Genomic DNA, 57,671 nt, shown 5'->3' with positions numbered 1-57,671 from the left:
ATCGGCTCATCGCCAAATAGAAGTAAGCGGAATTCAGATCGAGCCTGCCGCTGTCGCGAGCCATTTCCCACATTAGCGCTCCGTCGGCTTCGCCTGGAATTCGGAACGTCACGGACGAATTCGGCTTGCTCCCGCCCTCGATGAACGCCGGCTTCTTTCCCGAACGCTTATCGCGGTCCAGTTCGTTCAGCTCCGTTCGGCTTCCGGGCGTTGTCGCCGCGCTTGGATGTCGGACAATCGATTTTGTATTCTGTGAATTCCGAATATTCAGACTCATCGGATGGGACCCCTCCTTTCTCTTCGCTGCAGCCGTTTTTCCCACAACCTCACAGGCAGCGTCAAGCCTCGCACTCCTTTACTCCCTTATTTTGGTCGAACACGGTTGTTATGGTAACATGGATCGGCTCGAGGCACACCCTTCATATCTGAGGCTAAGCAAGGCTGAGTCGGGCTCAGCCCCGATGAGGGGAGCTCAGCGGCCCTATTCGGCTTTATCCTCCCCGATCCTTCCGGATCGGGCCCGGTCTGAACCTGCGAAAAATCGCTTCCTATTAAGCCAAATCAAGAAAACCTGGGATAAGCAGAATAAATCGCCTGTTTTTCATTCGTTTTTGTTCAAAATAACGCGATTTCGCCAAGCACCGACAAAAAAATCGAGCCCGCTCGGGGCTCGATTGATTTTCATAATCGGAATTAGAACAACGGCATCGCGAGAGAGTAACCGATGATGCCCAGCATCAGAATCGTAATATGGAACAGCGAGAAAATAAACATGGCGTTCGCCCAATTCTTCTCGGGCTTGCGCCGGTATCCGGACACGCTTAGCGCCAGCCACCAGACGCTTAACGCGGCGTTCGAGACGGCGATAACCGGACTGAACGGCCAGAACAGCGCGCTCGACAGCAGCAGCGCGATGAGATAGAAGTTCATCTGCGCGTATGTTCTGCGTATGCCTTTGACGACCGGCAGCATCGGAATGCTCGCCGCCCGGTACTCCTCCATCCGGCGAATCGCGATCGCGTAGAAATGAGGCATCTGCCAGATGAGCATCAGCAGGAAGATCGCCAGCGCTCCCAGATGGGTCAGGTCGGACGAGATCGCCGCCCAGCCGATGAGCGGAGGCATCGCGCCGGAGAGGCTTCCGACCTCCGTATTGTAGATCGTTCTGCGCTTGGTCCACATCGTGTAGGGCACGACATACAGAAGCAGGCCGAGAAACCCGAACAAAGCCGCCAGCGGAGAGGCCAGATACAGGGCAATCAAGCCCAGCAGCGCGGCCCAGATGCCGATCAGCAGGCCGTCCCTCGTTCCGACTTGGCCGGTGACGGTTGGACGCTTCTTCGTCCTCTCCATGATCGCGTCGATATCGCGATCGTACAGATTGTTGAACGCGCCGGCCGAACCGATGACGAGGAACGAACCGATCATCGCCAGAAGGATCGTGCCGATTCTGTCGAAGAATGGAATCCCTTCGATGTACAATGCCATACATAAGCCTGCGAACATCGCAATTAAGTTGGATTTGATAATTCCGATCTTTATCGTATCGAATAAGACATGGATTAACGATTTCGTCGGCACTTCAACGCTCAGACGGCTGTTCTGAACTCGCTGCACGGCTTATCCGCTCCCTCCCGAATAGGTTCCCTCCTATGCTATCATAACTTGCCCGATCAATCCCGTCTTTCGAAGGAGTCACCATCAGATTGTCATAAATTTATGTCGGCTTCGTCACAATTGGCAGATTCCGACATTTGCCGTAATCGGAGGCAGCGCGCCATCGGGAGAACAGTCGGTTCGGCCGCACCCGGCACAAAAAATCGAAATTCGATAGCCGCTACCCCGCCTCTGCGCTAAGATGGTAAAATAGAAAGAACGAACCGAGACCTTGGCCGAGAAGTATTCGGGCCACAGCACTTCCGGTCTTGCCGGTTCAACCGAAGCTTGACGCAGAGGAGGCGCGGCCGATGCCAACCGAAGAGAAAATCGCAATCGTCACCGGAGCCTCCAGCGGCTTCGGCCTGCTGATCTCCACCGCTCTGGCCCGCCAAGGCTTTCGCGTCGTCGCGACGATGCGCGACCCGTCTCGGCGCGAGCCGCTGCTCCGGGAGGCCGACCGTATCGGCGCGCTCGGCCAATTGGACGTCGCCGAATTGGATGTGAACGATGCCGCTTCTATCGAAGCGGCTGTTGTGCGTACGCTGCGGCGTTACGGCCGAATTGACCTGCTCGTGAACAATGCCGGGTATGCAGTCGGGGGATTCGTTGAGGAAGTGCCGATGGAGGCCTGGAGAGCGCAGATGGAAACGAACTTCTTCGGCGTCGTCGCCTTGACGAGAGCCGTTCTGCCCGTCATGCGGGAGCAAGGCCGCGGGACGATCATCCAGATCGGCAGCGTCAGCGGGCGGGTGGCGCTTCCCGGCTACGGAGCCTATGCCGCCTCGAAGTTCGCGGTGGAAGGCTTCAGCGAGAGCCTCCGCCACGAAGCGGCCCCTTACGGAATCCGAGTCTATCTCGTCGAGCCGGGCGCCTACCGCACGGCGATCTGGAGCAAAGGCTTCGCGGAGATGCACGCCAGGCCCGATTCGCCCTATGCGCGAATGCTCGATTCCGTGCTGAGCCTCACTCGCCGAACGGCCGATTCCGCGCCTCATCCCCGGGCTGTCGCGGAGCTGGTCGCCCGTCTGGCCGCTTCCGGCCGCGTGCGCAAGCTGCGTCACCCGCTCGGGCGGGGAGCGCGGATGCTCCTTCTCGCCGGCAAGCTGCTCCCCTGGCGCTGGATCGAAAGCGCCGTCCGCCGGGCGCTGGCCCGGAGTGCGGTTAAAACGAGCCGCGTCGAGAAAAGCTAATCCGGTATCAATTAACGACATTAATTACAGATGGGAGCGACTACCGATGACCCGCTTGGATTCGTCCTTTTCCTGCAAGGGACTCACTCTGAAAAACCGCATCGTCATGCCTCCGATGTGCCAATACTCCGTCGATGCGAACGACGGGATGCCCAACGACTGGCACTTTGTTCACTATGTCTCCCGCGCCGTAGGCGGCACTGGGCTGATCATAATGGAGATGACCGACGTGGAGCCCGACGGCAGAATCACCGACCGCGATCTGGGGCTTTGGTCGGACGAGCAGATTCCGGCGTTCGAGAGAATCGTCAAAGAGGTGCACAAATACGGAACGAAGATCGGCATCCAGATCGCGCACGCCGGACGCAAGGCCGAGGACGCGCCGACTCCCGTCGGAGCTTCGGAGCTTCCGATTCCCGGGCTGGATCCGGACCGTGCTCCGCGCCCGCCAAGGGCGCTGGATACCGGAGAAGCGCGGGCGATGGTCGGCAAGTTCCGGGACGCCGTCCGCCGCGCCGTGCAGGCGGGCTTCGACGTCATCGAGCTGCACGGCGCGCACGGCTATCTGATCCATCAGTTCCATTCTCCCGGAATCAACAACCGCTCCGACGAGTACGGGCAGGACTTGTCCCGATTCGGCGCGGAGATCGTTCAGGCCGCCCGCAGCGTCATGCCGAAGGACATGCCGCTCATTATGCGGATGTCCACAGTCGAGTACATGGACGGCGGTTACGATCTTGAGCATGCGCTCCGGATCGCGCAGCGCTACCGGGAAGCCGGCGTCGACATGTTCGACGTATCCAGCGGCGGAGAGGCCCCTCCCGGCCGGAACAAGCCCGCGAATCATCCCGGCTACCAGCTTCCTTTCGCCCGCGCCTTCAAGCAGGCGCTGGGCGCCCCCGTCATCGCCGTTGGCCATCTGGACCATCCGCATCTGGCCGAAGCCGCCCTGGCCAACGGAGACGCCGATCTGGTCGCGGTCGGCCGCGGCATGCTGAACGATCCTTATTGGGCGCTTCACGCGATGATGACCGTAACGAGGAAAGTCGATCCGCCGGCGCAATATGCCAGAGGCATCTATATCCGCTAAACTCCGGGAATGCGTTTCGCATTCGAACGCGTCCGAAACGCCCGACTCGCCGAACTCGGCCGGCGGCAGAACGCCGGATACGCGAGCGTCCAGGCGAGCGCCCCGAACGGAACGAGCCATTCCGCCCTCTCCAGCGTCAGCATGACGAACGCCAGATAGACGACCGGCGCGAACAGAGCGATGGCGGGCGCGGCGGACAGAGCGGCGACCCAGCCCTCCGTCCCGCCCCGCTTGGACAGGCTCGCGTTCAGCCCGATCAGGCTGAAGATGAGCGGCCAGATGATCAGATAGCTTCCGCTGGGCAGGCAGAAGGCCGTGCCCGCGCTTAGCAGCGTCCACAGCAGCAGCGTCCCTGCCCACAGATTTTCCGCTCCCAGACGGCGGGAGCTCAGCCGGATCCATGCGACGGCAACAGCCGCCGCCAGCGCCAGCAGGCCGAGAAAATAGGACGTGGAGACGGACGGGTGCTCCAGCATCGCCGTATAGTGAGCGGCCGATACCCGTTCCCGCGCGATCGGCCAGACAAGCGCAACGACCGCATACGCCAAGGCTGCGCCAACCAGCGACAGGACGAAGCCTGCCCCTATCCCGCCTAACGTCAATCGCCGCCTGCGAATGCCGCGAAGAGCGGTTCCCGCGTACAGCAGCGCGCCGAGCAGCGCCAGGCCGACCGCCCCCGATTCCGGATAGCTGACCATCGTTCGGCCGAGAACGTTGAAATAGATTCGGTTCTCCTCTCTCCGGTCCTCCAGCTTTATCTGGCCGAAATGCCGGGCCAGACTCAGCATGTAGCTGCCGTGGTGCTGCAGGCTCGAGCGATCGAGGCGATCGGGCGTATCGATCTCCCGATGATACGCGTGAAGTCCCAGACCGAAAACAAAGTTCATGCCGGGAAGTCCGTTCGCGAGCAGTATCGACAGATCGGTGTCGTTGGGCAGCATTTGATAGATGTTGTAGATCAGGGAATACGCAAGCGGATGCGGAGCGGCGCGGACGAATTCCCGGATCAGCCATCCGTTCCGGTCGCTGGTCTCGAACATGAAGGACGGCCCCATGTTGCCCCTGGCGTCAAAATTAAGCGCCAAGCCGACGTTCCGGGCCAGCGGGTGCTCGTTCACGAACGCTTTGGCTCCCTGCAGTCCCATCTCTTCTCCGTCGGTCATCAGCAGCAGCAAATCGTTTCGGAGCGGCGCGGAGGCTTTAACCGCCCGCGCGGTCTCCAGCATGGCGGCGACGGCCGCGGCGTTGTCGCCGGCCCCAGGAGAGCCGGGAACGGTATCGTAATGAGCCATAATCAGCACAGCCTTGCCGCTGTCCGTGCCCGGAATTCGCGTCACGATGTTATCGATGCTCACGCGGCGGCCCGGCTCCCAGATCGACTCGGCTTCCGTCCGCTGCACCTCGGGCTGCAGTCCCAGCGACTCGAGCTCGGACAGCAAGTAATCGCGCACCCGTTCGTGGGACTCCGATCCGGCCGGGTGCGGTTCCCGGGCGATCACCCCGACTTTCTCCATCGCGCGGCCGGCGGAGAACGCCTCGGCGGCCGCCTCGGGTCCGGCCGGCTGCGGCGCGCGGACGGGGAGCAGGCCGACGAGCAGCGCGGCCAGCAGCGGAACGGCGACGCTCAAGCTTCTCGGCAGCCGCGCCACCCGCGCGGAACCGGCCGTACGTCTGGCGAGAGACGAATGGGAAGTCATGCAAGCCCTCCTGACGGTCCGTCGGATTGGCCGGGCCGAACCGGTGCCTGCTCCGGTGCAGCGCTGCCTAGTATGCCGTCAACTGTACATTCGCCCTCGAGAGGCCCAAAACCTGCTGAATCGGCTTTCCGCCCCGATCATTCGTCGCATGGAGGTCTTTCTGGCTTTACAGGCGGGCGACTTTGGCCGCATGGAGGTCTTTCCGCTTTACAGCCGGACGACTTTGGTCGCGATACGGCTGTAAAACTCGCTGTCATGCTCCACGAACAGAAGGGTCGGGGAATGCTCGAGCAGCAGCTCTTCGATCTGCATGCGCGAGATGACGTCAACGAAATTCAGCGGTTCGTCCCAGACGTGCAGATGGGCTCGCTCGCACAGGCTTCGCGCAATGAACACCTTCTTCTTCTGCCCGCCGCTGTAAGAGGAGATGTCCTTCTCGAACTGAACTCTCGCAAAATCGAGCTTGCGCAATATGGACTTGAACAGGCTCTCGTCGATGCCGAAGCTTCGGGCATACTCCGTCAAGCCGCCTCGCAAATCCGACGTATCCTGAGGCACGTAAGAGATCGCAAGCTGGCTGCCCAATCGGAGATTGCCTTCGTATTCGAGCTTCTCGCCGCAGACCAGCTTGAGAATGCTCGATTTGCCGGAGCCGTTCGCGCCCGTCAGAGCGATTCGCTCTCCCTGCTCGATCGCGAAGCTGACGTCCCCGCCTACGCGCTTGCCGCCGTATCGAATCGAGACGCGATCGAGCTCGACAAGCCGGGTCTTGTGATAGGCCAACTGGGATAGCTTCAGATGCTCCGCGCTTTCGATATTGTGCAGCAGCTTGGACTTCTCTTCGATCGCGGCCTGCTGCCTGCGCTCCATAGACTTGGAGCGCTTCATCATCTTGGCCGCTTTATGGCCGATATACCCTCTGTCTACGAAGACGTCGGCGTTCCGGATGCCGGTTTTCGTTTTCTCCACCTGATCCGACCACTGGCTCGTTCGTCGGGCCGCTTCCGACAGCCGCTTGATGTCTTTTTTCAGCTTCTCGTTCTCGGCCAGCTCGTAGCTGTCCTGACGCCGCTTGTTCTCCAGCCAGTCGGAGAAGCGGCCCCGCTGAATCTCGATATTCGTCTTGTTGATCGACAGGATGTGATCGACGCAGTTATCGAGGAAGGCCCGGTCGTGCGATACGAGGATAAAGCCCCGCTTGGCCCGAAGATAGCGGCTGACAATCGCCCGCCCGTCCAGATCCAGGTGGTTGGTCGGCTCGTCGATTAACAGAAAGCGGTTTTCCTTCAGAAACAAAGCGGCCAGCAGCACCTTCGTCTGTTCTCCGTTGGATAATGAAGCGAAGGGCCGATCCAGCACATCGTCCGACACCTTGAGCAGCGACAGCTCGCGCATCAGCTGCCAGAGCTCGCAGTCCGGCACGATCTCGCCGACGAGATCGGCGGTCGAGCGCTCCCCGTTCTCGACCGGAAACGGGAAGTAGTCGAAGCCAACGCTGGCGGAGATGCTGCCGCCGTATTCGTATTTGCCCAGAAGAAGCTGAAGAAAGGTCGTCTTGCCCCTTCCGTTCCTCCCGCTAAAGCCCAGCTTCCAATCGGTGTCGATCTGAAAGCTTACGTTTTCGAAAATGGGGTCGTAGCTGCCTTCGTAGGCGAACGTCAAGTTTTTCACATGAATTAACGACATCAAACAGATCCCTCCGTACGAATGATAAAAGCCGCGAGAAAGTGGCTCTCTCGCGGCTCGAATTCATACGGCCGACCCGGCCCGAGACGTCGGGCCGGATCCGGATATATGGGCTGAGCGGGAGACGAATGCCACTTTCTTGCATCAACGAATAAAACGTCGACCGCTTGACGCGATCCGGTTTTATTGTTCGCAAGAATAATCACATTCGACTGTTCGCTCCCCTTGATGGATTTAGCTGTATGTTACCATGTTATAGAAGGCAATTCAACCGCCGGCAGCGGCGTTTTTTTCGGCCCGCGGCGCGGAAAGCCCATCTTTTCTCGAATGTCGTCTTACTTTTCTTTAGGTTCGGCGGGACCAAAGCTTCTTATGCTGGACGTGCAGGACAAAAAGGGACGTCCGATTCCTCCCGCTGCTCGAACGAAACGGCCGGCTCCAACGAACCAACTAATGCAAGGAGGCCGCCAATGTTGTCAGGTTAAGCCGTTGTCGTAGGCGATCGACGGCATACGGTCGATGGTATGCGACCGATCGTATGCGATCGAAGGCGCGCAACCTGCCGGCAACGTCTAACGGTTGCAGTGGCGCTTAATCGATCGTTTTCCCGAAAAAGGAAAAGCTAACGGTTGCCGTCGCGCTTATTTTGGGGTGATCGAGCGAAACGGCGCGTTTTCAGCTTAAATAGCCGCTGCTGCAACCGTTACAATCTCCTCATCGCGAAAACAGCACGATTAGCGGCGCTGGCAACCGTTACGTTAGGGGGTTGGGTGTGTTTGGCGCGAGGCACGGATGCGGCATTCGAATGGGCTACAGGCTACAGGCTACAGGCTACAGACTGCGAAAAGCCGGATCGACCGGACAGAAGCGGACCGGCACGTCCGGAAAGCGAGCTTGGAGACGTTCGGCCAGCAGCTTCATTCCCGGCTGCTCGCTCTCCAGATGGCCCAGCGCAACGACGGCGGATCGCCCGCCCAGCTCAGCCGCATCCCGCACATACTCCGGCGTCTCCCACTCCGGGCCTTCGCCGTACAGGACGATGTCCGCTCCGCAGCGGTCCAGCAGCGGAACAGCGAGCTTGGCGCCGCCTCGGTAGCCGACGAGCAGGCCGACTCGCCGGCAGCGTGCCGCCAGACTCCCGGCGATGCGTACCCGCTCCAGGCCCAGACATGCTTTGACGTGACGGACGACGCGCTCCCCGGCCATCGGCATCGGCAGCTCGACGATCGAAGCGGCTGGCGTATGCCGCACCTCGAACATCTGCCAGCCCAGCTCCCGAACCAATCCTTCGGCGATCAGGTCGGGAGCGCTGCGATGCACCGCGTCATGGCAGCGGTAGACGGCCAGCCCGCTCCGCTCGATCCGGCGTCTCTTCTCCGCGCATACAGCGCTGCCCGCTAGCTCCCCCGGATCGTTGACATGGGAGTAGTACGCCCCTTCGTGAACGATCAGCAAATTCGCTCCCGAGCTGGCCGCCTCGCGCAGTACGCCGATCGTAGCCGTGAACGCGACGGCGATTCCTCGAACCGCCGCCGAAGCGTCGCCATGCAGCAGCGCGTCCGAGCCGCCGCCAAGCTCCTCGCTTGCGCCCGGCTGCAGCGCATCTGCTCCGGCGCTCCAGACGACGCCGCTCGACAACGCGTCCATCACCTCTCGAACGGTCGGCTCTCTCACCCGACTCCCTCCTTCGCCCGCCGTATTCCGGAACTGTCCGCCGTCCCGGCTTCTCACACGCCCGAATAAGCCATGAAGCCGCCGTCGACGGGAACGGTTATGCCCGTAACGAATCCGGAGCTGCCTTCGTCGGCGAGCCAGAGCAGAGCGCCGAGCAGATCCTCCGGCCTGCCGAAGCGGCGCATCGGCGTGTGAGCGATAATTTGACCCGCCCTTGCCGTCGGCGATCCGTCCGCATTCGTCAGCAGCTCCCGGTTCTGCTCCGTCAGGAAAAAGCCCGGGGCGATCGCGTTCACCCGAATGCCGGCGTCCGCCAGATGCACCGCAAGCCATTGCGTAAAGTTGTCGACGGCCGCCTTGGCCGCGCTGTAGGCGGGCACCTTCGTCATCGGCCGGGGCGCGCTCATCGAAGAGACGTTCACGATCGCCGCGCCCGCCAAGCCGAGCATCTGCCGGGCGAAGACCTGGCTGGGCAGCAGCGTGCCGAGGACGTTCAGGTCGAATACCCGCCCGAGCCCTTCCTTCCGCAGATCGAAAAACGTTCGCTCCCCCTCTTGTCCCAGATCCTCAAGCCGAAAGAACTCGCGGCTGGTGCTGCCGTCCGGATGATTTCCGCCCGCCCCGTTCACGAGCAGCCGGCACGGTCCCAGACGCTCGAGAACGGTTGCCGCCGCTTCGTTCAAGCTGGCTTCGTCGAGCACGTCGCAGCGGACGGCGATCGCTTCCCCTCCGACCCTCCGGACGTCCTCGGCCGCCTTGGCCGACTTTCCCGGAGAACGGCCCAGGACGGCCACCTTCATTCCCTGACGTCCCAGCTCCCTGGCCATGGCGGAGCAGAGCACGCCGCTTCCGCCCGTAACGACGGCGACTCTCCCCCGCAGCTTCCCGTGTATCGGCAAGCTCATTCGGCGTCCGCCTCCTTCCCGCGTCCCAGTGCGTCCCAAAGCCCCCACAGGTACATGATGCCCAGCGCCCGGTCGTACAGCCCGTACCCCGGACGGCCGCGTTCGTCCCAAATCTGTCTTCCGTGATCCGGCCTCGCGTAGCCCGTAAACCCGATTTCATAATACGCCCGGACGATGCCCGCGATATCGACGGTGCCGTCCGCCGTCCGGTGCGACGTCTCGATAAAATCGCCGTTGTCGTATACGCGTACGTTGCGGATATGAGCGAACGGAATACGATCCGCGAACTCCCGGATCATCGCCGGAATGTCGTTATTCGGGTCGGCGCCCAGCGAACCGCTGCACAGCGTGACGCCGTTCGCCGGGCTGTCGACCAGACTCAGCAGTCGGCGGATGCCGGCTGCTCCCGTCAGAATGCGCGGCAGTCCGAACACGGACCAGGGCGGGTCGTCCGGATGCATCGCCATCCGGATGCCGGCTCGCTCCGCCGCCGGGATAATCGCCTCCAGGAAATGGCGCAAATTCCGCCACAGCTCCTCCTCTCCGACGCCGCGATACGCTTCAAGCAGCGAGCCCAGCCGCTTCAGCCGGTCCGGCTCCCAGCCCGGCATCGTCAGCGCCGTTCCTTCGGCAATGCGACCGACGAGCGATTCCGGCTTCATCTTCTCGATTTTTTCCCTCTCGTACATCATCGCCGTCGACCCGTCCTCGAGCTCTCTGGCCAAATCCGTGCGAATCCAGTCGAAGACGGGCATGAAATTGTAGCAGATCGTCTTGACGCCGACCTCGGCAAGCCGCTCGATCGTTTGGATGTAGTTGTCGATGTAGCGATCCCGGGAAGGGAGCCCCAGCTTGATGTCCTCGTGGACGTTAACGCTCTCGACGACGTTCAGATGAAAGCCGTAAGCGTCGGCCGCCCGCTTGTAGCGGGCGATGCTGTCCGCCGGCCACGCCTCCCCGGGCGGCACGTCGTGCAAAGCCCAGACGATGCCTTCCACGCCGGGGATTTGCCGGATTTGCCGGAGCGTGACGGTGTCGTTGCCTTCGCCGAACCAGCGAAATACCATTTTCATTCGCTATCGTCCTTTCGCGGGTTTAATAGATCGTGCGGCCATGGCTGTCCTGAATGCCGGATTTCCGGTAGAAGTAGGCGTTCAGCACGTCCCGCCACTCGCGCGCATGCTCCTCCTGATGAGCAAGGCGTTCCTTGACGTTCCGGAAGACGGGCTCGGAGATCCGCCCCCGCAGACCGTCCCAGCGACGAACGAGCTCCGCCGCCTGTTCCGCCCCGAGAAAATGCGAATCGTAGATGTGCTGGATAACCGTTTTGCCGGAGCGCAGCTTATGGGTATAAGGGACGTGGTGGAAAAAGAGCAGCAGCTCGTCCGGGCAGCGTTCTGCGGATTCGTAGACGTCCGACTGCGGCGAGCGATATTGGCCCGCATAGCCCGTGCCCGTCGCCGAGGTGCGGTCGACGCCGATGCCGTCGCGGTCCGCGTAATGGTAGGTGCCCCACATCGAATATTCGTAGCCGTCAACGTTGGGTCCGTAGTGGTGGCCCGGATTTACCATCCAGCCGACCCCGAGAGGCGCCGTATACGATTCGTAGATCGCATAGGAGTCGAGCAGCATCCGGACAATCGTTCGCTCCGCTTGCGGATCCCTTCCGAACGTGGCCCGCGTCCAATCGCGGGCGATCTCCTCCGCCCCCAGCCGGGGATTCCAGGCAAGCCGCCCGAAGCCGAACAGGTTGGCTTGGGCCAGCGCATGTCCGGTCCAGTTGTCGTCGTCTCCGACGTTCGCAACTCCGGCGATTCCGCCGACGGGCCGACCGTACAGCGCTCCGCTGGCGGCGCGGTCGACCGTCGAACCTTCTCCGAGCGCATAGGTATCGAAATCGAGCGCTTCCTTCCACTGGGGAACCAGATAGCAGAGATGCCGCTGCTGCCCGGTATATTCCTGCGTAATCTGCAGCTCCAGCAGCTGGTTCGTGCGAGTCATGGCGCCGAGCAGCGGAGAGACGGGCTCGCGCACCTGGAAGTCCATCGGCCCGTTCTTGATCTGCAGCAGGACGTTGTCCCGGAACCGGCCGTCCAACGGCATGAAATGATCATAGGCGGCGCGAGCCCTGTCCGTGGAACGGTCGCGCCAGTCCTGGCGGCAATTGTAGACGAAGCATCGCCACACGACGAGGCCGCCGAAGGGGCTAAGCGCGTCGGCCAGCATGTTCGCCCCGTCGGCATGGCTTCTTCCGTACGTGAACGGCCCCGGCCGGAACTCCGAGTCGGCTTTCACGACAAAGCCCCCGAAATCGGGAATGCTCGCATATACGCGGCGGGCGGCCTCGCCCCACCACTCGGCGACTTCGGCGTCCAACGGATCCGCCGTCCTCAGTCCCCCTGCCTCTACCGGACTGGCGAAGTTGACGCTCAGAAACAGACGGACGCCGTAAGCCCGGAAGACGTCCGCGATTTTAGCCACTTCGGGCAAAAAGGCGTCCGTGAGCAGCAGAGATTCGCGGCGGTGCACGTTCACGTTGTTGATCGCGACCGCATTAATGCCGACGGAGGCGAGCATTCGCGCGTAATCCCCGATGCGGGACAGCTCGCGGACCACTTCTCCGTCCCGGAAAAACAGGCTGCCGCCGGCATAGCCGCGCTCGACTGTCCCGTCCAGGTTATCCCAATGATTCAGCATCCGGACGGCGTTAACGGGTTTCTCGCGGATTCGCGTTCCCTTCAGTTCGGCTCCGGTCTGAAGCAGCCGCAGAATGCGGAAGACGGCATACAGCGCTCCCCGATCGGTCGCGCCAGCCGCATAGACGCTGCCGCCGGACTCGAGAATCAGAAAGCCCTCCTCTCCCAGATCTTCGACCTCGCGCGCCTCCTTCGGCCATCCGTCGAACGCGTCCGAGCCGTCCGGAACGCCGACGTACAGTCCCGGCTCCTCGTCGCCCGCCGCGCCTTCCGCCGGCAGCACGTCCAGCATCGACACGATCGCCGCGAGCAGCTCGGCCCGGGCGGAACGCAGCAGAGGCGAGTCGCCCAGAACGGCCGTCCGGGAGCAGCATTCCGCATACGCCTTGCGCAGCGAGTCCTCCTGGATGTACGCGTAATTAAGCCAGCATAGGTATCCGTCGTTCGAGTTCAGTCGATCGTTCATCATCACGGCTCCTCCTTGTTACGCTATCGCCGCTTTCCGGCAATCGAAGAGCCTCCCGACTCCGGGAGACTCCGTCGGCCTTCTATTCGTTCGCCTCGGCGGGCGTCCAGATCCGGTACCTCCCGCTTAAAGCGAGCATCGTGAAAAAATAGAGACAGTTATCGTAGTATCGCCGATCTCCCGTACGAACGGGCGTATTCCACCACAGCTCGACGCAGCTCCTCGCGAAGCGGCCGTCCGTGTCGGCGAGCGAAGCCATCGCATTCGCGGAGATCAGTCCGACCGGGTGCAGCGACTTCTCCTCGAACGGCTTTCCCTCGATCGTGTACCTGCGGTAATCTTCGGGCCTCTTGTCCGAGAAAAACGTCTGAATTTTGCCGGCGATCTCGCGCATCTGCGGCGTCGCCCCAAACCACTCCGCGTCCAGACCGATATTGGCGGCGACGCGATACGAGTCGCTGAAGAAATGGCCGTATCCGCGCTCGTAGTTGGGCGTGCCGTCGTAATAGGCGTATTCGGGCGCCAGACCGGTGTCCGGATGGCAGGCCCGCTGCAGATAGGCCCGGCTCGCTTCGGCGGCCTCCGCCCAGAAAGCCCGATCCTCCTCGTTCGCCCACCTCGCGAACAGCTCGTAGAAGTGCGGCAAATGATAGGACGGGTCGGTAAACTCGCAATTCGGCACGAACTTGATCAGCTTATTGTGCCGATTCCACATCGGGTAACCGGTGCCGGCCTCCCCCTTGTGCAAGCATACGCTCAGCAGCTCCCGCGCCTTGACGCCATAGTCGAGCGGGGGCGGTCCGTCTCCCCATCTATGCGAGGCGAACAGCAGCGCCAGCGCGAAATATTCTTCGCCGTCGGGAGCCGGGCCGTGCGCCCGCTTCGTACCGTCCGGATTGCACGACCAGGCGAAGTACCCCGCGTGAACTCCCTTGCTCATGTACATATGCTTGTGCGTCCATCTCCATAGCCGGTCGAACACGTCGCGCCGATCCAGCTGCACGGCCATCATCATGCCGTAGGACATGCCTTCCGTCCGTACGTCCAGGTTGCCGGTGTCGAGCATGTAGCCCATGTCGTCGCCTGCCGGATAATAAATCCGGGTCGCTTCACAGTCTCCGAACAGCTGCTCCCAGCAGGACTCCAGCCGGGCCTCAATTTCTTCTCCGTCGTAGCCGTACTCCGCCAGCAGATTGCGGTAACTTCCGGAATGATAAGCTCCGGGCCGCGCCGTCTTCTCCATCAGCCTTTTACTCCTCCCAGCGTCATGCCCTTGACGAAATATCGCTGCAGGAACGGATACACCATAATAATGGGGAGACTGGCCACGATCGTCATCGTCGCCCGCACCGACGTCGGCGTGACGAAATTGGCCGTTCCGCCCATGCCGTCCATGCTTCCCGTCGTTCCCGTGGCATTGGAGTTTTGCAGCATTTTCATCAGCTCGTACTGCAGCGTGCTCAGCTCGATGTGCGAAGAGTTGTACAGGAAGACGTCGAACCACGAATTCCAATGGTACACCGCCGTGAACAACGAAGTCGTCGCCAGCACCGGCAGCGTCAGCGGCAGCACGACGCGGATAAACGTCGTGAATTCGCCCGCCCCGTCGATTCTGGCCGATTCGAGAATGCCGTCTGGCAGCTGCTCGATAAACGAGCGGATGACGATGATGTTGAAGACGCCGACAATGCCCGGCAGGATGTACACCCAGAAGCTTCCCAGCAGATCGAGTTCTCTCATGAGCAGGAAGTTCGGAATCAGCCCTCCGTTAAAATACATCGTCAGCACGAAGGCGAGCGTCACGAATTTGCGCAGAACGAAATCCGGACGGCTGATCGTATAGGCGACCATCGCCGAGCAGAACGTCGAGATCAACGTGCCGAGCACCGTTCGCGAGATGGAGATGAACGTCGCATGCAGGATCGTCGCCTGCTTGAACACATACTCGTAATTGTCCCAGGTAAGCACCCGGGGCCATAGGTGGATGCCGCCTTTGACGGAATCCATCGCATCGTTCAAGGAGACGGCGAGCATGTTCACGAACGGATACACGGTCACGACCATTAACAGCACCATGACGATGTAGTTCGCGATGTCGAACAGCCGGTCTCCGACGGACAATCTGATTTTGTAGCTTGTTGGATTCGTCTTCGCCACTGCGCTCCCCCCCTTAGAACAATCGGTCCTGTCCCAGCCGCTTCGCGAGATGGTTGGCCCCGAACAACAGCACGATGCTGACGACCGTCTTGAAGATGCCTGCGGCGACGGAAAGCGAGTAATTCCCCAAATTCATCCCGTACTTCAATATGAAAATTTCCAGGTTTTCCGAGTAATCGAGATTGGGACCGTTGCCGAGCAAATACTGCGGCTCGAAACCGGTTTCCAAGATTTGTCCCAGATTAATGATCATCAGGATGACGATAACCGGCCGAATGCCGGGCAGCGTAATGTGCCAGATTTTCTGAAATCTTCCGGCCCCGTCCATTTCCGCCGCTTCGTACTGCGATGGATCGATCGTCGTCAAGGCGGCCAAGTAGATGATCGTGTTCCAGCCCACGTTTTTCCACACTTCGGAGATGCCCATAATGCCCCAGAAGTATTTCCCTATGCCGAGCCAGAGCACCGGCTCCTGGATCAGCCCGAGCGCCATCAGCAATTCGTTGACGATGCCGCCGTCCGTCGACAGCGCCGTCTGGATAATCGTGGCGGCCACCACCCAGGAAATAAAGTGAGGCAAATAGCTGATCGTCTGCACGACCCGCTTGAACGCGACCACCCTCAGCTCGTTAAGCAGAATGGCCAGCGTAATCGCCGTGGCGAAGCCGAGCACGAAGTTGATGAAGCTCATCGCCAGCGTGTTTCTCATCACCTGCAAAAATCTGTCGTCGGAAAACATAAAATCGAATTGCTGCCAGCCGACCCACTGCTGCTCCCCGAACGACTTGGCCGGCTTGAAGTTCTGGAATGCGATCGTCCAGCCCCAGAGCGGAACGTATTTGAACAGAATCAGCCAGAGAAGAAAAGGAACGGACATCAAGACCAGCGATCTTTGTTTGACCAGCCTGCTCAGAAAAAGAGCTGCACCGGTTTTCCTGCCGGGAGGAACCCTGCCGACGGACGATTCCACTTCAACGTTTTTTAACAAGGCGGTCGCTCCTTCCGTGCCCGACATGCGCGCGCAAACCCGGGAAGAGCGGGGAATCCGTCCGGGTTCCCCGCTCTTCCCCCCGCTTCTTAGTTGCCTTTAATCTTAGCGACTTTCTTCTTGACCTCATCCGTCATCGTCTGCTCGTATTCCGCTACCGGCAGCTTGCTGTATTCGTTCAAGTACTCCTGCCAGTTGGCCTCGAACTTGTCGACCGGGTCCAGAACGATCTTCGCGAAGTACTTGCGCTGCACGTCGACCTTCTTCGCCGTGTAAATCTGCGCTTGCGAGCCTTGCTCCAACGCGATGCTCCATGCCGGATACCACGGACGGTCGTCAGGCGCGGCGAACAATTCGGCATAGGTCTGAACGCCGTACTTGGCAAGGCGCTCCTTCTCGGCGGCGGTGAACGAGGCGCTGGCCACCTCCGGCTGACGGCCGGCGCTGACGGAGTTCCCGTCCGGGAACGTCGAGCCCTGCCCGTACATCGGCCAGTAATATTCGAAGTAGTTCAGCCCGACCTGGCGCTTGTAGTCGACGTCCTTCAGCTTGTCGATCTGTTCCTGGGTTCTGTACAGGCGGCCGTTCGCGTCCACCTCGTACGTGACCCCCTGTATGCCCCATTGCACCAGCCTCTGGTTCTCGTCGGTCAACAGATTGTCGAAAAACTTGATGATTCTCTCCGGGTCCTTCGCGCTCTTCGTAATGCCGATGCCGCGGTTGTTGATGAAGGAGGACGGATCGATATACTGGTCCTTAATATTGTTGTCGTACACGACGGGCAGCGGGAAGTATTCGAGCGAATCGTCCCCGCCGTTCTTGACCGTCTCCGCCTTGAGCGTCTGCAGCGCCTGATTGACCTGCCAGCCGTAGTCGAAGAAGCCCAACACCTTGCCGGAGGTGATCTTCGCCAAATATTGATCGTAGTTGTCGACGAAGGAGGACTTGTCGAACAGTCCCTTGGCGTTCAGCTCGTTCAGCTTCTGCAGCCAGCGCTTCGTGCCGTCGTTCGTCGCATAGATTTTCGCTTCCATCGTATTCATGTCCACCTGGACTTCGCCATCGTTCGGATAGCCCTCCAGGTGGTTCGGCGGGTTCGTCGTCGCGAAGAATCGCCAGTCGTGAGTCAGCGACAGGAAGCCGGTCAGCTTCTCGTCCTGGTGCTTGCTCACGTAGTCTTCGATCAGCGTGAAATACTCGTCGAACGTTTTCACTTTCGGGAACCCGGCTTCCTCCAGCACCCGGTTTTGAATCCAGAAGGCGCCCTGATCGATGACCGGATTCGGTTTATACTCGCCGACAACCGCGCTGAACGGAAGGAAGTAGATGTTGCCGTCGTCGGCCTTCATCAGATTGTAATAAGGCTCGTAAACCCGCTTGATGTTCGGGCCGTACTGCTCGATCAGATCGTTAAGCGGGATGAACGCGCCGGCCTCCATAATTTTGTCGATGGCCGTATCCGGCTGCAAAATGTCCGGATAGGTGTCGCTGGCGATCATCGTTCCGATCTTCGTGTTGATGTCGCCGACGAGATGCTCGATTTTGAAGTTGACTCCCGTCTGCTCCTCCAGAACCTTCCCGATGTCGGTCTGATTCGTCTCGATGTCCTTGTCGGCTCTGGCGTTGAAATAGGTGAACGTGACCGGATCCGGCTTCGGCTCCTCGCTCGCGGCCTGCGAGCTGGGCGCCGAGGCCGGACTGCTCCCGCCGGGCGACGCGCTTCCGCTTTCCTTCGCGTTGTTATTCCCGCTGGAGCAACCGACGGCGACCGTCACCAAGACCAAGGAAAGCAAGGCGATCAGCCAGTTCCTGCTTTTTTTCACAGATAAAATCCCCTCTCCAATTCAGATATTTTGTAAGCGCTTTTACTAAGCACCTCCAGTATACGGTCGCGGAAGACCTTTGTTTACCCGATAAACTATATATCCCGCTTTGTAAATTAAAGAGGCTGGATCCCGATCTCGACGGTCGTTCCCCTCCCCGGTTGGCTCTTGATGTCGAAGCGGGCGCGATCGCCGTAGAACAGCTTCAATCGCATGAACACGTTGCGGACGCCGATGCGGTCCCCGATTTCCTCGCTGTTCCGCACATCCTCGAGCAGTCTGGCCAGCTCGGCGGCCTCGATTCCGACGCCGTTGTCGCTTACCTTGCAGACGATGCCTTCCTCCGCCTGGCGCACGCTTACCCGGATCATGCCCGAGTGCTTCAACGCTTCGATTCCGTGAATGCTCGCGTTCTCCACCAGCGGCTGCAGCGTCATTTTCGGAATGAGGGCGCCCGCGCATTCCGCGTCGGCTTCGATGACGTAATCCAGCTTGTCTCCGAACCGGTACTTCTGGATTTGCAGGAAGCTTTCCACCAGGTCCAGCTCGTCCTTGACCGTCACCATATCCTTGCCCCAGGAGAGCGACTTGCGGAAGATTTTCGCCATATGGTGAATGATCCGCGCCGTCTCCTCCTCCGACTTCATGATGCTTCGCATGCGGATCGTCTCCAGCGAATTAAACAGAAAGTGAGGGTTGATCTGGCTTTGCAGCGCGTGAAGCTGCGTTTCGTTGCGCTTGAGCTGCAGCTCTTTTTTCTGAATGTCCGCCATGTACACGTCATGAATGAGACTTCGGATCTGCAGCGTCATTCGGTTGAACTCCATCGTCAGCTGGCCGATCTCGTCCTTCGTTTCTTCGCGGTCGATCGTCTCGAAGCTGTGATTTTTCACCCGCTTCATCTGCTTGAGAATCCGGATCAGCCGTTCGTTCAGGGAGCGGGTAAACAGGACGATAACGATCGTGGGCACCAGAATGTTGGGCAGCGCCATATAGACGACGAACTCCCTCGATTTGCGCACGTCTTCAAGCACTTCGCTTTCCCGGAACTTCCCGGCGATCGCCCAGTTTTTCAGGTAGCTGGATTCAGGGAAAGTTTGCTCAAGCGAGAGGATTCCGCTGCCTTCCTCTTCGAAGGCTTCGGCTTCTCCGATCCCGTGCTCCCTCGGCGAAGCGACGTATTGCGTTTCGCCGTCGGCGAGCAGATAGACGTTGCCGGGCAGCGTCACATTGTTGAGCGTCATCTTGATCATTTCCGGGTGCAGGTCGATTTTCAGCACTCTTTCGAAATTTTCCTGCCCCGCGGGGCCGCTCATTCGACGGACGATGCTGAACGAAGGCTCGGTTGCGGAAGCTCCGTTTTTGACGATGATCGGGGTGGAGACCCCCGAGCTTTCCAGCTTGCGATACCAGCCGCTTCGCTTCGTTTCCGGGGAAAGCGCAAGCACGTATCCGCCGTTAATAATCGTATCGTTGTTCGTATACAGCGTAATTCGCTGAATGGCTCTATAGATAGGGGCGTACTTCTCCAACATATCCATCGTGTACGAATGGTAGTTGATGACGTAATCGGCCTGACTGTCGTATTTCTTGTCGAGGTAGTCGTTCAGGATGGAATCGTTGTAGAGGACGGAAGAGATGCCGATGACGGCGTCGATCTGGTATTGAAATTCGTTGCGGATCTGTTCGATCGCCAGCGACAGATCCTGCATCTTCTGCTTCTTGACGTTGTTGCTCGTTATCGTATAGAACAGCACGTTGGTCAGAAGCACCGGCAGGAACACGGACAAAAAGTAGACGATCAGCATCTTGTTCCTGAGCCGGACGTTGTTCAAGGCGACGCCTATTTTCATATTCCGCAAGCCCCCCTGCGCCGCTTAAGCCTTCTCCAATATGGCGTTCTTGTATTCCGTCGGCGTTCTGCCCTCGACCTTCTCGAACTGGCACACGAAGTAGTCCGCATTGCCGAAGCCGACACTGGCGGCGATCTCGTACACTTTGCGGTCGGTCTGCCTGAGCTGCCTTTTCGCTTCCGCGATGCGGATTTGAAGCAAATACTCGTTAAAATATACGCCGTACGTCTTTTTGAACAGCTGGCCCAAATAAACCGGATTCATATAGAACGTTTTGGAGATGCTTTTCAGGTTGAGGTTTTCGCTGAAGTGGCTGTCGATATAATGCTTGATTTTTCCGATATCGCCCTTCGTCATCGCGCTTCGCAGCTCGGACATGTAATCCGCGCATTCCTTCAGAAACGTCAACAGGAGATATTTAAGGCCGTTAAGCGTTCTCGGCTCCCGGTGTCCCCGAAGCAGACGAGGCAGCGAAGCGATCGCCCCTTCGTCCCCTTTCATCGTCTGGATGACGCCGCATATCCGGTGGACGCACCTGTTAATCGACGCCTGCACGGAATCCGGAGAAAACCGCTGCTCGCGAAACTTTTCGAACAATCGGTTGACGCTCTGGGTCATCTTCTCCTCGTCGCGCTCCTCCAGCGTTTCGATCAGCTCGGACAGCAGAGCGGCGTCCCATTCCCTATAGGCGACGGTTTGACCGGCGGCGTCCTCGTGCACGAGCACGCTCCTGTCCAGGGCGTACTTGAAGCGCGTCAGGTCCGCTGCGGAAGCGTACGATTCTCCGGCCTGCCCGAGACCCGGAACGACGGCGCCCGCATAGACCCGAGGCACTCCGCCGGCCGGGGAGCCCGCCGCCCGGACCAGCCGCTCGCCGAGCCTTCGGACGCGGTCCGCGCCCAGCTCCCCAAACAGCAGAAAATTCATCTCGGTCAAGCTTCTGACGAACAGTTCGGGCGTCCGGCCGTCGGTCGCGGCGGCGACCGCTTCGCAGAGCGCCAATCTCGCGCTTTCCAGCTGCTCGGCGTCATGCGTCTCGCTTGCCCCCGTCCGCGCATCGTTGATTTCCACAGTGACGCAGCGCAGCGGCTTGCCGAGAGGCAGTCCCAGAATCCGGGCCGCCTCCGCAGGAAACGTCTCGTCCGCGCGGCCCGTCAAGAGGCGCTCGAACGCGGATGCCCGGATCAGGCGCTCCTCGGCTTCCTTCCGGGCATGCACGCTGTCCGATGCGGCCGCGATCCGCTCCAGCGTGCCGGCCAGCTCGTTCTCGTCGATCGGCTTGAGCAAGTAGTCCTCCACGCCGTAACGTACCGCTTGCTGGGCGTACTTGAAGTCTCCGTAGCCGCTAATAATGATGAATCTCGTCTCTCTGTTGCCGCTTTCCCGCACTTGGCGGATCAGCTCCAGACCGTCCATGACGGGCATGCGGATATCCGTGATGACTACGTCCGGCCGATGCTCGTCGATGAACGCATAGGCGTCCTCGCCGTCCTCCGCTTCTCCGACGACTTCGAAGCCGAGCTTCGCCCACGGAACGAGCCCGATCAGCCCTTTGCGCGCATATCCCTCGTCGTCCACCACAACCGCTTTTCTCATCTTGCACATCCTTTCGCCTTTAACTGAAATCGCTTGCACACTTGAATCCCCAACGAAATGAATCGACGCAAAACGGCCGTTCAGGAACGAGCCTGATCGACCGCTTTTTCATCCTCGGTTATGGCGTCTGGTTGCGCGGCAGCGTATCGGGCCAGGCCGGCTTCGGACTCATTCCTCCAACCATAACACGCTGGTAACGCCTCTCGGGTAATATTTGCTGCCGATGATCTCTCCCGACAAAATCTGGTCGCTCCAGCTCCAGTAAGACAGCTCGGGATGCGTCAGCCAGCCGACATGCGCGGCGTCGGCCGCCTCGCCCCCGTCCGCGAACGGGAATCCGATAATGCGGCGGGCGATGAACTGGCACAAATAGATTTTGCTCAGCCAGGAGTTGCCGCTGGTCGAGGACAGCTTCCAGCCCCCGTCCGGGAACAGGCACGCCCCGGTCGAGAATACGTGATCCAGATGCGTGCGCAGCGCCCGCAAATAGGCGGAGAACCGGCCGTTCTCGTCGAGCGCTTCCTCGTTCCCCGTCATGTAGGGAAAGATGAGGCCCTCGATCGCCGGAATAATTTTGGAGTCGTTGCCCTCCCCGATAACCGCCGGAATATAGCCCTGCCCGTTCAACTGCGAGGCGATCGTCGAAGCGCAGCGTTCCGCCTGCCGCCCGGCTTCCTCCGACAGCTCGGGCCGGCCATGACGGACGAACAGCTTCTCCAGCGCGACATAGGCCGCCCAGCACTTGCCGGCCATATACAGATTGTTCCTGGACTGCCCGAGCGATACGTCCAGACTGTCATACGTCGTAATCTCGGCCCCGCCCATCGTGCGGGAGCTGTCCAGTCCCATCAGGCCGTTGCGCTTGCCCGGATCGGGATGATCCCGGTTCACCATGCTCCGGAAGCACTTCTGAAGCAGGCCGGACCGGCTTTCCAGCCAATCGGGGTCGCCCGAGCGCTCGTCGTATACGGCCGCGCACAAAATCCAGTTGACGAGCTGCTCGTGCGTCATATGAGAGAAGCAGCCGTCTATGCCGTACATTTCATAGGAGGAGTACGACGGCCGGGAAAACACGTTGCCGACGCCCATGTCGTGCGTAAAGCTGATGCCGCCGGGATACAGCTCGCTCTCTCCGGGGAAGCGGACGGAGTCTTCGTAGCTGTAGCGGTCGACGAACTGATCGAGCACGTTGCGGACCGTCCACGGATTCATTTTCATCTCGAAGAACAGCTGGTCTACCGTCAGGTCGAACGTATTCATCATCCGGTACTCGCCTTCGTTCACGACCCAGAGCGGCCTGCCGTTCTTGCCGGCGAGCAATTGCGTGTTTCCGTAATAGCTATGCACGGCATGGCGCAGCATAAACTTCTGATCCTCGCTTAACGAGGACCCCTCGACCTCTTCGTCCGCCTGCGCGCACGCTTCCGTCAAGCGGTCGAAATGAGCGAGCGCGTAGCGGGCCACCTCCTCGATATTCCCGAACAGCTTCGTATAATAGTAGCTCGTCTCCATGCCCGACGTGGCGACGCCTCCCCGGTAGAAGCAAATCGCAAATCGGACCGTGCGAAGTTCCCCCGCCGGCACGTCGACGAGAACGGCGCCCGTCATGCCCAGTCCGAACGTCCAGTTCTCCTCGAGCCGCTCGCCCAGAATTCGCTCCATGCCGAAGCCCATCGCCGACTTGGCCGAAGGATCGTCGGTCGCAATGCCGGTGAGATGACCCTGTCCGACCCCTCTGAGCTCTCCGCCCGTCGTGTCGTCCAGCCGGCGCATATTCGAATAAGGATCGCTGCCCCGGTATCCGAAGAAGGCGCGCCGGCTTCGCGAGCCCGAACGGTTATCGACGGTCAGCTCCGCGAACACCGCCGGCAGCAGCGCATCCTTCAGCTCCTCCGCCGTCGCCTGCTCCGGATCGGGTACGGGCCGGGCCGGGGAGTAGATCCGGAACGCCAGATCCTCCGCCTGCCAGGTGTCGGTGCCCAGGCGGAGCTCTCTGCGAATGTCGCCGTCGGCGTAAGGAACGATCCGGAGCGCGCCGGAGTCCTCCTCCGCCTCCTTCTCCACATCGTATCTTCTGCTCTCGTCGACAGCGCTTTCATAGAATGGCAGGGCTCGGTACAGAAGTTGGCCGCCTGCCGACTCCACGCCGATGTAAACGCTCTGATCGGCCGGCTTGCCCAGCTCCAGCCCGAGGCCCCCCGACGCGCCCTTGAAGCCCAGCGTAAAGCTGGCGAAAGCGCCGATCGGCGAATGGTGGGCATTGTAAAAAAGGTTCATCGTTACGTTCTCTCCTTTGCGTGCTTATGCTTCTATTCCAAAAGTAACATCGCATCCGCGGACGTTCCATGCTCATATCTCTCCTTTTATTTACCCAAATCGAGCCATTATCTGATACAATAAGAAGACGGAATGATCGACCGGAGGAGGCTGTGCCGGATGGATGCCAATCTTCGCACAGGGCGAAAAAACAGCGTCTCGGAGCACTTTGTGCCGGATCTGAGAGCCGCCCACCATATTTCCTTCATGCACGTAAGGGAAGTAAACGCCAAATGGGTTTATCCTTCGCACGAGCACAAGCAGTACGAGATCAATTACGTGCTGCGCGGCTGCCAGGAGATGGTCGTCAACGGCAAAGCCTGCCGGCTCGAACAGGGCGACTTTGTCCTGATCCGTCCGGGAGACATTCACTCGAGCGGGGCGGGCTCCGCCGACGGTTTTGTCTATTTCTGCCTCCATTTTGAGATCGACGATCCCCCGCTCGTTCATCTGCTCGGTTCCGGCCGGCAGCCGGCGCGATCCGGCCGCTCCCCGGAGGACGACGCCGGACGGCGCGTTCTGGACAAGCTGGCGAGCGTCGCCGTATCGGACCGGCCGTACGATTTGGCGGTCCGAACCGGCATGCAGGCATCGTTCTACGAGCTGCTGTCCAAGCTCTGCTCCGCGCGATATGCCGGATCGGAGGCTGCGGAAGACGGAAGGCCGCCTCACTCGGAGACGGCCCACCTGATCGAATCGCTGATTCATGCCGCGGCGAAGCAGCCGATCTATCACGGCCATCCGAACGACGAACGCCCGATGATCGGCGATATCGCCCGCCGAATCGGCATTAGCGAATCGCACTGCAACCGTCTGTTCAAGAAGGTGTACGGCGTCTCTCCCCGGCATTACCTGTCGGGGATGATTCGCGACGAAGCGATGCGCCTGCTACGCGATACCTCGCTGTCGGTCGATCATATTTCCCATCTGCTCGGCTACCGCGACATCGCCCATTTCAGCCGCCAGTTCAAGCGCTGGACGGGGGTGTCCCCGCGCGATTACCGGATGGGCGTTCCCCCTATCCATCCCTGCTCGTAGGCGTATCTGGCGAGCTGAACGCGGTTTTCCAGATGGAGCTTGTGCAAAATGTTTTTCAGATGATTTTTGACCGTATGCTCCGAAATGCTCAGCTCCGCCGAGATGTCGCGGTTGGACATCCCTCGGGCGACCAGCCCGAGAATTTCCGTCTCCCTGGCGGTGAGCGGGTTCGCTTCGGACTTCGGACGCTCCGCCGTCTGGGAAAATTCCTTCAGAATCCGAAAGGCCAGCTCGCGGGTCATCGGCACCTCGTCAACGGCGATCGCCCGCAAATATTCCAGCCAGGCTTTCGGATTCAGATTTTTCAACAGATAGCCCTGGGCCCCTTTCTTCAAGGCGTCGAACAAGTGGGCGATATCGTCGGATATCGTCACGATGACGATTTTGACGTACGGATATTTCTCCTTCAGCCGCCTCGTCGCTTCAAGGCCGTCCATATCCGGCATATGAATGTCCATCAGGATCATGTCCGGCATCCACAGCTCCGTCAAGGCGAGCGCTTCTTCCCCGCTCTTTCCCTCGGCCACGATGACGAACTGCGGATCGCTCCCGAGAATCATCCGAATGCCTTCCCTTGCCTGACCGCTGTCGTCGACGACGATTACGCGAAACCGGGTCCCGCTCACGGCCGTCCCTCCTTCCGTCGTTTCCTTCCGTCGTTCCCCTTCGCTTACGGTCATTTTACCGAATCGGACTCGTTAGCAGATGACTCATGAGAGCTATAAATACGCCCAAAGTGTGAATTTATTTTGTCGGAAGGGGCTCCCGCGGCTCGATTGTGGCCCTTTCGAGCTATAGCGGACGGGTAAGGCGATTGCTAAGATGAAGGTGAAAATGGAAACGAGGAGGAGGTCTTCGCATGAACAAATGGTTCATGTCGGGGTTGATTGCGCTGGCTTGCGTATTCGGCGTCTACTTGTTGGCGACTGCGTTGCCGGAGAAGGAGCCGGCCGCAGACAAAGAACCGGCTTTCGCCGTTCCGGATCGGGCCGTCGACGCGGAAGCGTCGGAGCAGATTTACCGGGCGCTGTGCATCTCCTGCCACGGCGATCAGCTTCAGGGCGGCGTCGGGCCCGCGCTTGCGCAAGTCGGCTCGTCGATGACGAAGGAACAGCTGTACGAAACGATCAAGAAAGGCAAGCGGGGCATGCCGGCTTTCGAGAACCGGCTGACGGAGGACGAGATCATTACGATTGCGACGTGGCTGGCCTCTCATGAATAACGGATCGGAGGTGTCGACCATTCGCAAGCCGATGAGCTCGAGCAGCTGGCTGTTTGTCGCATGGGCCGTATCGGTGACCGCGACGGCGGGAAGCCTCTATTTGAGCGAGTATTTGCATTTTACGCCGTGCAGCCTGTGCTGGTATCAGCGCATCTTCATGTATCCGCTGACGATCGTGCTCGGCGTCGCGTCCTGGCGCGGGCGGAAACCGCTCGTGCCAGCCGGCGCGCTGCCGCTGACGGCGATCGGCGGCGCGTTCTCCGTCTACCATATCGCGGTTCAGGAGCTGCCTCACGGCGAATCCGGCCCGTTCTGCGGGCCAACCTCCTGTGCCGAGGACGTGCTGAACGCATTCGGCTTCATTACCGTTCCGATGCTGGCGCTGACCGCATTCGCGCTTATCTTCGTCTCTCTGCTGCTGGCCCGTCGTTCGGATAACGAAAGCAAGGAAGGGATGCCATGAATCCGAGACTAAGAAGCTACTTATTCCCCGCTGCGCTGTCGGCTGCCGTGCTCGGCATCGCCGTCTACTTCGTCTTCCTGTCCAACAGCGCCGGTTCCGCTCTGCCGGTCGTGAAGCCCGCGCCGGAATTCGAGCTGACGAATGTGGACGGAAGTCTCGTGAAGGCGAGCGACCATGAGGGGCAAGTCGTGCTGATGGAGTTTATGTTCACAAGCTGTCCCGATATCTGTCCTGTGACGACTTACAAAATGGTGCAGCTGCAGGAGGAATTAAAGCGGCAAAATTGGTTCGGCAGCAAGGTTCGGCTCGTTGCGGTCACCTTCGATCCCGAACGCGATACGCCGGAGGCGCTCGCGCAGTACGCGGATCGGATGGGCATCGACATGAACGGCTGGCATTTGCTGCGGGGGGAAGAAGCCGAGACGAAGGAAATCGCCGCCGAATACGGCATCAACGTCGTGAACCTCGGGGACGGACAGTTTGTGCATAACGTCACTTCGCTTCAGCTGATCGACGCCGACCGGCAGATCCGCCGGGTGTACGAGATGGGAGACGGCATGGACAACGACCAGGTGCTGAAGGATATTGCTTCGCTCCTTGACGAAACGTAAACAAGCAAGACTCCGACTCGCTGCCGCGCGGGTCGGAGTCTTGCGCTGTCTAGAGCATCCCTCACGTAAAAGCGCCGTCGGAATACAGCAGCGTATGCATGCGGGAGAGAATAGCAGCCGCCTGCTCGCGAACCAGCGTCTGCTTCGGATGAAACTGGCCTGCGTTTCCGGTCATCACCTCGTGCTCGAACACGGCTTGAATCGCATGGCGGCTCGCCTCCGGCAACCCGGCGACGTCGGAGAAAGCCATTCGCTCGGCGGTTCCGTAAGTGGCCAGCCTTCCGGCGCGGGCCGTCATGACGGCAGCCTCCTCGCGGGTAATGGCGCGATCCGGCTCGAATCGTCCCGACGTCCGGTCCGTCAATCCGAGCCTCGCCGCCTTCGCCAGCGCTCCGCTGTACCAGCTGCCCGCCGGCACGTCGGAGAACGTTCCGCCCGCCGCCTGATCGGCCGGCTCGTTCAGCAAGCGAAGCAGCATGATCGCATACTGCGCGCGCGTGAGCGGCTGCTTCGGGGCCAACACCTTATCCTTCACGCCTTCCATGTAGCCGTGCGTCAGAATATTCGCCAGCTCATAGCGCGCCCATTCGGACACCTGCGCCTGATCGGAGTAGGTCGACAGCTCCGGAGCGGATACGCGAAGCGGGTAGTCGTCTCTGGCGAGCGACGGCGCCGCATTGTTCCGGTATCCGGCAACCTTGATCCGATAAACGCCCGGCTTCAGGCCGGCGAACGTGACTTTGCCCTCGGCGTCGCTCACCGCCGTCTTCCCGCCCACGCTTACGGTTACGCCTTCGGCAGGCAGCCCGCCCAGGTAGCGATTCGCCTTTTTGACATAGATCCTGAAGGAAGTGCCCGCCAGCACCGGGGAGCCGGTATAGCCCTGATTGCCGCTGTAATATTCGATTACCGGCATATCGAGCAGCGCCGTGTTGTCGGAGCCGTAATAGACGAACAAGCGGTCTCCGGCGGAGAGCCTCAGTCCTTCCGGAGCATTCTCCGGAAATAGCCAGCTGCCGAACTTGGAGCGAGCGGCCAGCCTCCAGCCGTCCTTGCCGCCATAGCGGCCGCTGCCGATTCCCGCGATCGAGTCGAGCGATCGCTCGCCGTTCCCGTCCTCCTTCACCTTGTAGGCGATTCCTTCCTTCTCCAGGAAGGCGAGGGCGGACGACAGCGCGTCGCCGCTCTGCCCCCATCCTTCCGCCACCGTTCCTTCCGGTCCCTCAATCCGAACGGTGACCGTGTCCCTAGCTTCCGGCCGCTGCCAGAGGCTGCCCAGCACCTGTTCGCCGTCCAGGAACAGCCTGTACACCGTTAAAGCGAGATAAGCCTCGGCCGTCTCCGCCAAGCTCGCGCCGCCCTCCCCGGCTTTTCCGGCTTCCGACAGCAGGCTCTCCAGAACTTGCAGCGGCTGGCTGCCTTCCGGACGGGTCCAAGCGGCCGCGTCGATCTCAAACGCGGACAGCGCGATAACGACCAGCGCCGTTCCGGTCGTTCCGCCAAACCCGCCGTCTTCCGTCTGCCTCGCCTTCAGCCATTCGAGACCGCGCCTCGTCGGCTCCGAATCTCCGAACGGCGCCAATGCTGCGAGGGCCAGCGCCGTCGCCTCCACGCTGCCCTCCGCCTCCTCGGCCGAGAACGCCCAGCTTCCCTCGTCCCTTTGCAGATTCACCAGCCTGTTCAGCAGCAGGTCCGGATACCATTCCGTGCGGGCCAGCGTGCCCGAATACGAATAATTGCCCGCCATAAAGGCCAGCGCCAGTCCGAGCACCCCTTCCTTCTCCATGCCGGGATGATTCATCAGCACCGGATATAGATCGAGCCCTGCGACGAACTTCACATCCCCTCCGAACGCCGTATATTCGATCATTGCGCGCGCAAGATCGCTCACCTTGTCATAGCGGCCACGGTTCTCAAGCAGCTCGTCGGCTTTGTTCCGCATGTGGCTCTCGGGAAGGGTCTTACCGTTCAGCGCCAGTCCGACGGCCGCCCAATCCGGAAGCGACTCCTGTTCCAGCAGCAGGCTCTCCGCTTTCTCCATCGCCTGCCGCATGCTTTCCGTCAACGGAGACGGTCCGGTCTGCCCCCCGGCCTGGCTGTCCGCGCCTCCTCCTTCCGCCGCCCAGGCGGAGCCCGCCGACTGCCCGATCAACGCGAAGATCAGCAGCAGCGCCCATAATCCTTTGAAACGATCAGTTAAGCCACTTTTTTTCATAGAATGCACCCCTTTCTTCCTCTACTAACGAGTGGAAAGGGCAGGAAGTTTCATGGCGGACGTGCGAGCTCCCTTTTCCCCGAGTTCTCCTGCAGAAAAGCCGACACGGAAGCGAGGCGGGACGGTCAGCCGGAGCAAGAGCGCTCCTGCCTCGCGCGCGGTCACCAGCCGGAACCGTAGGACAGCGCAGAAAAAAGACGGCGAAGGCTGCGGGCCCTGTCGCCGTCTGGTGTTGCGTTAAATCCATTGAAAATGAAAGCTTCCCTCGCGGTCCACGCGTTCGAACGTGTGCGCGCCGAAGTAGTCGCGCTGCGCTTGCAGCAGGTTGGCCGGCAGACGTTCGGTCCGGTAGCTGTCGTAATACGCCAGCGCAGAGGCGAACGCCGGCACCGGGACGCCTCTCTCTACGGCCGTCGCGACCACTTTGCGCCAAGCCGCCTGATAGGATTGGACAACGCCGCCGAAATAGTCGTCCAGCAGCAGGTTGGACAGCCCCGGATCGCGATCGTAGGCGTCCTTGATGTTCTGCAGAAACCTGGCGCGAATGATGCAGCCGCCGCGGAAGATCATCGCGATATCCCCGTAGCTCAGGTTCCAGCCGTACTCCCCGGAAGCCGCGCGCATCTGCGCGAAGCCTTGCGCGTAAGAGGCGATTTTGCTCGCATAGAGCGCCTGGCGCACAGCCTCGATAAACTCGCCGCGATCGCCCTCGTAAGCCGGTGCCGCAGGTCCCTCCAGCTTTTTGCTGGCGGCGACGCGCTCCTCCTTCATCGCGGAAATAAACCGCGCGAAGACCGATTCCGTAATAATCGACAGCGGAACGCCGAGGTCGAGCGAGCTTTGGCTCGTCCACTTGCCCGTGCCCTTCTGCCCCGCGGAGTCCAGAATGACGTCGACCATCGGCTTGCCCGTCTCCGGGTCGGTCTTGGAGAAGATGTCCGCCGTAATCTCGATCAGATAGCTGTCCAGCTCACCGTTGTTCCATTCCGAGAAAATCTCGTGCAGCTCGTTCGTTCCGACTCCGAGCACGTCCTTCAGCAAGTGATACGCTTCGCCGATCAGCTGCATGTCGCCGTATTCGATGCCGTTGTGCACCATTTTTACGTAGTGGCCGGCCCCGTCTTCTCCGATGTAAGTGCAGCAGGGATCGCCGCCGACCTTCGCCGAGATGGCGGTCAGAATCGGTTCGACCAGCTCGTACGCGCTTTTCTGTCCGCCTGGCATAATGGCCGGTCCGTGAAGCGCGCCCTCCTCGCCGCCTGATACGCCGGCTCCGATGAAGCGGAAGCCTTTCTCCTGCAGCTCTTTGTTTCTTCTCTGCGTATCGGGAAAATAGGCGTTGCCTCCGTCGATCAGAATATCCCCGGGGCTCAGGTGCGGCACCAGTTGGTCGATCGTAGCGTCCGTCGCTTGCCCGGCCTTGACCATGATCAAAATTTTGCGCGGCGTCTCCAGCGAAGCCACGAACTCTTCAACGCTGTACGTACCGACGAAGTTTCTGCCCTCCGCCTCCGCCAGCAGCTCCTTCGTCTTCTCCGGAGAGCGGTTGTACAGGGCAACGGAGAAGCCTTTGCTTTCCATATTCAGCGCAAGATTTTTTCCCATAACGGCCAAGCCGACGACGCCGATTTGCTGTTTGCTCACTGCAGCTTCCTCCCCATCCACTATTGATATAGACAAATATTGATCCACCCGCCGGAGGCCAGTGGCAAGGGCCGGGGTACAGCTTTATTGCACGGCCTTTTTCCAGTCGGCGGCGAACTTCTCCAGTCCTTGATCCGTGAGCGGGTGCTTCGAGATTTGCTCGATGACCGCAAAGGGGATCGTCGCGATATGAGCGCCGGCCAGCGCCACGCGGGTGACGTGATCCGGATGGCGTACGGAAGCGGCGATAATCTGCGTATCCAGCTGGTGCGTGCGGAACAGCTCGGCTACCTTCGTCACCAGCTGCACGCCGTCTTCGGAGATGTCGTCGAGACGTCCGAGGAACGGAGATACGTAAGTCGCTCCGGCGCGAGCCGCAAGCAGCGCTTGATTCACCGTGAAGATCAAAGTCACGTTCGTTTTGACGCCCTTCTTGCTCAAGTAGCGGCATGCTTCCAGCCCGGCCAGCGTCATCGGCAGCTTGATGGTGATGTTTTTGTCGTGATTGTTAATCTTGATCAGCTCGTTCGCTTGAGCGATCATCTCTTCGGCCGTGACCGCGTCCGGCGTCACTTCCGCCGATACCGACTCTACCTCGGGCACTTCCCGTAAAATTTCCGCGATCCGATCCTCGAACTTGACGCCTTCTTTGGCGACGAGAGACGGATTCGTCGTTACGCCGGAGAGAACGCCGACTTTGTACGCCTTCTTAATGTCCTGCAGGTTCGCGCTGTCGATAAAAAATTTCATTAGAGATCAGCCTCCATTTTATTTAATAACGTTAACAACTTGCTCGTTTAACAAATCTTCGCTTTACTCTTTTAACAAGTCCTTCGCCAGACGGACAACATGCCCGACGGAGAAGCCGAAATACTCCATCACCTCGCCGCCCGGTCCCGAAGCGCCGAACGTGTCGATCGACAACACCTGGCCGCTTGGGCCGGCGTAGCGATCCCAGCCGAGCGCGATGCCGGCTTCGATCGCAATCCGTTTCGTGACGGAGCGAGGCAGCACGCTTTCCTTGTACGCCTCGGACTGACGCTCGAACAGCTCTCTGCCCGGCATCGCCACGACGCGCACGGACCGGCCGTCCTTCTCCAGCTCGGCTTTGGCGTTCACGGCCAAGGATACCTCGGAGCCGGTCGCGATAAGCAGGAGCTCGGGCTTGGCGTTTGTCTCCGTCAGGACGTAGGCTCCCTTGGCGACGCTGTCCTTATTCGCCTTCGTTTCTTCGAAGAGCGGCAGATTTTGTCGGCTCAGCACGAGAGCGACTGGGCCTTCCTTCTGCTCCAGCGCATACGCCCATGCGCTTGCCGTCTCGTTGGCGTCGCTCGGACGGATGACGGTAAGTCCCGGAATCGTGCGCAGAGCGGCCAGATGCTCGACCGGCTCGTGCGTCGGCCCGTCCTCCCCGACGGCGATGGAATCGTGGGTGAAGACATAGACGACCGGCAGCTTCTGCAGCGCGGCGAGACGAATCGAAGGGCGCAAATAATCGCAGAAGACGAAGAACGTGCTGACGAAGGGCTTCACTCCGCCGTGCAGCGCCATGCCGTTGCCGGCCGCGCCCATCGCATGCTCGCGAACGCCGAAGTAGACGTTGCGGCCCGCATAAGAATCGACGGCGAACTTGCTCTCGCCTTTCATGTCCGTCATCGTCGAGTGGGACAGATCCGCGCTGCCTCCGAACAAGGACGGCACGCTCTTCACGTAGTGATTAATCGCTTCGCCGCTGGCGACGCGGGTCGATACCGATTTTCCGGCGTCGAACGTCAAAATGTCGGAGGACGCAATGGCGACGGTGCCGTCGATCGCTTGAGCCAGCTCTTGCCCCAGGGAAGGATGCTGTGTCTTGTATGCGGCCAGCAGCCTGTTCCATTCCTCCTCCTTCGCGGCGCCCGCCTGCTTGAGCCTGTCAAAATGGGCCTTGACCTCGGCCGGAACCGTGAATTCTTCCTCGTAAGGCCAGCGGTACGCCGCTTTCGTCGCCTTGGCCTCCTCCTTGCCGAGCGGGTTGCCGTGCACCTTGTTCGTTCCCGCCGCCTTGCTGCCGTAGCCGATAATCGTGCGAACCTCGATCAGCGTCGGCTGCTCCTCGTTCCCCTTGGCAGCCGCGATCGCCTCGCCGATCTTGGAGATATCGTTGCCGTCTTCGACGCGCAAATACTGCCAGTTGACCGACTCCGCCCGCTGGCGAATGTTCTCGCCGAAAGACAGGCTGAGGTCGCCGTCCAGGGAGATATCGTTGGAATCGTAGAGCACGATCAGCTTGCCAAGCTTCATATGGCCGGCCATCGACATCGCCTCGTAGGAGATTCCCTCCATCAGACAGCCGTCGCCGACAAGCGCGTAAGTATGATGGTCGACGACCGGGAAGCCGTCCCGGTTGAACTTCGCCGCCAGGTGAGCCTCGGCCATCGCCATGCCGACCGCCATCGCGATCCCTTGACCAAGCGGTCCCGTCGTCGCGTCGACGCCGTCCGTGTGGCCGTATTCCGGATGGCCCGGCGTTCGGCTGTTCAGCTTGCGGAATTGCTTCAGATCGTCGATCGTCACGCGGTATCCGGACAGGTGCAGCAGGCTGTACAACAGCGCCGAGCCGTGGCCGGCCGACAGGACGAAGCGGTCGCGATTAAACCACTTGGCGTTGCCGGGGTTGTGATTAAAATGCGAGGACCAGAGCGTGTAGGCCATCGGCGCGGCTCCCATCGGCAGTCCCGGGTGTCCGGAGTTGGCAGCGTTGATCGCGTCGATGGACAGCGTGCGAATCGTGTCGATAGCGAGTTGTTCAATAGTTTGCGTTGTAGGCATACTGTTCTCCTTTTTCGCTTATAGTTTCAGGCTCTTCGTCGAACCACCAGCGATAGCCGTCCCGCGCGAGCAGCTCGGCGGCTTCGGCCGGTCCGTAAGAGCCGGCAGCGTAAGGGCGCAAGGGCGCCAAATCGTCGGCGAACGCGTCGAGGATCGGCTGCACCCACTGCCAGCTTAGCTCGACCTCGTCCCAATGGGCGAAGAAGGTGCCGTCTCCGCGCAGCGCGTCGTGTATCAGATTTTCGTACGCCTCGGGAACGTTGTCCTGGGCGCCGTGAAGCTCGACGCGAAGCGGCTTGAATTCGCCGTCCTCCTTCGTATTGAGCTGCAGCGTGATGCCTTCCTTCGGGCCGATCTCGAAGACGAGCAAATTGGGCGCGCCGCGCTCTTCTCCCGAAGGAGAGGACGACTGCAGCGGCTCCTTGAATTCGACGACGATGCGCGTGCTTTTTTCCTTCATCCTCTTTCCTGTGCGAATGTAGAAAGGAACTCCGCGCCAGTAGATGTCGTCGATCTCCAGCTTGGCGGCGACGAACGTATCGTTCATCGAGCCGGGGGCGATGCCCGGCTCGGACAGGTAGCCGGCGACCGGCTTGCCGGAAATGGCGCCTGCCGCATACTGGCCGCGAACGACTTTGGCCGCGACATCCTGCTTCTGCAGCGGCACGACGGCTTGCATCACCTTTTTCTTCTTAAAGCGCACCTGCTCGGAGCTGCTTTCGTGGGGCAAATGGATCGCCGCCATCATGAGCAGCTGCAGCATATGATTCTGGAACATGTCCCGAACGGCGCCGACATGATCGTAATAGCCGGCGCGCTCTTCGACGCCGACCGTCTCGCTGGCCGTAATCTGGACGTTGGCGATGTAACGGTTCGTCCAGAGCGCCTGGATGGCCGGATTGGCCTGCTGCAGCGCCCCCATCTTCTGAACCATCGGCTTGCCGAGGTAGTGGTCGATGCGGAAGATTTCCTCTTCGGCGAACGTCTGGCTCAGCTTGCGGTTCAGCTCGCGGGCCGACGCCAGGTCGTGCCCGAACGGCTTCTCGATGACGAGACGCTTCCATCCGCGCTCGGAGCCCAGTCCGCTCTCCAAAATATGAGCCGCGATCGTCTCGAAAAAGTCGGGGCCGACCGACAAGTAAAACAATCGGTTCGGCGGGGCGCCAAGCGCTTCCTCCCGCTCTTCGACGCGCTTCAGCAAGCTGGCGTAGTCCTCCTTGCGCCCGATGTCCAGCACGCTGTAGCGGAACATGCGCACGAAGCGCTGCAGCGAATCACCATCCTCCGCCTCGCGCCGGGAAAATTGACGAACGGACTGCTCGACGTTGGCCCGAAAAGATTCGTCGGTCCATTCCCTTCTTCCGAGGCCGAACAAGGAGAACGACTGCGGCAGCTTGCCGTCGACGAACAAATTATACAAAGCAGGGTATATTTTTCTTTTCGCCAAATCCCCTGTCGCTCCGAACAGAACAAATGTCGTAGGCTCCATCTTCTCCTGCTCCTCCCACCATGCGCGATAAAGCGCCAGTCTGGTAACTATTGCGTAGTTTCACTATAATACGAATAGAAGCCATATAAGTAATTAATATATTTTACAGGAGCTATAAACCATGTCTATAACAAACAATTACGAGCTATATAAGGTGTTCTATTGGGCGGCAAAGACGGGCAGTCTGAGCCAGGCGGCCAAGGCGCTGTATTTGACTCAGCCGAGCGTCAGCCACGCCATCAAGCAGCTGGAGACGAGCTTCGGCATCAGCTTGTTTTATCGGACCGCCAAAGGGGTCGAGCTGACGCAGGAGGGCGCCATCTTGTATTCTTACATCGAGCAGTCGCACATCTTCATCTCTCTCGCCGAAGAACAAATGGCCGCCCTCAAAAATCTGGAAAGCGGCGAGCTGAGAATCGGCGGCAGCGATTCGCTGTTCAAGCATTATCTGCTTCCTTATCTGGAGGACTTTCACGCGCGGTATCCAGGGGTCCGCCTCCATCTGAATCACGGGACGACCCCGGAGGTGATCGCTTTCCTGAAGGAAGGGAGAATCGATCTGGGCGTCGTGCGCATGCCGATCGTCGATCCGCAGCTGGAGGTGCGGGAGAGCTTCAGCCTGCAGGACTGCTTCGTCGCAGGCGCGCGCTATGCGGAGCTTAAAGGGAAGCTGCTGACGCCGGACATGCTGCTCGAGCAGTCGATCATCCTGTTCTCCCGCAACAGCCGGGCGCGGATGACGATCACCGAAATCTTCCAAAGCTACGGATACGCGATCAAGCCGGAGATTGAAGTCGGCAGCGTGGATCTGCTGATCGAATTCGCCCGTAGAGGTCTCGGCATCTCCTTCGTGACCCGAGAGTTCGTGTCGAAGGAGCTCGAGGAGGGTTCGCTGTTCGAGATCGCGCTGGACCTCCCGATTCCTCCCTCCCGGGTCGGCATCATGACGAAACGAAACATGCCGCTGTCCAGCGCGGCCGCCCGATTCATGGAATTGATCGGATGACGAGCGAAACCTACGGTTGTCAATACGGGACGAGTTGCGATACGATGATAGAAAAAAAGTGGAGAACTCCGGAGGTAGAATGGAACAATTCGTACTATGGCTGAAATACTTGTTTCTCGGCGTCGTTCAAGGGGCGACCGAGCCGATTCCGGTCTCTTCCAGCGGCCATCTCATCGTTGCGCAGAAGCTGCTCGGATTGAAGCAGAACGGTCTTAGCTTTGAAATTTTGACGAACACGGCGTCTTTGATCGCGATTTGCTTTATTTATCGCCGGGAGATCGGCAAGCTCATCTCAGGAGCCGGCCGCTTTCTGCTCACACGCAAGGCGGAATACAAGCCGGACTTTATGTTCTGCCTGTACATCGTCATCGGCACGGTGCCGGCCGGCATTGCTGCCTTGCTGTTCAAGGATCAGATCGAGGAGATTTTCACTTCGGTGCATACCGTATCGATTACGCTGCTGGTGACGGGAGTCGCCCTGTGGCTCATCCGCAATCTGCGCGGCCGCAAGCTGGACGGAGATCTGTCGGTCAAGGACTCGCTCCTGGTCGGTCTGGCCCAAGCGTTCGCGCTGATTCCCGGCATCAGCCGTTCCGGCGCGACCGTCATCGCGTCGATCGCCGTCGGGATGAAGCAGGAGACGGCGCTGAAATTTTCCTTTATGCTCTATATACCCGCCAGCTTGGGCGGCGTCGTTCTCGGCGCATCCGACATCGCCGGCGATCCGAACCGCGCCCAGCTCGCGATTCCTTACCTGATCGCCTTCCTGACGACGCTGGTCGTCACTTACTTCTCGATGAGATGGTTTATGGGAATGATGGCTAGAGGCAATCTGAAATACTTTGCCTACTACTGCTTCGCCGCCGGCATTTTAATGCTTCTCTTCCTATCGTAAATTCCGATCTTCAACGACAAGGGGCTGCCCGGAAGTCTACTCGACTCCGGACAGCCCCTTCTTGGTTCACTTGGGCTGAATATAGCCCTCGGCTTTCAGCAGCTCGGCGATCAGCACCGCGCCGCCCGCTGCGCCGCGCAGCGTATTGTGCGACAGGCCGACGAATTTGTAGTCGTAGAGGGCGTCTTCGCGAAGACGCCCCGCCGACACGCCCATGCCGCGTTCGATATCGCGGTCCAGGTTCGTCTGCGGTCTGTTCTCTTCTTCGAAATACGTAATGAACTGCTTCGGCGCGCTCGGCAGGTCCAGCTGCTGCGGACGTCCCCGGTACTCGCGCCAGCGGTTCAAAATCTCTTCCTTCTCCGGCTTGTTCTCGAACGACACGAACACGGTCGCAAGATGGCCGTCGGTCACCGGAACGCGGATGCACTGCGTCGTAATGAGGGGAGCGCTCGCCTTGACGATCTGTCCGTCTTGGACGCTGCCCCAGATGCGCAGCGGCTCCTGCTCGCTTTTCTCTTCCTCACCGCCGATATAAGGAATGACGTTATCGATCATTTCGGGCCAGTCGGAGAAGTTTTTGCCTGCGCCGGAGATCGCCTGGTACGTCGAGGCGACGACCTTCGTCGGCTTGAATTCCTGCAGCGCGTGAAGCATCGGCACATAGCTCTGGATGGAGCAGTTCGGCTTTACGGCGATGAAGCCGGTCTCCGTGCCGAGCCGCTTCCGCTGCGCGGCGATCACGTCCAGATGGTCCGGATTGATCTCCGGGATGACCATCGGCACGTCCGGCGTCCAGCGGTGCGCCGAGTTGTTGGAGACGACGGGCGTCCCCGTCTTGGCATAGGCTTCCTCCAGCGCCTGAATTTCATTCTTCTTCATATCGACCGCGCAGAAAATAAAGTCGACCTGGGCGGCGACCTCCTCCACCCGGGAAGCGTCCTGAACGACAATGCCCTTCACCGCTTGCGGGATCGCGCCCTCCAGCTTCCACCTGCCCTGAACGGATTGCTCGTACGTCTTGCCCGCCGAGCTCGCGCTGGCCGCGATCGCCGTCACTTCAAACCACGGATGGCCGTCGAGCAATTGAACGAATCGCTGGCCGACCATCCCCGTTCCTCCGACAATACCGACTTTTAGTTTATTCGACATCGTTATCCCAGTCCTTTCATCCTGACCTGTAAATCGGGTGCTTAACCTATTAACTATTCATGCCGTCCGTATTGGTGCGCCGACTCCGCAGAGACCGGCTCCGGCCTCCAACAAAAAAATCCCACCCCCAAGACATTAGCCTTAGGGACGAGATTGTCGCTCGCGGTACCACCCTGGATTCGCCGATATGTCGCCATATCCGCCTCTTCAAGTACGGCATTGCCGAGCAATGCTTATACTCTAGCTCTGTAACAGGAGCTCCTGTCGCGCCACCCCTTCGCGGTCGAAGTTCCGGCGTGCTGCTCAGAGTCTTTTTTCGATAAAGTCTTCTTTACTCCTTCCCAGCCTCCGGAGCTCTCTGCGAAAGAACGGCTTTACCTACTCTTCTCTTCGTCGCATTTGTTATTGCGACTATATTATCAAATAACGCCCCTCAGGTAAAGCTATTTTTTCTTCCGCCGCCCCGGCATAAACGGCTCACGCCGTCCTTGAGATCGGCAGAACAACGTTTTCAGGGCGGAGCTGATTCAGATCGGGACCCGCGCTAAGCGCGGGCTGCGGCCCATTAAGGCGATTTGACGACAATTTTCCGGATGCTGTCACCGGACAGATGGAATCGGGCCTCCAGCTCGGCGACCGTCATCCCGCCCGCGTACAGCCGGCATATTTCCTTGTTGCGCTCCGCCAGCAGCTTCCTCGTTCCGCTGACCTCCCCCCATCGGGCGCGCCGTTCGTTCGGCTTGGGGACGTAGATCAGCTCGCCGCCGACGTAGTTTTGCAGCTCCTGAAGCAAGCTAGGGGGAAGCACATCTCTCCCGTTTTTGTAGATCAAGTTGGCCCTCCTTCGTATCGAGCATGCGGTCGATGGACACGATCCGTTGCGCGTCTGCCTTTACCATGAATCTACGCCTCCTTCCGGGCTTGGGGTTGTCGAGACGACAAAATGACGAGCCTAGCGCTCGCGCTTCCAGTATATTGAAAGTTGCCTGTTTGCACAACGATGAAAAAGGAGGCCTCGCGGCCTCCTCCCTAAGCGGCGCTCTCCGACTACGCGGAGATCACCTCAGGATGGCAGATCAATTCGATCATCTCCTTTCCCGCAAATTCGTCAGGCCCGACACCTTTATTGTACGACCGAACGCCAGCGGACAAAAGAGAATAAACGGCTATAACCAAACTTTACAAATGGCGGAGAACGCTCCTGCATCCTCGCGGACAATTGTACGGACGGGTACGGGCGGGTAGTACTAATACGGACGTACGGACTGGTACGGACTGGCACGGGCTGGTAAGGGCTAAATGCGGACTGCAGAGAAGGCCTGGACCCCTTCGCGGACAAGACACGGCGGGCCGTCACGAGCGGCCGCGCCCGGGGTTCCGGTAAGCTCGTTCGTGATAGCGCGTAATCGCCTTGAACAGCTCCCGGCCGTCGTCCGGCAGCGGGGACGCCGGATCGAAGCTGAGCGCCATCGCCCGATACGTCTCGGGCACCCAGACATAGGCGTGCACGTAGTCCGTCAGCCGAAAGCCCGCGTTTGTCCAGAAACGGATGCGCCCGGCGTTCTCCTCCGTCTCCTCGGCTTCGACTTCGATGACGATGCCGCGGCAATCCGGCTTCGCAGCAAGCGCCCAATTCCGCAGCTGCCCGATGCAGCGGCTCCCGACGCCTCTGCCCCGCCAGACGCGCCCGACGGCCAGATAATCGACAATCAGCGCGCCGGAGCGGTCGTCGAATGCCGTCAGCGCCATCGCTGCGGCCGCGCCTTGCTCGCGCCACACATGCAGAGCGCACAAGCCCCGTTCGAACATGCGCCGGACGATCGCTTCGCTCTTCCGCCCATGCCGGGGAAACGCCTCCCGGTAGATGACATCCGCCTCCGCCCACATCGCCTCATCCCAACGGTCCGTCGCACAGTGCTCCATACGCCTGTCTTCTCCAATCGTCCTGGTGTCGGTTACTTTAATGTCTTGGCGCCCACAGCATGATCGATACGCCGACGATACAGATCGCGGCGCCCATCCAATCGTACAGATCGGGCGTCTTCTTGTCGACGAACCAGCCCCACAGCACGGCCAATACGATAAACACGCCCCCGTAAGCCGCATACACGCGGCCGAACGACGGAAAGCTCTGCAGCGTCGGAATAATTCCGTACAGCACCAGAATAATGCCGCCCGCTATGCCGTACCAGTAGGGCTTCGATTCCCGCAGCCACAGCCATACCAGATAACCCCCGCCGATCTCGGCCAGGCCGGCCAGCACGAAAATCGCTATCGACAATGCCACAATGGCGCCCCTTCCTCGTCCAGAAAATAAGTCGTTCGGCCAACGCCGACTCGCGGAGGCTGTCCCCCTTCCGGGAAACAGCCTCCTGTTCGTCTTATTTTACCACTTCGAAGGGCTTCCTGTCCTCCCCGCGCCGCCAACGGGCGAAGGAAGCGGCTTCCTCCGGTTCCGTTCGCGGACGCCGAATAAGATTCCTAGCCGTCGGCCACTCACGCGTATTTCGCGCGGGCGATCCGCGTCGCTTCGACCATGTTGCGCAGCGAGGCGACGGTCTCTTCACGGCCTCTCGTCTTCAAGCCGCAGTCGGGATTGATCCAGAACAGCTGAGGATCGAGCACGCGCAGGGCGCGATCGATCATGCCGCTCATCTCCTCCACGTCCGGCACGCGCGGGCTGTGAATATCGTAGACGCCCAGCCCGATGCCAAGCTTGTAAGTGTTCTCCTCGAAGCTGTGAATGAGCTCGCCGTGGCTGCGTGACGTCTCGATCGAGATGACGTCCGCGTCCATCGCCTTGATCGAATCGATCATGTCGTGGAACTCGCAGTAGCACATGTGCGTATGGATTTGCGTCGTGTCCCGCACCGTACATGTCGTCATGCGGAACGCCTTGACGGCCCAGGTCAAATAATCGGCCTGGTCCTGCTCCTTCAGCGGCAGTCCTTCGCGCACGGCCGGCTCGTCGACTTGAATCATTCCGATGCCCGCCCGCTCCAGCGCCTCCACTTCCTGTCTGAGCGCATAGGCGAGCTGGTAAGCGATCCGCTCGCGCGGAATGTCGTCGCGGACGAACGACCAGTTCATAATCGTAATCGGTCCGGTCAGCATCCCTTTGACGGGACGGGACGTCCGCGATTGCGCGTATTTCGTCTCCTCGACGGTCATCGCCCGTTCGAACGCGACGTCGCCGTAGATGACCGGAGGCTTCACGCATCGGGAGCCGTAGGACTGCACCCAGCCGTTCTGCGTGAAGGCGAAGCCCGCGAGCTTCTCGCCGAAAAATTCGACCATGTCGGTCCGCTCGAATTCGCCGTGAACGAGCACGTCCAGCCCGATCTCCTCCTGCAGCTTGATCCACAGATCGATCTGCTCGCGAATAAAGGCGGCGTAACGCTCTCCGTCCCATTCGCCCTTGCGCCAGAGCTGGCGGGCTTTACGCACCTCCGCCGACTGCGGGAAGCTGCCGATCGTCGTCGTCGGGAAGAGCGGCTGCCGCCACTTCTCCTGCTGCGCGATTCGGCGTTCGGAGAACGGTCGGCTGCGCGCGGGCTCCTGCGCGCTCAGCTTGGCGACCGCCTGCTGCACGTCCGCGCGGTTGCGCTCGGCCGACTGCCTCAGCTTCTGGACGTCGCGCTCGCTGCGCTCCGCATCGTCTGCGATCGCCGCTCTGCCAGACGATGCGGCCCGGGTCAGCAGCGCGAGCTCCTCCAGCTTCTCGTCCGCGAACGCCAGCGCCCCCTTCAGCTCCGCGGGCAGCTTCTTCTCGCTAGCCACCGTGACCGGGACGTGCAGCAGACTGCAGGACGACTGGACGATCAGCCGGTCGGATTCGACATGACGGCCGAGCTCCTCCAGCACGTCCAGCTTCTCGCCGAGCGGCGCTTTCCAGATGCCGCGCCCGTCGATCAAGCCCGCGCCCAGCACCTTGTCCGCCGGGAAGCCATGCTTGCGAACGGCAGCCAAGTTGCCCGACAGACCGTGAACGAAGTCCAGACCGATTCCTCTGACAGGCAGATTCACGATGTCGGCGTAGCGATCGACCGATTCAAAATACGTCTGGAGCATGACATTCAGCTCGGGCACCGCCGCGGCGATCGTCCCGTAGATCGTTTGCAGTCTTCGAACGTCCTCGTCGCCGATTCGAGTGACGACGATCGGTTCGTCGATCTGAACCCAGCGCGCTCCTTCAAGCGCCAATTCCCGCAGCGCCCGGACGTAGAGAGGCAGCAGGCGCTCGAGCCAGGCGTCCGTCTCCGCCTTGTCGTAGCCTTTGGCCAGCTTCAGGAAGGTTAGCGGCCCGAGCAGCACCGGCTTGCCGTCGATGCCCAGCTTCTCCTTCGCTTCCCGATACGCCAGCAGCGGCTTGTTTTCCGTCAGCGCCGGCTCGGTCCCGTCCAGCTCCGGGACGATGTAGTGGTAGTTCGTGTTAAACCACTTCGTCATTTCGCTGGCGGCCGCTTCCTTCGTTCCTCTGGCGATGCCGTAATAGACGGACAGAGGAACCGCGCCGCCCTCGTACCGAAACCGCTTCGGGACGATGCCGAACATCGCCGCCGTGTCCAGCACGTGGTCGTAGAGGCTGAAGTCGTTGACCGGTATCAGGTCGATGCCCTTTTCCTTCTGCTTGCGCAGATGGGTCAACCGGATCTCCCGCAGCCGATCCAGAAACTCCGCTTCCTCCAGCTTGCCCGCCCAGAACGCCTCGAGCGCCTTTTTCCATTCCCGATCCGCGCCGATCCGCGGGTAACCCAATAGACTGCTTTGCGCCATCTCGTAACACTCCTATACAAGTTGTTACGAAGAAGATAACACGGGTTTTCGGGTATAGTGTAACTCGCATATCCTATATCCAGTTATAGCCTGTAGCTATACCGAACGATTCAAGGCGCAATCGCCCGCTCGAGCGCTTCGATGTAGGCCGTTCCGAGCTTGGAGAGCGCCACGTTGCGATGCGAAATCCAGCCGACGTTGATCGTCTCGTTGCAGTCCAGCGGCACGGGAATTATCTCGTTCCCGTTCAAATCCGCGCTCAGCACGCCGGTCGAGATCGTATAGCCGTTCAGTCCGATCAGCAGGTTGAACAGCGTTGCGCGGTCGCTGACGCGGATGCTCTTTTTGCGGGACAGCGTGCTCAGAATCTCTTCGGCAAAATGAAAGGAATTGTACTCGCCCTGATCGAAGGACAAATACGGATATTCCTGCAGCTGTTCGATCGTCACGATGGCGTGCTTGGCCAGCGGATTATGAATGCTGATGAAAATATGCGGCTTGGCCGTAAACAGGCTGGTAAACTGCAGATTGGCGCTTCTCAGCAGCTTGTTGATGACTTTCCCGTTGAATTCGTTGACGTAGAGAATGCCGATCTCGCTGCGCAGCGTGCGGACGTCCTCGATAATTTCATAGGTTTTCGTCTCGCGCAGCGTCAGCTCGTACTCGTCCTGGCCGTATTCCCGGACGAGGCTGACGAACGCGTTCACCGCGAAGGCGTAATGCTGGGTCGATACGGAGAAGTGCTGCGGCGAAGGCTTGGCGTTCAAATACCGGCTCTCGAGCAGCTCCGCCTGCTCGACGACCTGGCGGGCGTAGCTGAGAAACTCGACGCCCTCCTTGGAGAGCGAGATGCCTTTGTTCGACCGGTCGAAGATGGCGATCTGCAGCTCCTCCTCCAAGTCCTTAATCGCGTTGGACAGACTCGGCTGGGAGATAAACAGGCGCTTGGCCGCTTCGTTGATGGAGCCTCGATTGGCGACCTCGATCACGTATTTCAGCTGCTGCAGCGTCAAGGGATCCTCTCCTCATCTAGCGATCGCGTCTTTTACTCTATATTATACGCGAAGGCGGCAGCCAAAAGATATCCTCCGGCCGCCAGCCCGTCGCCGCATCGCCTTAGATTCCCAGCTTCTGCCCTTTCTCCAGCCGGCGGATCTGCCTTTCGCCTTCGTCGGCCAGCTCGCGGAACTGTCCGATCGTATCCCGCATGCGGGGCAGCGCTTCCTGCTTGTAGGCGCTGATCGAGTCGAGCGCCTCCAGCACGTCGGCGAACGCCTGCTTCAGCGTCTCGACCGATACGCTCGTCTCCAGCGCCTGCCGGTGGATCGCCGCGCCCTGCTCCTTCAGCATGCGGGAGGTGCCGGCGATCAAGTCGTTGGTCGTCTGATTCAGCAGCTCGATCTTCTTCAGGACGATCCGCTGGTTGAACAAGGCGCTCGCCACCGTGACGGAAATTCGCAGCGCGGAGATCGTCACGTTCTTCGCCCTGTCCACGCCGCGAATAAGCTCCTTGTTGTTGCGGATGACGACTTCGATCGCCATAATGCCCTGCTGGTTGACGACAAGCATCTGCTGCAGATCCATCACCCGCTGGCGGAGCGGGAACAGCACCTCCTCGGTTATGAAGCGGATTTTGTCGGGATCTTCTCCGCGCTGCCTCGCCGCTTCGATCTGCGCTTCGATCGATTCGTCCATCAGCGTGCCGAGCTGGATCTCCTTTTGCAGCTTCTTCGTCAGCTCGCGCAGCGACTGCTGCTCCAGCTCCAAGGTCGTATTGTCGTTCTTGAGCGTCGCTTTTCCCTTGTCGAGGGAGACGACGATATCCGCGATCACGCCGTCCGCTTTCTGATATTTCAGGAAATAGGCGCGCAGCGGATTAAACAGCTTGCCCAGCAAGCCGCGCTTGGCAAAGTCGACGGCGCTCGGGTCCAGATCCTTCAGCTGCGTATGAAGCTCGGCCAGCCCTTTGGCGACGAGTCCGCCCTCGTCCCCCGTCCTGGCCAGACGGCCTACCGACACCTCCAGCAGCTTGTTTTTGTCCGCGGACGACTTCATCGTGTTCAGTCCGAACCCTTCGATCGATTGCACGATCTCCTTCCGCTTCTCCAGCGACTCGACATCGAGCGCCATGATCGTCGCCACGTTGGCGTCCGCCAGCTCCTTCAGCTTGGCGACCTCCTCGGGAACGGGCTTCACCTCCTGCTCGATGACGGCCTTGATCTGATCCGGACTGGCGATTTCCATCGAGAACGACATTCGAATCCTCCTCCGAATATGGAATTACATTTGCGCGTTAAACAGATTGCCGATCTTGTACACGACATCGTCCGTATCGGCGTTAATGCTGGCCGCCTCGTTCACGCTGGAGATGCTCTGCAGCGCCTGAATGTTGGCGTTGTAGCCGATCGTATAGATGGGCACCTTGTACGCTTCGACGAGATCCTTAATGTCATTAAGCGTATAGCCTTCATTCGTCTCCCCGTCGCTCAGAACGAAAATGACTGGCTTGCTGTTCGGGTTCGCCTGAAGCTCGTCTTGCAGCATCTTCAGAGCGACGACGATGCCGTCGAACGTCGCCGTTCCGCCGCCGGACTGAAGGCTGTTGACGGCGCCGACGAACATCGACTGCTGGTTCGTGTCGTACTTGGCGATCGGCAGGTGGATCGTCACGTCGCTGGAATAGGAGACCAGGCCGATGCTGTTGTCTCTGCCGAGATACTTCTGGCCCTTCAGAAGCGATTCCTTCAGCCGGTTCAGCGGTTCTCCGTCCATGCTCCCGGACACGTCGGCGACGAAGACGGCGGCGATCGGTTTGCCGACGTTTTTCTTCTCCTTCCACAGCTTCTGAGCGGCGGCCAGCACCGAGCCGTCCGGAACGGACAGCTCCGGCGCATAAGCCTCCTGGCCGTTAAAGCCGAATTCCTCGGCGGATTTCTGATGCCGCTCCTGCAGGACGAAATCCGCGAACCGTTGCACGAGCTCAAGCTTGTCGGGCGGCAGGTCGCCCAGCGTATAGAGCGGGCTGTCGTGACGAACGCCGAACGGCGTAAACACGTAGCCGCCCTTCAAATCGGGCGCGTTGACATACGTCTGGTATTCCAGCACGAAGCCGTCCAGCATGCCGGATTTGGCCGCGTCGCGCATCTGGATCGTCGTCGAAGCGATGAACGGCACGTTCGCCTGGAACCGCTCGAACCCTTCGACCGCCTTCTGTCCGAGCAGATTCGAGCTGTCGAACGAATCGAGCGTCGTGAGCAGGAAGTTCAGCCCCGTGGAGCTGGCAAAAGGGTCAGTGTAGCCCATCGAAAACTCGTTGCCGGCGATCGCCTCCGTCACCGTCTTCACGTTCACCGCGCCGTACTTCTCGACGATGGCGTCGTGCTTCGCCTTCGCGATCACGATGCCCGGCACGTTGCCGGCCAGCCGCTCCGCGATCAGCTCCGTCTTCACGCCGCTCGCCTTCACCATCTCGCCCCACAGCTCGTTAGACGGGGTGAACGCGTCGGGAACGTACTTGCCGGAGACGATATAGTCGGTCGCCGTCCCCGACGCGATATTTCTGATCATGACCGACGCGGGCCGGCCTCCCGCTTCGATCCCCGCCCGGTTGAACTCCGAGGCCACCTCGGTCAGCCAACCGTCGACCCCGCTCCCGGACTTCTCCGTCGAGGAGAAGATTTCCACATAGAAGTCGGTCGAAGGCTCCACCGTCACCGGAAATTTGGAGATGTCCGGCAGCGCCGAGGCGACATCCGCCGGATCGAGATCGATCTGCCCCTTCACCGGCTCGGCCGTCGCCACGGCGAGGTCCGAATATAGCTTGTTCAGCCGCTTCTCGGCGTTCTCCGCGGTCAGCTCCGCCTTCGATTTTCCCAGATCGGAAGTCAGGCGTATCCCGAAATAAACCAAAGCGAATACGACGGCCAGCAAAATGAAGGACACGATAGCAAACTTGCGCGGTTTAGCCAATTTCACGCCCCCTCTTCATCTGTAGTGCCTCGTCTGCCTGATCAGCTCGTCGATCTCCTGCATGCAAGGCATCGCTTCGATATCGCCCGGCTCGAAGGCGTCCAGACGAGAGATTTCGAGCAGCAGACGGTCCAGCTTCAGCAAAATCTCCTCATTCATTCCGATTGAATATTTCACGAAGCCCAGAAGCTCCTCGCGCATTTCCGCTCTCATCCGCTGCAGCTGCTTGGGCATTCGCGCCGCTCTTCGGGAACCGGCGCTCTCGAAGTCGGCCTCGTCGAACGCCTGCAGTCGGCTGAGAACGCTTCTGACGTTGCGGTCGAACAGCGTCTCGACGTTGGCGATCGCGGAAGCGAACTTCGCGTAGCTCAGCTCTCCAGGCTGAAACCGCTGCCCGAGCACCTGAAACAGCGCTTCTCTTTTCCTTCGGAGCAGCTCCAGCTGCTCCGCCGCATGGTCCATGTCCTCTTGCAGCAGCCCGATTCGCTTGTAGCGGGCCAACGCCGCCGCGACGTCTTCCCTTGACTGAAGCGGGCGAGCGGGCGGCGATGGCGGCTTGTGCAGCGCGGCAAAGCTCGCGAACAGCAGGACGAGGATGCTGGCCAGCGGCAGCGTCACCCCGATCGCCGTCTCCAGAGCGTTCTCTCCGAACCCGATTCCGAGCAGCCCGGGCGAGAACGCCGCGACGTTGACGATCGAGACGACGACGGCAACACCTATTAGCTTGATCAGCTTCGTACGCGTCGCCCCCTCTCCAGTCCCGGCCTCCGGTCATAAAAAAAGCCGCGATTTCCGCGACAGATTGGGACAAGGGTTGTTGTCTCCGGACCTTGTTTTTATTTTTACGCGATTGGACTTCCATTTATGATGGCGTTCGCGCGCGAAAGACCGGCCCCGAGAGCCGGTCTTTCCGCTAGGATCGGACAGTCAGGCGAATCGTCCGAATCTCGAAAGGACCGAACGACAGCTTCACCGTATCCGTATGTTGGGCCAGCGCCGCGATCCGGCGCTCCATCAGATCGACTTCGTCGATCGCCTCGCACGTCATGCCCAGCGAGACGACCGCGTCGGCACGCGTCCCCGACGTCTCGTACAGACGCACAATCAGATCGCCGGAGTCCTCGGCCTTCTTGACCGCTTCCACCATGACGCGCGGCGAATCGATTCGAACGAGCGGACGCAGACTGCCGCTGCCCCGGCCTTGCCCGGCTCCGGCCGCCAGTACGGTCAGGGGCGAGTTCAGCTCGTAGCCCTTCCGATAAGTTTGCGCCGCCACGAAATCGCCTTCGTGCGGATACAGCGCGTAAACGAACCGGTGAACGGCCCGGTCGGCATTCGGGTCGGGATTGGATGGGCTGCGCAGCAGATGGATATCGAGCGTGTGGCCCAGCGCGCTGTAGCCGTATTTGGAATCGTTCAGCAGCGAGACGCCGTAGTCCGGCTGGGACAAATCGATATATTGATGCGCGCAGATTTCGTCCTTGGCGTAATCGATTCTCGTATTGCGATGAGTCGGGCGCTGCAAGTAACCGAACTGGATCTCGCAGCTGGCCTGCTCCGTGCGGACGTCAACGGGGAACGAAGCCCTCAGCATTTTGCCTGACTCCCTCCAGTCCGCCTCCGTCTCGAAGCGAACGACCCGTTCGCCCGCCTGCAAAACCATTTTTTGCGTGAGCGTCGACTCCCCGAACCGGAAGCGCTGCTCCACGACCGCCTTCGAGCCGTCTGCATAAGCGCTGATTCGCTCGCGCGCCATCGCGCCGGCGACAGCCTGGCGGTAATGGCGGTCGAAATCCCAGGCGTCCCCAAGGTCGTGATAGACGGTCAGCACGTTGGCCCGCTCCCCGTGGGCGACGATCTCTCTGCCAGCCTGCTTGTCATAGAGCGAGACGATGCTTCCGTCATCCCCGAGCTTGACGCGCAAATATTCGTTCTCGAAGCCGTCCTCCTCCGCACGAGGCGAGGCTGCTTCCGCCGAGTCTGCTGCCTGCTCCAGCGGGACCAGGCTCATCGGAGGCACCGTCACCCGGAGCGGCCGACCGTTCCAGCTGACCCATTCCCGGCGCTCCCAAGGGAGCGAATTCGCCACGACCGCTTCGCCCGGCTCGATCCCGGCCAGAGCGGCCGCCGAAGCGTAGGCTTCTCTGGTCAGCCTTTGCGTTCTTTCGTAGAGCGCCGCATAGCGTTCCAGCGATTCGTCGTATACCCTTCCGATAGACGAACCCGGCAAAATATCGTGGAACTGGTAGAGCAGCACTTCCTTCCAGATCGTCTCCAGCTCCTCCTGCGGATACTCGGAAGGCGAGCCGCCGAAGGCGATAGCAAGCGAAGCGGCGAACTCCAGCTCTCTCAGCGCTTTCTCCAGCTTGCGGTTATACCATTTGTTGCGGCCTTGAGACGTCAGCGTGCCCTGGTGCCTCTCCAGATACAGCTCGCCGCGCCACGTCTGGAAGCGCGCTTGCTCCCGTTCCAGCTTGCGGAAGAAGGCGATGGAGGGCTCCTGGACGACCGGCACGAGGCCCTGCATGTCCTTCAGGCGGTCAAGCCGCTCCAGATGCTCCTCGCCCGGACCGCCGCCGCCGTCGCCGATTCCGTACAGCATCAGGGCATGCTCGGAGACGGCGCTGTCTTCGTATTCCTTTTCGATTTTCTTCAACGACCGAGGTGCGGCCGGACTGTTGTACGTGTCCTCCGGAGGAAGATGGGCAAGCACCCTCGTTCCGTCGATTCCTTCCCACAGAAAACTGTGGTGCGGATGATCGTTATAGACGCTCCAGCTCAGCTTCTGCGTCATCATGTAATCGACGCCGGATTTCTTCAGCAGCTGGGGCAGGCTGGCGCTGTAGCCAAAAATGTCGGGCACCCACAGCACGCGCACGTCCTGGCCGAACTCCTGCTTAAAGAACCGTTTCCCGTACAGAATTTGCCGGATCAGCGCCTCGCCGCCCGTCAAGTTCGAATCGGGCTCGACCCACATCGCCCCCTGGACCTCCCAGCGGCCTTCGGCGACTTTCTCTTTAATCCGCTCGTACAGCTTCGGATAATGCTCCTTCATCCACTGGTATAGCTGCGGCTGGCTAGCCCCGAAGACGTAATCGGGATATTTCTCCATATTCCGGAGCACGGTGGAGAACGTCCTCGCCCCTTTGCGGATCGTCTCCCGAATCGGCCAGAGCCAGGCCAGATCGATATGCGCGTGTCCGACGGCGCTAACCGTCAAGTCGGGGTCCCCGCCCTTCTTGTCCAGCTCTGTCCTCAACAGCCGACGAGCGGCTCGAACCGCGTCGTCATGGATCGTTTCCAGCAGATAGGAAGCCTCGCACAGCTTGAACAGCACCCTGCTGCGGCGGGCGCTCTGCTCCGGCAGCTGCTCGGCCAGCTCGAGCAGCACCTCGTAGTCGTAATACAGTTGGCGCGTCTCCTCGTGGCAGATTGCGATGTCCGCTTCCTTCAGCGTGCCGCTGCGGTAATGGCCGAACAGATCGTTGCAGCCGGCGTCCGCCCATAGATCGACCGTTTCTCCTCCTTGGGCGCAGTCGGATACGTCCACCACCCGCTTGCCAGGAAGACCAAGCGTATAATCAAACTCCGAATTGACGTTGGTCAGCCCTTGGCTGGGCGTCCCCTCCTCGTCCACGAGGCACAACTCTCCGTTGACGTCGATCAGGAGCACGACTTTACGCCCCGCCGCGCTGGACGGAACGATGCCGACGAACCGGAACCAGGCGCAGTCCCACAGCTCGCCCCACTTGTCTCCCGGCTGCAGCGCCGCTTTCTCCCCGGACATTCTTTGTTCGAACGGCACCGGCTCCTTCGTCCTCCACGCGGTCACTTCCAGAGCCGCAATCGGACTGTAAATGCTCTTCCGTATTTTCTCCAGCGCGCTCTTCGCGCGGCCGAGCTGAATGTCCGCCGTCTCATAAGGCATCCGTCTCTCTCCTCGTCTCTAGGTGGCTTTTTCAACGAATATAGCATCTTAATTTGACATATTCAATATAAGGGAATATTTTATATCATATATGTCATTTCAGACCTAGGAGAGAGCGTCCCATGAGCAACGACCGGCAGCCGCTTTATCTTCAAATTCAAAATCATTTCAAACGCTCGATTACGGAGGGCCTGCTGAAAGAAGGCGATCAAATCCCGACCGAGCAGGAGCTGATGAAAATATTCAGCGTCAGCCGTATTACAGTGGCGAACGCGATCACGCAATTGGCCAAGCAGGGTTGGGTCTATCGGATTCCGGGGAAAGGAACCTTCGTGGGGAAAATCGCGGAGAAAAAGCCGGACGAGTCCGCTGCCGCTGAGGCGGGTTCCGACAAGGCGCCGGACGGCGCCGAAGAGGTCCCCGCTTTCGCGGAGCGGCCGCCAGCGCCTTCTCCGCCGACCAGGCGAATGATCGGCTTCGTCATCCCGTCCGTCAGCGACTTTTTCGCGCTGCGGCTCATTCGGGGAATCAACAGCGTGCTTGACGGCACCTCCTATTGCCTGAACATTGTGTTGACGAACCATTCCAAGGCGCGGGAAAAGGAAGCGATCGCGGAGCTCGTTCGGTTCGGTGCGGCCGGTCTCATCATTTTCCCGGTGGACGCCGAGGCCTATAACGAGGAAATTTTGACGCTTAAGGTGAATCGCTTTCCGTTTGTGCTCGTCGATCGCTACATGCCGGGGGTGGCAACCCACTTCGTCTGCTCGGACAGCCGCAAGGGCGCGCAGCTTGCCGTCTCCCATCTGTGGGCGCACGGGCACCGAAGCATCGCGATCTGTTCGAATTCGCCGATTCAGACGATCACCGTACAGGAACGGTTAGCGGGCTATATGGACGCTCTGAAGCTGAAAGGCTCCCTGATTAATCCGGAGCTTATTCTGACTGGGTCTAAAATGGGGGGCGGGGGCGCGGGGGAAGAAGGGCGCTCGCTTCGCCGCTTCATCGCCAGCCGGCTGGCGACGGCCTATATCGCGCTGAACTCCACGCTTGGCACGCAGATCGCCGGCATTGCCCGCGGACTGGGCCTCGATATTCCCGAGGACCTGTCCATCGTCACGTTCGACGACCCGTCTCCGGGGCTCGACGGTCAAGCGAACTTTACGCATATCGCACAGTCCGAGGAGGAGATCGGCAGACAGGCGATGCGCATCCTTCTGGACGCTCTCCGTCTCGGCAGCGGCGCCGACGATTTCCGCGAAATCATTCTGGAGCCGCAGCTTGTCGTCGGAGCCACGTCCGGCCCTTGCCCCAGACGCAGAGGATAAGCGGAAGGCGCCCGACTCAGTGCCGGCTCTGGCTGGGCCTTCGGAGCCCCGTCTTCCGGCTTGCGGGCCCGTCTTTCGACTTCGCGCCCCGCCTTCCGGCTTTCAGGCTCCGTCTTCCGACCCTCGGGCCCCGCCTTCCGGCTAGCGGAGCCCAGTCTTCCGGCTTTCGGGCCCCGTCTTCTGGCTTTCAGACTCCGTCTTCCGGCTTGCGGGACGTATTGTTTGGCGGCAATACGGGTGCCATTCCGAGGTTTCATTCCGAGGTTTCATTCCGAGGTTTCATTCCCGCGCTTCGTGCGGCTCGATATGGATGTGAATGTGCGAGATATTGTGATCGGCTTTCATTCTCTCTTCAATTCTCTCCGTGATGGCATGGCTCTCCACCACATTTAAGTATTTGTTGACGTTGATCGTCACGTCGACCAGCACGTTATTGCCGTGCACCCGCGCTTTAATGTCCCGAACGCCTTTCACGCCGGGGCTGTCGCTCACCGTCTGCCGAAGCTTGCTCAGCTCGGCCTCGTCGAAGCCGTCCGTTAAAGCGTGCGTAGCGTCCCTGAAAATGAGCCAGGCGGTTCGACAAATGATCAGCCCGACGATTACAGCCGTGAACGGATCCAGCCAGGCGATGCCGAACTGCGAGCCGACAATCCCGACGAACGCGCCTAAGCCGACGAGCGCGTCGGAGCGATTGTCCTGCGCGGCGGCCATCAGCGCCTGGCTATTGATGCGCCTGGCCAGTCGGGAATTGTAGCGATAGACGGCCAACATCGCCAAAGCGCACAGCAGCGCCGTCCAGCCGGCTACCATGCCCGGCGATTCCAGATTCGGCTCCGAGAATGCCCCAACCGCTTGGATCAGCACCTGTACGCCGACCGCCATCATAATGAACGAAGCGACCAGCGCCGCCACCGTTTCGGCGCGGAAATGCCCGTATCGATGATTCCGGTCCGGAGGCTTGCGAGATATTCTTAAGCCTACGAGAACCGCGATCGAAGCGATGATGTCCGTTGCGTTATTGAGCCCGTCCGCGAGCAGCGCCTGAGAGCCGGACGCATGGCCGACTGCCAGCTTCGCTCCCGAGAGCAGGACGTAGGCGCCGATGCTTACCCAAGCGCCCTTCTCTCCCTGTTTCAGGTCTTCATATGCCTCCATGTACGGGCCTCCCTCATCTCCACGTACTAAGCATACCGAACGAACTTCGTGTGGGTCTAGAGAAACAGTGTTGCAGCCGCTCCTAAGAGTGGAGAGAGGACAATTAAGCTTTCCGCGTCAAATTATGTTGCGATTGGGCAATATACGGCAAAACCGGCCTTCCCGGCCCGCTTTTTGCGCGTCAAAAAAGCCTCTGCGGATGGCAGAGGCTTTCGTTGACTTCCGTTTTACGAATCAAACCGATAAGTCCAAAATCTTTCCGTTCCGAACCGCTGCTGAATCTCCTCGTCGCTCAGCTGCTTCTTGCCGAGCAATTCGGCGGCTTGAAACTGGGAGCGATGCGCCTGGATCGAAGCCAGCTTGGCTTCCAAAAACGGCTTTACGTCGTTCACTATATCCGGTTGGCCGATCGCTTGCTCGTGATTGTTGGCGAACGCGATGCAGCGGACCTGCGGTCTGCTCGCTGCGGGCAGACGTCCGATCGTGCGAACGACGGCGGCTCCGGTCGCGTCGTGGTCGGGATGCACGCTGTAGCCGGGATAGAACGTATAGACCAACTCGGGCTGGAGTTCGTCCAGCAGCTCCTTGATTTTCCCGTCCAGCTGCTCCTGATCCTCGAATTCGATCGTTTTATCGTGGAAGCCCATCAGCCGCAAATCCTGTATGCCGATCGCGCGGCAGGACTTCTCCAGTTCCTGCTTGCGGACGGCCGGAAGCGTCACCCGATTGGCGAAAGGCGGCACGCCCATATTCCTTCCCATCTCCCCGAGCGTCAGACAAGCGTAGGCGATCTGCGCCCCGTCGCTTGCATGCTTCGCAAGGGTGCCGGACAGCCCGAAAGCCTCGTCGTCCGGGTGCGGCAATACGACCAATATTTGTTGACTCATCTGATGGCTCATCTCCATTCCGTCTAGAAAGGCTCCCGGCTGAGCTGCAGGGCGACGACGAGCTTGCCCTGACTGTCGTGCCCGGCCAGAATCATCCGGTCCTGTTCCGTCTCTTCGTAGTGGGTCAGTCCTTCCGAATAGATCCAGCCTTGCGCCGTCTTCAGGCCTACGCGGTACGGACCGTCGCCGGAAATCGATCCCAGGCTGTACCGGACGAGCGCGTTCGTAATGAATGTAGCCGCCGGATGCTTGGAGCTGTCGAAGTGCGCCGCATACGCGCCGCTCGTCATCTCCAGATGAATATAGAGATCCCGGTCTCTGAACCGATCAATCATCGTCTGCACAATCGATCTATCAATGAGTTGCATCTTCCTACCTCCGCTGAAAGCGTCATGGATGAACTCATTTTAACACACTGGCGTTAACCTTCAACCTTTCTAGAATCTCCCCGACCGAAAAATCGAAGAGATCAGCCATACGAGCATGAACGCCGCGACCCCCAGTCCGATTTCGACGACCGGAATTCTCCACAGCACCGTCTTGGAGTGACTGACCGCCGAGCCGACGATCAGGCCGAGCATGATGATGCTCAGAGACAGCAGCACGATGCTGAACGACAACCGATTGCCGATGCGGTCCATCTTGGCCATCAGGGCGTCTACTTGCGGCGCCGCCACCTCGATCTTCACTTTTCCCTGGCGCAGTGAACGAACAGCCTGCTTCAGCCCGGCCGGAATCTCGCTTAGCAGTTCGACGTATTCAGGGATGTCGTCGACCCATCGGCTCGCCCACCGACTCGGATCGAGGCGGTCCAGGAACAGCTTCCTTCCGAACGGCTCGGCGATGTCGAAAATGCGAAAGCCCGGATCGAGCAAAGTGACAACCCCCTCCATCGTCAGGAACGTTTTTCCGAGCAGCGTCAGCTCCCTCGGAATGGAAATCCGGTGACGCCAAGCTACGGCGAACAGATCGTGAACCGCTTCTCCGATTCGAAGCCGTTGGAACGGAACCTTATAGTATTTGTCTCTCAATTCCTCGATATCCGCCAGCAGCCGGTCGCGGTCAACCCCTTCGGGCACGATGCCCATGCGAGAGATCGCCCTTAGCACGCCCTTGGAGTTTTGGCTGCGCAGCGCGATGACGAACGAAGCGAAGCTCATCTTCATCTTCGGGGAGAGCCTGCCCATCATCCCGAAATCCAGCCAAGCCAGCGTTCCGTCCGGCTGTGCCAGCACGTTGCCCGGGTGAGGATCGCCGTGGAAAAAGCCCTCGACCAGCGCCTGCTGAAAAATCATCCGCCCATAACGCTCCGCCAGCGCCCGCCGATTCAATCCGGCTCGGTCAAGCCTTCCAAGCTCGGACAGCTTGATGCCCTCGACGTAATCCATCGTCAGCACCTTCGTCGAGCTGTACTCCCTGTACACGGCCGGAACGCGACACTTATCGACTCCCTTGTTCCGCTGCGCGAACCTCTCGGCATTTCGGGCTTCCTTCTCGTAATCCAGTTCGGCGCGCAGCGCCAGTCCCAACTCCTCGACCATGTCGGTTAGCCGATAATTCCTCGCCCATTCCAGCCGGCTCTCGGCAATTCGGGCCCAGTCCGCCAGAATGCCCAGATCGGTCTCGATCAGCCGAAGCATATTCGGCCGCTGCACCTTCACGACTACGTCCGTCCCGTCCTTCAAGCAGGCGTGATAGACCTGTCCGATCGATGCCGCCGCGATCGGCGTCTCATACAGGCGAAGAAACAAGCTGTCAACGGGCTGACCCAATTCCTGCTCGATAATCGCCGAAGCCTGATCGTAAGGAAACGCCGCCACCTGGTCTTGAAGCCGCTCCAATTCCCGGATAATATCCGCCGGAAGAAGATCGGGCCGGGAACTGGCAAGCTGGCCGAGCTTCACGAAAGTCGGCCCCAACTCCTCGAGCAGCATGCGAATCCGCTCGCCGAGGCTTTTGCCCTTAATCCCTCTTCTCTCCTCGCCCCGAAAAAACAGCAGCTTGTCCGTCAGGCCCGTATCGTGCGCCACATACCCTAACCCGTTCCGAGCCAGCGCAGAAGCGATCGAATGATATCTCCGCAGCCTGCGAATTCGTTGTCGCACATTCATGGGCCGCTCCGCCTCCCGTCAATTCCCGGCCAACCGCTGCTCCAGCACGGTCAGCCGCTGCTCGAGACGCGCCACGTCCTCCTTCGTCGCCAGAGTGCCGTCTCCCAAAAGCGCTTGAATCCGTGCTCTTACGAGCTCCTCCATCCGCGACTTCGCCTCCTCCCCTTTTCGCACCAACTCCTCGGCCAGCGATCCGGATTCCGCCTTGCTCAGCTCTCCCTTCTTCACCAACTCCTCAATCGTCTTTTCCACCTGCTCCTTCCCCGCTACCGCCAATCCCAATCCAAGAGACAACGCTTTACCGATCGTATCCTTCATGCTCCCGGCTCCTTCATCTTCATTTGTCTTCTAATTAACAGGTTGCGACAAACGACGCACTTTCATCCGAATAGTTAGCCTTTTTCCCCTCGCCTGAATCATGTGCAGCGTTCGTCGTCTCCTCTCCTGGGGCCTCTCCTTTTGTCGATCCCTAACTCGTTTTTCCCTCGCCTGAGTCATGTGCAGCACCCGCCGTCTCCTCTCCTGGGCCTCTCCTTTGCCGATCCAAACTCCTTTTTCCCCAGCCTGAGTCATGTGCAGATACCCTATTTTTTACCCCTACATACTTTTACTCCGCCTTGCCCTCCGCGCCTCACTGCTCATTCATGGTTTCTTTTTATTCCCATTTTCCCCCTTCTATCATCTCCCTACCCTTGCCACACCTCGCTACACCTAACTGCCCCTTGCTGCCCCTTGCTGCTCCTTCCGCGCCTTCTGCACGTTGCCGTTCCTTCTGCGCACCTTCGCTCCTTCTCTCCTTCTACATACCGTCGCTCCTTCTGCACTTTTTGTACTCCTTCTGTTCCTTGCTACTTGCTACTCCTATATGCACCTTCTGCACCTTGCTGCTCCTTCTGCACCTTGCTGCTCCTTCTGCGTACCTTCGCTCCTTCTGTACCTTCTGTGGATCGGCTACACTAAGTTGGACAGAAAAAATAAGGGCTTGTAGAATAAACCTATCATGCTAAGGAGCGGATCTCTACAGTGCCTAAAAAACAACGACGTACGTTTTCAACTGAATTTAAAAAACAGATGGTACAGCTCTATGAAAATGGGAAGACCAGAGCAGCAATTGTGGAGGAATATGACCTCACAGCTTCTGCTTTAGACCGCTGGATCAGCCAATCCCAGACAACGGG

At 60.0% G+C, this 57,671-nt stretch carries 47 protein-coding genes and 1 other annotated feature (1 of these 48 running past the window's edge); of the genes, 11 read left to right on the top strand and 36 right to left on the bottom strand.

The features are described 5' to 3' along the window. Positions 1 to 277, bottom strand: partial view of a diaminobutyrate acetyltransferase gene (gene ectA, locus ACFO3S_RS05790; protein ID WP_378093270.1) — the 5' portion only. 362 nt of this gene lie to the left of the window's left edge; the window shows 277 of its 639 coding nt (coding positions 1-277); it begins with the start codon at positions 275 to 277; the stop codon falls past the left edge of the window. Between the two features lie 416 nt (positions 278 to 693). Next, entirely contained in the window at positions 694 to 1,617 is a 924-nt protein-coding gene (cyoE, locus tag ACFO3S_RS05785) for a heme o synthase (protein WP_378093268.1), read from the bottom strand. 350 nt (positions 1,618 to 1,967) lie between these two features. On the opposite strand from cyoE, the gene ACFO3S_RS05780 reads away from it, so the two are divergent. Together ACFO3S_RS05780 and ACFO3S_RS05775 are read left to right on the top strand one after the other, a co-directional pair. Continuing rightward, on the top strand, positions 1,968 to 2,849 hold the full coding sequence (locus ACFO3S_RS05780; protein WP_378093266.1) for an SDR family oxidoreductase: 882 nt from the start codon (positions 1,968 to 1,970) through the stop codon (positions 2,847 to 2,849). A gap of 46 nt (positions 2,850 to 2,895) precedes the next feature. Next, a complete protein-coding gene (locus ACFO3S_RS05775) occupies positions 2,896 to 3,939 on the top strand; it encodes an NADH:flavin oxidoreductase/NADH oxidase (protein WP_378093264.1) in 1,044 nt (347 codons plus the stop codon). On the opposite strand, the gene ACFO3S_RS05770 is transcribed toward ACFO3S_RS05775, so the two are convergent. The 13 genes from ACFO3S_RS05770 to ACFO3S_RS05710 form a co-directional block, all read right to left on the bottom strand. Next, on the bottom strand, positions 3,936 to 5,636 hold the full coding sequence (locus tag ACFO3S_RS05770; protein WP_378093262.1) for a M20/M25/M40 family metallo-hydrolase: 1,701 nt from the start codon (positions 5,634 to 5,636) through the stop codon (positions 3,936 to 3,938). The two genes, ACFO3S_RS05775 and ACFO3S_RS05770, sit on opposite strands and share 4 nt — an antisense overlap. A 207-nt stretch (positions 5,637 to 5,843) precedes the next feature. Beyond that, positions 5,844 to 7,322 (bottom strand): ribosomal protection-like ABC-F family protein, encoded by a 1,479-nt coding sequence (gene abc-f, locus ACFO3S_RS05765; protein ID WP_378093260.1) that lies wholly within the window; start codon positions 7,320 to 7,322, stop codon positions 5,844 to 5,846. A gap of 831 nt (positions 7,323 to 8,153) precedes the next feature. Further along, positions 8,154 to 8,996, bottom strand: a complete 843-nt coding sequence (locus ACFO3S_RS05760) for a Nif3-like dinuclear metal center hexameric protein (protein WP_378093258.1) — start codon at positions 8,994 to 8,996, stop codon at positions 8,154 to 8,156. 53 nt (positions 8,997 to 9,049) lie between these two features. Continuing rightward, positions 9,050 to 9,901 carry an SDR family oxidoreductase gene (locus ACFO3S_RS05755; protein ID WP_378093256.1) on the bottom strand — a complete coding sequence of 284 codons (852 nt, stop codon included), beginning with the start codon at positions 9,899 to 9,901 and terminating at the stop codon, positions 9,050 to 9,052. Next, positions 9,898 to 10,974 (bottom strand): mannonate dehydratase, encoded by a 1,077-nt coding sequence (gene uxuA / locus ACFO3S_RS05750; RefSeq protein WP_378093254.1) that lies wholly within the window; start codon positions 10,972 to 10,974, stop codon positions 9,898 to 9,900. The genes ACFO3S_RS05755 and uxuA overlap by 4 nt, the downstream gene beginning before the upstream one ends. A gap of 22 nt (positions 10,975 to 10,996) precedes the next feature. Further along, positions 10,997 to 13,063, bottom strand: coding sequence for an alpha-glucuronidase family glycosyl hydrolase (locus tag ACFO3S_RS05745; RefSeq protein WP_378093904.1), 2,067 nt, complete (start codon positions 13,061 to 13,063; stop codon positions 10,997 to 10,999). 82 nt (positions 13,064 to 13,145) lie between these two features. Beyond that, the gene (locus ACFO3S_RS05740; protein WP_378093252.1) at positions 13,146 to 14,306 is read right to left on the bottom strand and encodes a glycosyl hydrolase family 8; all 1,161 of its coding nucleotides are present in this window, start codon (positions 14,304 to 14,306) and stop codon (positions 13,146 to 13,148) included. Then, complete coding sequence (locus tag ACFO3S_RS05735; protein WP_378093250.1) at positions 14,306 to 15,220, bottom strand: carbohydrate ABC transporter permease; 915 nt, start codon at positions 15,218 to 15,220, stop codon at positions 14,306 to 14,308. The genes ACFO3S_RS05740 and ACFO3S_RS05735 overlap by 1 nt, the downstream gene beginning before the upstream one ends. A 13-nt stretch (positions 15,221 to 15,233) precedes the next feature. Beyond that, on the bottom strand, positions 15,234 to 16,097 hold the full coding sequence (locus ACFO3S_RS05730) for an ABC transporter permease (protein ID WP_378093902.1): 864 nt from the start codon (positions 16,095 to 16,097) through the stop codon (positions 15,234 to 15,236). Between the two features lie 200 nt (positions 16,098 to 16,297). Beyond that, on the bottom strand, positions 16,298 to 18,031 hold the full coding sequence (locus tag ACFO3S_RS05725) for an ABC transporter substrate-binding protein (RefSeq protein WP_378093248.1): 1,734 nt from the start codon (positions 18,029 to 18,031) through the stop codon (positions 16,298 to 16,300). Between the two features lie 116 nt (positions 18,032 to 18,147). Beyond that, the gene (locus ACFO3S_RS05720) at positions 18,148 to 19,884 is read right to left on the bottom strand and encodes a sensor histidine kinase (RefSeq protein ID WP_378093246.1); all 1,737 of its coding nucleotides are present in this window, start codon (positions 19,882 to 19,884) and stop codon (positions 18,148 to 18,150) included. Between the two features lie 24 nt (positions 19,885 to 19,908). Then, positions 19,909 to 21,480 (bottom strand): response regulator transcription factor, encoded by a 1,572-nt coding sequence (locus ACFO3S_RS05715; protein WP_378093244.1) that lies wholly within the window; start codon positions 21,478 to 21,480, stop codon positions 19,909 to 19,911. 168 nt (positions 21,481 to 21,648) lie between these two features. Continuing rightward, positions 21,649 to 23,757, bottom strand: a complete 2,109-nt coding sequence (locus tag ACFO3S_RS05710; protein ID WP_378093242.1) for a glycoside hydrolase family 52 protein — start codon at positions 23,755 to 23,757, stop codon at positions 21,649 to 21,651. A 159-nt stretch (positions 23,758 to 23,916) separates the two neighbouring features. Between ACFO3S_RS05710 and ACFO3S_RS05705 the strand changes: the two genes are divergently transcribed. Continuing rightward, positions 23,917 to 24,834 (top strand): AraC family transcriptional regulator, encoded by a 918-nt coding sequence (locus ACFO3S_RS05705; protein ID WP_378093240.1) that lies wholly within the window; start codon positions 23,917 to 23,919, stop codon positions 24,832 to 24,834. Here the strand turns inward: ACFO3S_RS05705 and ACFO3S_RS05700 are convergent. Further along, positions 24,795 to 25,460 carry a response regulator gene (locus ACFO3S_RS05700; protein ID WP_378093238.1) on the bottom strand — a complete coding sequence of 222 codons (666 nt, stop codon included), beginning with the start codon at positions 25,458 to 25,460 and terminating at the stop codon, positions 24,795 to 24,797. The genes ACFO3S_RS05705 and ACFO3S_RS05700 overlap by 40 nt on opposite strands. 233 nt (positions 25,461 to 25,693) lie before the next feature. Here ACFO3S_RS05700 and ACFO3S_RS05695 point away from each other — a divergent pair, with 233 nt between their 5' ends. The 3 genes from ACFO3S_RS05695 to ACFO3S_RS05685 are packed head-to-tail and all read left to right on the top strand — an operon-like array spanning position 25,694 to position 27,130. Then, positions 25,694 to 26,056 (top strand): c-type cytochrome, encoded by a 363-nt coding sequence (locus tag ACFO3S_RS05695; protein WP_378093235.1) that lies wholly within the window; start codon positions 25,694 to 25,696, stop codon positions 26,054 to 26,056. Next, positions 26,049 to 26,519: a disulfide oxidoreductase gene (locus tag ACFO3S_RS05690; protein WP_378093233.1), complete on the top strand. Its 471-nt coding sequence runs from the start codon at positions 26,049 to 26,051 to the stop codon at positions 26,517 to 26,519. Before ACFO3S_RS05695 ends, ACFO3S_RS05690 begins: the two co-directional genes overlap by 8 nt. Then, on the top strand, positions 26,516 to 27,130 hold the full coding sequence (locus ACFO3S_RS05685) for an SCO family protein (RefSeq protein WP_378093231.1): 615 nt from the start codon (positions 26,516 to 26,518) through the stop codon (positions 27,128 to 27,130). Before ACFO3S_RS05690 ends, ACFO3S_RS05685 begins: the two co-directional genes overlap by 4 nt. A 61-nt stretch (positions 27,131 to 27,191) precedes the next feature. Here the strand turns inward: ACFO3S_RS05685 and ACFO3S_RS05680 are convergent, their stop codons facing one another. The 5 genes from ACFO3S_RS05680 to zwf all read right to left on the bottom strand — a co-directional run bounded on the left by ACFO3S_RS05680 (position 27,192) and on the right by zwf (position 35,289). Continuing rightward, positions 27,192 to 29,345 (bottom strand): S-layer homology domain-containing protein, encoded by a 2,154-nt coding sequence (locus tag ACFO3S_RS05680; protein WP_378093228.1) that lies wholly within the window; start codon positions 29,343 to 29,345, stop codon positions 27,192 to 27,194. 237 nt (positions 29,346 to 29,582) lie between these two features. Continuing rightward, the gene (gene gndA / locus ACFO3S_RS05675) at positions 29,583 to 30,989 is read right to left on the bottom strand and encodes an NADP-dependent phosphogluconate dehydrogenase (RefSeq protein ID WP_378093226.1); all 1,407 of its coding nucleotides are present in this window, start codon (positions 30,987 to 30,989) and stop codon (positions 29,583 to 29,585) included. An 84-nt stretch (positions 30,990 to 31,073) separates the two neighbouring features. After that, complete coding sequence (gene fsa, locus ACFO3S_RS05670) at positions 31,074 to 31,739, bottom strand: fructose-6-phosphate aldolase (protein ID WP_378093224.1); 666 nt, start codon at positions 31,737 to 31,739, stop codon at positions 31,074 to 31,076. Between the two features lie 63 nt (positions 31,740 to 31,802). After that, positions 31,803 to 33,800, bottom strand: a complete 1,998-nt coding sequence (tkt, locus tag ACFO3S_RS05665; protein ID WP_378093222.1) for a transketolase — start codon at positions 33,798 to 33,800, stop codon at positions 31,803 to 31,805. Next, positions 33,778 to 35,289, bottom strand: coding sequence for a glucose-6-phosphate dehydrogenase (gene zwf, locus ACFO3S_RS05660; RefSeq protein WP_378093220.1), 1,512 nt, complete (start codon positions 35,287 to 35,289; stop codon positions 33,778 to 33,780). The genes tkt and zwf overlap by 23 nt, the downstream gene beginning before the upstream one ends. Before the next feature lie 127 nt (positions 35,290 to 35,416). Here zwf and ACFO3S_RS05655 point away from each other — a divergent pair, with 127 nt between their 5' ends. Next, entirely contained in the window at positions 35,417 to 36,295 is an 879-nt protein-coding gene (locus tag ACFO3S_RS05655) for a LysR family transcriptional regulator (RefSeq protein WP_378093900.1), read from the top strand. A gap of 79 nt (positions 36,296 to 36,374) precedes the next feature. Beyond that, positions 36,375 to 37,190 carry an undecaprenyl-diphosphate phosphatase gene (locus tag ACFO3S_RS05650; protein WP_378093218.1) on the top strand — a complete coding sequence of 272 codons (816 nt, stop codon included), beginning with the start codon at positions 36,375 to 36,377 and terminating at the stop codon, positions 37,188 to 37,190. A gap of 66 nt (positions 37,191 to 37,256) precedes the next feature. Here the strand turns inward: ACFO3S_RS05650 and asd are convergent, their stop codons facing one another. From asd to ACFO3S_RS05605, 9 genes are all read right to left on the bottom strand, one after another. Next, entirely contained in the window at positions 37,257 to 38,342 is a 1,086-nt protein-coding gene (gene asd / locus ACFO3S_RS05645) for an aspartate-semialdehyde dehydrogenase (protein WP_378093216.1), read from the bottom strand. A 140-nt stretch (positions 38,343 to 38,482) separates the two neighbouring features. Next, positions 38,483 to 38,745: a binding site (T-box leader), on the bottom strand. 162 nt (positions 38,746 to 38,907) lie between these two features. After that, positions 38,908 to 39,174, bottom strand: coding sequence for a CD3324 family protein (locus tag ACFO3S_RS05640; RefSeq protein ID WP_378093214.1), 267 nt, complete (start codon positions 39,172 to 39,174; stop codon positions 38,908 to 38,910). 521 nt (positions 39,175 to 39,695) lie between these two features. Next, the gene (locus ACFO3S_RS05635; RefSeq protein ID WP_378093212.1) at positions 39,696 to 40,265 is read right to left on the bottom strand and encodes a GNAT family N-acetyltransferase; all 570 of its coding nucleotides are present in this window, start codon (positions 40,263 to 40,265) and stop codon (positions 39,696 to 39,698) included. Positions 40,266 to 40,302: 37 nt separating this feature from the next. After that, a complete protein-coding gene (locus ACFO3S_RS05630; RefSeq protein WP_378093897.1) occupies positions 40,303 to 40,623 on the bottom strand; it encodes a YnfA family protein in 321 nt (106 codons plus the stop codon). 215 nt (positions 40,624 to 40,838) lie between these two features. Continuing rightward, the gene (gene metE, locus ACFO3S_RS05625) at positions 40,839 to 43,118 is read right to left on the bottom strand and encodes a 5-methyltetrahydropteroyltriglutamate--homocysteine S-methyltransferase (RefSeq protein ID WP_378093210.1); all 2,280 of its coding nucleotides are present in this window, start codon (positions 43,116 to 43,118) and stop codon (positions 40,839 to 40,841) included. A 110-nt stretch (positions 43,119 to 43,228) separates the two neighbouring features. Then, positions 43,229 to 44,131 (bottom strand): LysR family transcriptional regulator, encoded by a 903-nt coding sequence (locus tag ACFO3S_RS05620; RefSeq protein ID WP_378093208.1) that lies wholly within the window; start codon positions 44,129 to 44,131, stop codon positions 43,229 to 43,231. A gap of 103 nt (positions 44,132 to 44,234) precedes the next feature. Then, complete coding sequence (locus tag ACFO3S_RS05615) at positions 44,235 to 45,374, bottom strand: toxic anion resistance protein (protein ID WP_378093206.1); 1,140 nt, start codon at positions 45,372 to 45,374, stop codon at positions 44,235 to 44,237. A 24-nt stretch (positions 45,375 to 45,398) separates the two neighbouring features. Continuing rightward, positions 45,399 to 47,087, bottom strand: coding sequence for a vWA domain-containing protein (locus ACFO3S_RS05610; RefSeq protein ID WP_378093205.1), 1,689 nt, complete (start codon positions 47,085 to 47,087; stop codon positions 45,399 to 45,401). 15 nt (positions 47,088 to 47,102) lie between these two features. Continuing rightward, positions 47,103 to 47,705 (bottom strand): hypothetical protein, encoded by a 603-nt coding sequence (locus ACFO3S_RS05605; protein WP_378093203.1) that lies wholly within the window; start codon positions 47,703 to 47,705, stop codon positions 47,103 to 47,105. Here ACFO3S_RS05605 and ACFO3S_RS05600 point away from each other — a divergent pair. Further along, complete coding sequence (locus ACFO3S_RS05600) at positions 47,683 to 47,955, top strand: hypothetical protein (protein ID WP_378093201.1); 273 nt, start codon at positions 47,683 to 47,685, stop codon at positions 47,953 to 47,955. The two genes, ACFO3S_RS05605 and ACFO3S_RS05600, sit on opposite strands and share 23 nt — an antisense overlap. A gap of 45 nt (positions 47,956 to 48,000) precedes the next feature. On the opposite strand, the gene ACFO3S_RS05595 is transcribed toward ACFO3S_RS05600, so the two are convergent. Further along, on the bottom strand, positions 48,001 to 51,015 hold the full coding sequence (locus ACFO3S_RS05595; RefSeq protein WP_378093199.1) for an alpha-mannosidase: 3,015 nt from the start codon (positions 51,013 to 51,015) through the stop codon (positions 48,001 to 48,003). Between the two features lie 122 nt (positions 51,016 to 51,137). Here ACFO3S_RS05595 and ACFO3S_RS05590 point away from each other — a divergent pair, with 122 nt between their 5' ends. Next, positions 51,138 to 52,340: a GntR family transcriptional regulator gene (locus ACFO3S_RS05590; protein WP_378093197.1), complete on the top strand. Its 1,203-nt coding sequence runs from the start codon at positions 51,138 to 51,140 to the stop codon at positions 52,338 to 52,340. 279 nt (positions 52,341 to 52,619) lie between these two features. Here the strand turns inward: ACFO3S_RS05590 and ACFO3S_RS05585 are convergent, their stop codons facing one another. The 5 genes from ACFO3S_RS05585 to ACFO3S_RS05565 form a co-directional block, all read right to left on the bottom strand. Beyond that, the gene (locus ACFO3S_RS05585; RefSeq protein ID WP_378093195.1) at positions 52,620 to 53,495 is read right to left on the bottom strand and encodes a cation diffusion facilitator family transporter; all 876 of its coding nucleotides are present in this window, start codon (positions 53,493 to 53,495) and stop codon (positions 52,620 to 52,622) included. Positions 53,496 to 53,722: 227 nt separating this feature from the next. Further along, the gene (gene bshB2 / locus ACFO3S_RS05580; RefSeq protein WP_378093193.1) at positions 53,723 to 54,382 is read right to left on the bottom strand and encodes a bacillithiol biosynthesis deacetylase BshB2; all 660 of its coding nucleotides are present in this window, start codon (positions 54,380 to 54,382) and stop codon (positions 53,723 to 53,725) included. Positions 54,383 to 54,405: 23 nt separating this feature from the next. After that, the gene (locus ACFO3S_RS05575; protein WP_378093191.1) at positions 54,406 to 54,750 is read right to left on the bottom strand and encodes a YojF family protein; all 345 of its coding nucleotides are present in this window, start codon (positions 54,748 to 54,750) and stop codon (positions 54,406 to 54,408) included. A 69-nt stretch (positions 54,751 to 54,819) separates the two neighbouring features. Continuing rightward, entirely contained in the window at positions 54,820 to 56,493 is a 1,674-nt protein-coding gene (locus ACFO3S_RS05570; protein ID WP_378093189.1) for an ABC1 kinase family protein, read from the bottom strand. An 18-nt stretch (positions 56,494 to 56,511) separates the two neighbouring features. Then, complete coding sequence (locus ACFO3S_RS05565; RefSeq protein WP_378093187.1) at positions 56,512 to 56,811, bottom strand: phasin family protein; 300 nt, start codon at positions 56,809 to 56,811, stop codon at positions 56,512 to 56,514. A gap of 705 nt (positions 56,812 to 57,516) precedes the next feature. On the opposite strand from ACFO3S_RS05565, the gene ACFO3S_RS05560 reads away from it, so the two are divergent. Further along, positions 57,517 to 57,671 (top strand): transposase (locus ACFO3S_RS05560; RefSeq protein WP_378093895.1); only part of this gene is annotated, 155 nt, incomplete at its 3' end.

The organism is Cohnella hongkongensis (assembly GCF_042654645.1).
Classification (GTDB): Bacteria; Bacillota; Bacilli; order Paenibacillales; family Paenibacillaceae; genus Cohnella; species Cohnella hongkongensis.
This window is presented reverse-complemented; position numbering and strand designations above follow the sequence as displayed.

Coding starts and splice junctions, on each gene's coding strand:
- ACFO3S_RS05780 (WP_378093266.1), top strand. CDS start 1,968: ATGCCAACCGAAGAGAAAATCGCAATCGTCACCGGAGCCTCCAGCGGC.
- ACFO3S_RS05775 (WP_378093264.1), top strand. CDS start 2,896: ATGACCCGCTTGGATTCGTCCTTTTCCTGCAAGGGACTCACTCTGAAA.
- ACFO3S_RS05770 (WP_378093262.1), bottom strand. CDS start 5,636: ATGACTTCCCATTCGTCTCTCGCCAGACGTACGGCCGGTTCCGCGCGG.
- abc-f (WP_378093260.1), bottom strand. CDS start 7,322: ATGTCGTTAATTCATGTGAAAAACTTGACGTTCGCCTACGAAGGCAGC.
- ACFO3S_RS05755 (WP_378093256.1), bottom strand. CDS start 9,901: ATGAGCTTGCCGATACACGGGAAGCTGCGGGGGAGAGTCGCCGTCGTT.
- uxuA (WP_378093254.1), bottom strand. CDS start 10,974: ATGAAAATGGTATTTCGCTGGTTCGGCGAAGGCAACGACACCGTCACG.
- ACFO3S_RS05745 (WP_378093904.1), bottom strand. CDS start 13,063: ATGAACGATCGACTGAACTCGAACGACGGATACCTATGCTGGCTTAAT.
- ACFO3S_RS05740 (WP_378093252.1), bottom strand. CDS start 14,306: ATGGAGAAGACGGCGCGGCCCGGAGCTTATCATTCCGGAAGTTACCGC.
- ACFO3S_RS05730 (WP_378093902.1), bottom strand. CDS start 16,097: ATGTCCGTTCCTTTTCTTCTCTGGCTGATTCTGTTCAAATACGTTCCG.
- ACFO3S_RS05720 (WP_378093246.1), bottom strand. CDS start 19,884: ATGAAAATAGGCGTCGCCTTGAACAACGTCCGGCTCAGGAACAAGATG.
- ACFO3S_RS05715 (WP_378093244.1), bottom strand. CDS start 21,480: ATGAGAAAAGCGGTTGTGGTGGACGACGAGGGATATGCGCGCAAAGGG.
- ACFO3S_RS05710 (WP_378093242.1), bottom strand. CDS start 23,757: ATGAACCTTTTTTACAATGCCCACCATTCGCCGATCGGCGCTTTCGCC.
- ACFO3S_RS05705 (WP_378093240.1), top strand. CDS start 23,917: ATGGATGCCAATCTTCGCACAGGGCGAAAAAACAGCGTCTCGGAGCAC.
- ACFO3S_RS05695 (WP_378093235.1), top strand. CDS start 25,694: ATGAACAAATGGTTCATGTCGGGGTTGATTGCGCTGGCTTGCGTATTC.
- ACFO3S_RS05690 (WP_378093233.1), top strand. CDS start 26,049: ATGAATAACGGATCGGAGGTGTCGACCATTCGCAAGCCGATGAGCTCG.
- ACFO3S_RS05685 (WP_378093231.1), top strand. CDS start 26,516: ATGAATCCGAGACTAAGAAGCTACTTATTCCCCGCTGCGCTGTCGGCT.
- ACFO3S_RS05680 (WP_378093228.1), bottom strand. CDS start 29,345: ATGAAAAAAAGTGGCTTAACTGATCGTTTCAAAGGATTATGGGCGCTG.
- fsa (WP_378093224.1), bottom strand. CDS start 31,739: ATGAAATTTTTTATCGACAGCGCGAACCTGCAGGACATTAAGAAGGCG.
- tkt (WP_378093222.1), bottom strand. CDS start 33,800: ATGCCTACAACGCAAACTATTGAACAACTCGCTATCGACACGATTCGC.
- zwf (WP_378093220.1), bottom strand. CDS start 35,289: ATGGAGCCTACGACATTTGTTCTGTTCGGAGCGACAGGGGATTTGGCG.
- ACFO3S_RS05650 (WP_378093218.1), top strand. CDS start 36,375: ATGGAACAATTCGTACTATGGCTGAAATACTTGTTTCTCGGCGTCGTT.
- asd (WP_378093216.1), bottom strand. CDS start 38,342: ATGTCGAATAAACTAAAAGTCGGTATTGTCGGAGGAACGGGGATGGTC.
- ACFO3S_RS05635 (WP_378093212.1), bottom strand. CDS start 40,265: ATGGAGCACTGTGCGACGGACCGTTGGGATGAGGCGATGTGGGCGGAG.
- metE (WP_378093210.1), bottom strand. CDS start 43,118: ATGGCGCAAAGCAGTCTATTGGGTTACCCGCGGATCGGCGCGGATCGG.
- ACFO3S_RS05615 (WP_378093206.1), bottom strand. CDS start 45,374: ATGTCGTTCTCGATGGAAATCGCCAGTCCGGATCAGATCAAGGCCGTC.
- ACFO3S_RS05600 (WP_378093201.1), top strand. CDS start 47,683: ATGCTGGCCAGCGGCAGCGTCACCCCGATCGCCGTCTCCAGAGCGTTC.
- ACFO3S_RS05595 (WP_378093199.1), bottom strand. CDS start 51,015: ATGCCTTATGAGACGGCGGACATTCAGCTCGGCCGCGCGAAGAGCGCG.
- ACFO3S_RS05590 (WP_378093197.1), top strand. CDS start 51,138: ATGAGCAACGACCGGCAGCCGCTTTATCTTCAAATTCAAAATCATTTC.
- ACFO3S_RS05585 (WP_378093195.1), bottom strand. CDS start 53,495: ATGGAGGCATATGAAGACCTGAAACAGGGAGAGAAGGGCGCTTGGGTA.
- bshB2 (WP_378093193.1), bottom strand. CDS start 54,382: ATGAGTCAACAAATATTGGTCGTATTGCCGCACCCGGACGACGAGGCT.
- ACFO3S_RS05575 (WP_378093191.1), bottom strand. CDS start 54,750: ATGCAACTCATTGATAGATCGATTGTGCAGACGATGATTGATCGGTTC.
- ACFO3S_RS05570 (WP_378093189.1), bottom strand. CDS start 56,493: ATGAATGTGCGACAACGAATTCGCAGGCTGCGGAGATATCATTCGATC.
- ACFO3S_RS05565 (WP_378093187.1), bottom strand. CDS start 56,811: ATGAAGGATACGATCGGTAAAGCGTTGTCTCTTGGATTGGGATTGGCG.